The 42,176-nt window shown below is 58.5% G+C and carries 38 protein-coding genes; 17 read left to right on the plus strand and 21 right to left on the minus strand.

Annotated elements, in window-relative coordinates; all coding sequences use genetic code 11:
* The coding region (locus tag AACR14_RS10230; RefSeq protein WP_156808810.1) for a hypothetical protein at positions 1-329 on the minus strand (329 nt) is incomplete at its 3' end.
* Between AACR14_RS10230 and phnR the strand changes: the two genes are divergently transcribed.
* The 5 genes from phnR to AACR14_RS10255 all read left to right on the plus strand — a co-directional run bounded on the left by phnR (position 328) and on the right by AACR14_RS10255 (position 6,700).
* Positions 328-1,041, plus strand: a complete 714-nt coding sequence (gene phnR, locus AACR14_RS10235; protein WP_019446093.1) for a phosphonate utilization transcriptional regulator PhnR — start codon at positions 328-330, stop codon at positions 1,039-1,041. The two genes, AACR14_RS10230 and phnR, sit on opposite strands and share 2 nt — an antisense overlap.
* Before the next feature lie 114 nt (positions 1,042-1,155).
* The gene (locus AACR14_RS10240; RefSeq protein WP_019446094.1) at positions 1,156-2,175 is read left to right on the plus strand and encodes a putative 2-aminoethylphosphonate ABC transporter substrate-binding protein; all 1,020 of its coding nucleotides are present in this window, start codon (positions 1,156-1,158) and stop codon (positions 2,173-2,175) included.
* Positions 2,176-2,447: 272 nt separating this feature from the next.
* Complete coding sequence (locus tag AACR14_RS10245; RefSeq protein WP_019446095.1) at positions 2,448-3,542, plus strand: putative 2-aminoethylphosphonate ABC transporter ATP-binding protein; 1,095 nt, start codon at positions 2,448-2,450, stop codon at positions 3,540-3,542.
* Positions 3,539-5,275, plus strand: coding sequence for a putative 2-aminoethylphosphonate ABC transporter permease subunit (locus AACR14_RS10250; RefSeq protein WP_019446096.1), 1,737 nt, complete (start codon positions 3,539-3,541; stop codon positions 5,273-5,275). The genes AACR14_RS10245 and AACR14_RS10250 overlap by 4 nt, the downstream gene beginning before the upstream one ends.
* 18 nt (positions 5,276-5,293) lie before the next feature.
* Positions 5,294-6,700 (plus strand): FAD-dependent oxidoreductase, encoded by a 1,407-nt coding sequence (locus tag AACR14_RS10255; protein ID WP_019446097.1) that lies wholly within the window; start codon positions 5,294-5,296, stop codon positions 6,698-6,700.
* Between the two features lie 151 nt (positions 6,701-6,851).
* Here AACR14_RS10255 and AACR14_RS10260 read toward each other — a convergent pair whose 3' ends face one another.
* The 9 genes from AACR14_RS10260 to sdhC all read right to left on the minus strand — a co-directional run bounded on the left by AACR14_RS10260 (position 6,852) and on the right by sdhC (position 18,152).
* Positions 6,852-8,300 carry an autotransporter outer membrane beta-barrel domain-containing protein gene (locus AACR14_RS10260; RefSeq protein WP_083851949.1) on the minus strand — a complete coding sequence of 483 codons (1,449 nt, stop codon included), beginning with the start codon at positions 8,298-8,300 and terminating at the stop codon, positions 6,852-6,854.
* A 276-nt stretch (positions 8,301-8,576) separates the two neighbouring features.
* Complete coding sequence (gene sucD / locus AACR14_RS10265; RefSeq protein WP_005333542.1) at positions 8,577-9,449, minus strand: succinate--CoA ligase subunit alpha; 873 nt, start codon at positions 9,447-9,449, stop codon at positions 8,577-8,579.
* The gene (gene sucC, locus AACR14_RS10270; protein WP_005361097.1) at positions 9,449-10,615 is read right to left on the minus strand and encodes an ADP-forming succinate--CoA ligase subunit beta; all 1,167 of its coding nucleotides are present in this window, start codon (positions 10,613-10,615) and stop codon (positions 9,449-9,451) included. Before sucC ends, sucD begins: the two co-directional genes overlap by 1 nt.
* Positions 10,616-10,786: 171 nt before the next feature.
* Positions 10,787-11,977, minus strand: coding sequence for a 2-oxoglutarate dehydrogenase complex dihydrolipoyllysine-residue succinyltransferase (gene odhB, locus AACR14_RS10275; protein ID WP_019446100.1), 1,191 nt, complete (start codon positions 11,975-11,977; stop codon positions 10,787-10,789).
* Between the two features lie 35 nt (positions 11,978-12,012).
* Entirely contained in the window at positions 12,013-14,820 is a 2,808-nt protein-coding gene (gene sucA, locus AACR14_RS10280) for a 2-oxoglutarate dehydrogenase E1 component (protein WP_019446101.1), read from the minus strand.
* 115 nt (positions 14,821-14,935) lie between these two features.
* Positions 14,936-15,652: a succinate dehydrogenase iron-sulfur subunit gene (locus AACR14_RS10285; protein ID WP_005333549.1), complete on the minus strand. Its 717-nt coding sequence runs from the start codon at positions 15,650-15,652 to the stop codon at positions 14,936-14,938.
* Positions 15,653-15,668: 16 nt separating this feature from the next.
* A complete protein-coding gene (gene sdhA, locus AACR14_RS10290) occupies positions 15,669-17,435 on the minus strand; it encodes a succinate dehydrogenase flavoprotein subunit (RefSeq protein WP_026035029.1) in 1,767 nt (588 codons plus the stop codon).
* Between the two features lies 1 nt (position 17,436).
* The gene (sdhD, locus tag AACR14_RS10295) at positions 17,437-17,781 is read right to left on the minus strand and encodes a succinate dehydrogenase, hydrophobic membrane anchor protein (RefSeq protein ID WP_005333558.1); all 345 of its coding nucleotides are present in this window, start codon (positions 17,779-17,781) and stop codon (positions 17,437-17,439) included.
* A complete protein-coding gene (sdhC, locus tag AACR14_RS10300) occupies positions 17,775-18,152 on the minus strand; it encodes a succinate dehydrogenase cytochrome b556 subunit (protein WP_005333571.1) in 378 nt (125 codons plus the stop codon). Before sdhC ends, sdhD begins: the two co-directional genes overlap by 7 nt.
* A 64-nt stretch (positions 18,153-18,216) precedes the next feature.
* Here sdhC and AACR14_RS10305 point away from each other — a divergent pair, with 64 nt between their 5' ends.
* From AACR14_RS10305 to AACR14_RS10315, 3 genes are all read left to right on the plus strand, one after another.
* Complete coding sequence (locus tag AACR14_RS10305) at positions 18,217-18,417, plus strand: hypothetical protein (RefSeq protein WP_124929313.1); 201 nt, start codon at positions 18,217-18,219, stop codon at positions 18,415-18,417.
* Positions 18,418-18,594: 177 nt separating this feature from the next.
* On the plus strand, positions 18,595-19,881 hold the full coding sequence (locus tag AACR14_RS10310; RefSeq protein WP_005333572.1) for a citrate synthase: 1,287 nt from the start codon (positions 18,595-18,597) through the stop codon (positions 19,879-19,881).
* Between the two features lie 92 nt (positions 19,882-19,973).
* Positions 19,974-20,294, plus strand: a complete 321-nt coding sequence (locus AACR14_RS10315; protein ID WP_019446103.1) for a DUF4377 domain-containing protein — start codon at positions 19,974-19,976, stop codon at positions 20,292-20,294.
* 67 nt (positions 20,295-20,361) lie between these two features.
* On the opposite strand, the gene AACR14_RS10320 is transcribed toward AACR14_RS10315, so the two are convergent.
* Positions 20,362-20,802, minus strand: coding sequence for an acetyltransferase (locus AACR14_RS10320; protein ID WP_019446104.1), 441 nt, complete (start codon positions 20,800-20,802; stop codon positions 20,362-20,364).
* A gap of 57 nt (positions 20,803-20,859) precedes the next feature.
* On the minus strand, positions 20,860-21,705 hold the full coding sequence (locus AACR14_RS10325; RefSeq protein ID WP_019446105.1) for a DUF5718 family protein: 846 nt from the start codon (positions 21,703-21,705) through the stop codon (positions 20,860-20,862).
* A gap of 299 nt (positions 21,706-22,004) precedes the next feature.
* Between AACR14_RS10325 and AACR14_RS10330 the strand changes: the two genes are divergently transcribed.
* The 4 genes from AACR14_RS10330 to AACR14_RS10345 all read left to right on the plus strand — a co-directional run bounded on the left by AACR14_RS10330 (position 22,005) and on the right by AACR14_RS10345 (position 24,986).
* The gene (locus tag AACR14_RS10330; protein WP_019446106.1) at positions 22,005-22,583 is read left to right on the plus strand and encodes a class IV adenylate cyclase; all 579 of its coding nucleotides are present in this window, start codon (positions 22,005-22,007) and stop codon (positions 22,581-22,583) included.
* The gene (locus AACR14_RS10335) at positions 22,580-22,972 is read left to right on the plus strand and encodes an NUDIX hydrolase (protein ID WP_019446107.1); all 393 of its coding nucleotides are present in this window, start codon (positions 22,580-22,582) and stop codon (positions 22,970-22,972) included. The genes AACR14_RS10330 and AACR14_RS10335 overlap by 4 nt, the downstream gene beginning before the upstream one ends.
* 91 nt (positions 22,973-23,063) lie before the next feature.
* Positions 23,064-23,570: a GNAT family N-acetyltransferase gene (locus AACR14_RS10340; RefSeq protein WP_019446108.1), complete on the plus strand. Its 507-nt coding sequence runs from the start codon at positions 23,064-23,066 to the stop codon at positions 23,568-23,570.
* Between the two features lie 297 nt (positions 23,571-23,867).
* Positions 23,868-24,986 carry a glycerol dehydrogenase gene (locus AACR14_RS10345; protein WP_019446109.1) on the plus strand — a complete coding sequence of 373 codons (1,119 nt, stop codon included), beginning with the start codon at positions 23,868-23,870 and terminating at the stop codon, positions 24,984-24,986.
* Between the two features lie 106 nt (positions 24,987-25,092).
* Here AACR14_RS10345 and pdxY read toward each other — a convergent pair whose 3' ends face one another.
* The 3 genes from pdxY to AACR14_RS10360 all read right to left on the minus strand — a co-directional run bounded on the left by pdxY (position 25,093) and on the right by AACR14_RS10360 (position 27,554).
* On the minus strand, positions 25,093-25,956 hold the full coding sequence (gene pdxY / locus AACR14_RS10350) for a pyridoxal kinase PdxY (RefSeq protein ID WP_019446110.1): 864 nt from the start codon (positions 25,954-25,956) through the stop codon (positions 25,093-25,095).
* A 173-nt stretch (positions 25,957-26,129) separates the two neighbouring features.
* Complete coding sequence (locus AACR14_RS10355) at positions 26,130-26,906, minus strand: DUF429 domain-containing protein (protein WP_019446111.1); 777 nt, start codon at positions 26,904-26,906, stop codon at positions 26,130-26,132.
* 84 nt (positions 26,907-26,990) lie between these two features.
* Positions 26,991-27,554, minus strand: coding sequence for a VC2662 family protein (locus tag AACR14_RS10360; RefSeq protein ID WP_019446112.1), 564 nt, complete (start codon positions 27,552-27,554; stop codon positions 26,991-26,993).
* 260 nt (positions 27,555-27,814) lie between these two features.
* On the opposite strand from AACR14_RS10360, the gene ybcJ reads away from it, so the two are divergent.
* Complete coding sequence (gene ybcJ / locus AACR14_RS10365) at positions 27,815-28,048, plus strand: ribosome-associated protein YbcJ (RefSeq protein ID WP_005361116.1); 234 nt, start codon at positions 27,815-27,817, stop codon at positions 28,046-28,048.
* 33 nt (positions 28,049-28,081) lie between these two features.
* Here the strand turns inward: ybcJ and AACR14_RS10370 are convergent, their stop codons facing one another.
* From AACR14_RS10370 to AACR14_RS10385, 4 genes are all read right to left on the minus strand, one after another.
* Positions 28,082-28,555, minus strand: a complete 474-nt coding sequence (locus AACR14_RS10370) for a DUF4442 domain-containing protein (RefSeq protein WP_019446113.1) — start codon at positions 28,553-28,555, stop codon at positions 28,082-28,084.
* A gap of 167 nt (positions 28,556-28,722) precedes the next feature.
* Positions 28,723-30,474: an ABC transporter transmembrane domain-containing protein gene (locus AACR14_RS10375; protein WP_019446114.1), complete on the minus strand. Its 1,752-nt coding sequence runs from the start codon at positions 30,472-30,474 to the stop codon at positions 28,723-28,725.
* Positions 30,471-32,207 (minus strand): ABC transporter transmembrane domain-containing protein, encoded by a 1,737-nt coding sequence (locus AACR14_RS10380; protein ID WP_026035030.1) that lies wholly within the window; start codon positions 32,205-32,207, stop codon positions 30,471-30,473. The genes AACR14_RS10375 and AACR14_RS10380 overlap by 4 nt, the downstream gene beginning before the upstream one ends.
* Positions 32,208-32,370: 163 nt before the next feature.
* Positions 32,371-35,175, minus strand: coding sequence for a hybrid sensor histidine kinase/response regulator (locus AACR14_RS10385; RefSeq protein ID WP_026035031.1), 2,805 nt, complete (start codon positions 35,173-35,175; stop codon positions 32,371-32,373).
* 187 nt (positions 35,176-35,362) lie between these two features.
* On the opposite strand from AACR14_RS10385, the gene trxC reads away from it, so the two are divergent.
* Both trxC and AACR14_RS10395 read left to right on the plus strand, forming a co-directional pair.
* Entirely contained in the window at positions 35,363-35,797 is a 435-nt protein-coding gene (trxC, locus tag AACR14_RS10390) for a thioredoxin TrxC (RefSeq protein WP_019446117.1), read from the plus strand.
* 161 nt (positions 35,798-35,958) lie between these two features.
* Positions 35,959-37,341 carry an SLC13 family permease gene (locus tag AACR14_RS10395; protein ID WP_005333606.1) on the plus strand — a complete coding sequence of 461 codons (1,383 nt, stop codon included), beginning with the start codon at positions 35,959-35,961 and terminating at the stop codon, positions 37,339-37,341.
* Between the two features lie 64 nt (positions 37,342-37,405).
* Here the strand turns inward: AACR14_RS10395 and AACR14_RS10400 are convergent, their stop codons facing one another.
* Both AACR14_RS10400 and AACR14_RS10405 read right to left on the minus strand, forming a co-directional pair.
* Positions 37,406-39,880, minus strand: coding sequence for a glycogen/starch/alpha-glucan phosphorylase (locus tag AACR14_RS10400; RefSeq protein WP_019446118.1), 2,475 nt, complete (start codon positions 39,878-39,880; stop codon positions 37,406-37,408).
* Between the two features lie 375 nt (positions 39,881-40,255).
* Complete coding sequence (locus tag AACR14_RS10405) at positions 40,256-40,453, minus strand: DUF4250 domain-containing protein (protein ID WP_005333612.1); 198 nt, start codon at positions 40,451-40,453, stop codon at positions 40,256-40,258.
* A 230-nt stretch (positions 40,454-40,683) separates the two neighbouring features.
* On the opposite strand from AACR14_RS10405, the gene AACR14_RS10410 reads away from it, so the two are divergent.
* Together AACR14_RS10410 and AACR14_RS10415 are read left to right on the plus strand one after the other, a co-directional pair.
* Positions 40,684-41,169, plus strand: coding sequence for a cell division inhibitor (locus AACR14_RS10410; RefSeq protein WP_019446120.1), 486 nt, complete (start codon positions 40,684-40,686; stop codon positions 41,167-41,169).
* Between the two features lie 412 nt (positions 41,170-41,581).
* Positions 41,582-42,016, plus strand: a complete 435-nt coding sequence (locus AACR14_RS10415) for a YcgN family cysteine cluster protein (RefSeq protein WP_005352569.1) — start codon at positions 41,582-41,584, stop codon at positions 42,014-42,016.
* Positions 42,017-42,176 lie beyond the last annotated feature (160 nt).

The raw sequence follows: 42,176 nt of genomic DNA on the forward strand, positions 1-42,176 counted from the left end.
GCGGTAGTCGAGAGGGGGCCCGGGGTCAGCAGCAGGTAATCGACGGCGGCGGGGGCCACAGGAATATGGGTCATGACTTCGCTCCTTTTTGGTATATACCAGAATGAGCGCATTGTGGGTAACTGCCCCGCCAAGGTCAAAGGGGTGGCGCTACGTGCAACAAAAAATTCATTTTCAGCGCCGGGATCGCGATAATCTAGGAAGCCTGAACAGCAGGGGCGATGCTGGTATCTACCAATATTTTTGACGCCGCCGTTTAACGACCGCGCAAATGACCTGCCCTGTGCCCAGCCCATTGCCCAACTTATTGCATAACCAGGGATTTTCATGAGCAAACCGCAATATCTGCAGATCAAGGATGCCCTCGCCAACCAGATCCTGGCAGGGGGGCTGGCCCCCAACGACAAGCTCCCCTCCGAGCGGCTGCTGGGGGAACTCTATGGCACCACAAGGGTCACCATTCGCGAGGCACTGGTGCAGCTGGAGGCAAACGGCCTTATCTATCGGGAGGATCGCCGCGGCTGGTTTGTCACCCCGCCGCGCTTTCGCTTGAACCCCAGACGCACCTCCAACTTTCACCAGATAGTGCGGGAGCAAGGGGGCGAGCCGCGCACCGAGCTGCTGGAGAAAAGCCGCCAGGCGGTGCCACCCGCGTTGATGGAGCAACTGCAGCTCAAGCCGTTCGACAGCCTGTTTCTGCTCAAACGGCTGCGCTACGCCAACGGGCGCGCCATCTGCTACTGCGAGAACCACTGCCTGCCCGAACGGGTGCCCGGCCTGCTGGAGCTGGATCTCAACGGCAGCCTGACCGAGATCTATCAGGCCCATTACGATCTTCATTACGCCCGCATGCTGGTGCGCTTCTTCCCCACCGCCCTGCCGGATGAAGTGGCCAAGGCGCTGGGTGCCACCGCCGGTCTGCCCGCCCTGCGCCTCGAGCGGCTCAACTTCGATCAGCACGGCAGGGTGCTCGACTTCGATCTGGAGTACTGGCGCCACGACAGTCTGGAGATCGAGGTGGATACCCAGGATGAGTCATGAACAAATCAGGGACAGCAAAACGTCACGGGGCTGTCACGGTCACGTCATAAAAATCCCCTAGCCTCTCACTCGACCAATCTGGTTTATACCAAGCCAACTTATATGGAGAAGAGGATGAAACAGGGAACCCATCTGCTGGCCGCCGCCGTGCTGGCTGCCATGACCACCCCGGTACTGGCCGCAACCGATCTCACCGTCTATACCGCCTTCGAACCGGAGCAGCTCAGCGAGCTGAAAACCGCGTTCGAGCGCCAGCATCCGGATATCAACATCAAGTGGGTGCGTGACTCCACCGGCGTGGTCACCGCCCGCTTGCTGGCAGAAAAAGCCCAGCCCAAAGCGGATGTGGTATGGGGACTGGCGGCGACCAGCCTGATGCAGCTCGATCAGCAGCAGATGCTCAATGCCTATGCACCGAAAGGACTGGATAAGCTCGACAGCCGCTTTCGCGACAGCAAGGCCGAGCCGCACTGGATCGGTCTGGACGCCTTCTTCAGCGCCATCTGCTTCAACAAGGTAGAGGGGGAAAAACAGGGGATCCCGGCGCCCACCAGCTGGGCCGACCTCACCAAGCCCATCTACAAGGGCAAGGTGATCATGCCCAACCCCAGCTCCTCCGGCACCGGTTACCTGAGCGTTGCGGGCTGGCTGCAGACCATGGGTGAGCAGCAGGGCTGGCAATTTATGAACGGCCTGCACCAGAACATCGACCGTTACACCCACTCGGGCTCCGCCCCCTGCAAGCTGGCCGCCAGCGGTGAAACGGTGATCGGTATCTCCTTCGACTTCCCGGCTACCAGCCTCAAAGCCAAGGGTGCCCCCATCGAGGTGGTGTTCCCGACAGAGGGGTCGGGCTGGGATATGGAAGCCGCCGCCATCATCAAGGGCACCCCCAAGCTGGAAGCCGCCAAACAGCTGCTCGACTTTGCCGCCACCGAACAGGCCAACGCCCTCTACAACAAGTCGTTCGCCGTGGTCGCCATCCCCGATGTAGCCCAACCGAGAGCGGGCTATCCGGCGGATATCAAAGGCCAGATGATCGACAACGACTTTAGCTGGGCAGCCCGCGAGCGTAACGCCATCCTGGCCCAGTGGAGCGCCAGCTTCGACGGCAAGACCGAAGCCAAACAGTAAGCGTGAAGGGCGGCGGTTTGTTCACGCCAGACACACCGCCGCCAATAAACTGCCAGTCGAAGGCCAACAGGTGTTGGCCTTCGCTTTTTGGTTTTAACTTCCCGAGTTTGTATTGCCTTCAATTAGCGATGCTTAGTCCATTCGCACAGTGCCCAGCCACTTGCTGGCGACCCGATCTCATTTGACTGTCATCAAGCTGTCATCCCCCGATCACCTGACCGTCACACTTCACCCGCAAACTGGTATATACCAAATCAGTAGCGAGTCGAACCATGACCCAGCCCTATCTGGACATTCAACATCTCAACAAGCAGTTCGGTGCTTTTCAGGCCCTCAAGGGGATCTCTCTGACCATTGAGCCGGGGGAGTTTATCTGCTTTCTCGGCCCCTCCGGCTGCGGCAAAACCACCCTGCTCAGAGCCATCGCCGGGCTGGATCTGCCGGATAGCGGCGAGATCTGGCAAGGGGGGCGCAACATCTCCCAGCTGCCGCCCCAGGAGCGCGATTTTGGCATCGTGTTTCAGTCCTACGCCCTCTTCCCCAACCTGACGGTGGCCCAGAACATCGCCTTCGGCCTTGAGAATCAGGGGCTGGCGCGGGATCTTATCAAGGAGCGGGTCGATCACTGGCTGGGGCTGGTGGATCTCACTGCCCAGTCCCATAAATACCCGAGCCAGATCTCAGGCGGCCAGCAGCAGCGGGTGGCGCTGGCCCGGGCACTGGCCCTCTCCCCCGGCCTGCTGTTGCTGGACGAACCGCTCAGCGCGCTGGATGCGCTGGTACGCACCCATCTTCGCAGCGAGATCCGTGCCCTGCAGCAGCGCCTTGGCATCACCACCATCATGGTGACCCACGATCAGGAAGAGGCGCTGACCATGGCCGACCGCATCGTGGTGATGGAGGGCGGCCGCATCGTACAGGTGGGCACCCCGCAGGAGATCTACCACCAGCCTGCCAGCCGTTTCGTGGCAAGCTTTGTCGGTACCATGAACTTCCTCGAGACCCTGGTGCTGAGCCCTAATCAGGTGCGCCTCAACGAACAACCGCTGACACTTGCCAATCGGGCCGCGGCCGGCAGCAAATTGCAGATGGCGATCCGCCCCGAGGCAATCACCCTGAGTGCGCCGAGCGAGCCCTATCTTGGTCAACATGGCGTTGAAGCAACCATCGATCAGGTTGAGTTTCTCGGCGCCGCCCAGCGCCTTATCTGCACCGCCGACACCTATCTGGGCCCGCAGCAGATCCTGGTGGAGCGCCCGACCCACGAGCTGCCCAGCCACGAACAGGGTGGCTGGCGCAGCGGCATGCGCTGCTCGCTGCACTGGCCCGCCGGAGCGATGCAGCTGTTTGAAGGAGATCGCCCATGACAGCCCCCTTTGCGACCTCCTCCCTGCTGCCACCATTGACAGCCCGCCATGACTCTCGCTGGCAGCGGCTCTGTCGCGGCTGGAGCCGGGATCAGCTGCTGCAACTGCTCCTGCTAGTGCTCGGCATCGCCCTGCTCACCGGCGGTCTGCTGTTGCCGCTGCTCACCATGCTGCAAAAGAGCCTGCAGGATGAGAACGGCCTCTGGGTGGGCCTTGCCAACTTCAGCGCCTACTTCGACTCCCCTCATCTGGGGCGCACCATCGGCAACACCCTCTGGCTCGGGGTGCTGATCACCGCGCTGGTGGTGACCATCGCCTTTGGCTACGCCTACGCCCTCACCCGCACCTGCATGCCGGGCAAGAGCCTGTTTCGCCTCATCGGTTTGATCCCGCTCCTGATGCCCTCCCTGTTGCCCGCTATCAGTCTGGTCTACTGGTTTGGCAGTCAGGGGATCGCCAAGGGGCTGCTCGGCGGCGAGAGCATCTACGGCCCCATCGGCATCGTCATCGGTCTGGGCTTCTGGTGCTTCCCCCACGCCCTGATGATCCTGATCACGGCGCTCGGCCAAAGCGATGCCCGCCTCTATGAAGCCTCCCGGGTGCTCGGCTGCAGCGGCTGGCGCACCTTTGTCACCGTCACCCTGCCTACCGCCCGTTATGGCCTGCTCAGCGCCGCCATCGCCGTCTTCACCCTCACCATCTGCGACTTCGGGGTGGCCAAGGTGATTGGCGGCCAGTACAGCGTGCTGGCCACCGACATCTACCGGCAGGTGATCGGGATGCAGAACTTCTCGCTGGGCGCCGTTGCCAGCGTCACCCTGCTGCTGCCGGCACTGTTGAGCTTTGCGCTGGAGCACAGAGTGCGCAGCAAGATGCAGGAGCAGAGCAGCACCAAGGCGGTGCCCTATCAGCCCAAACCCCATCGGCTGCGGGATCTGCTGGCGCTTGGCTGGTGTTCGCTCTGGGCCCTGCTGTTTCTGGCGCTGGTGGGGATGGCCGTTTACGGCTCGCTGGTACAGTTCTGGCCCTACAACCTCGCTCTGACGCTGGATCACTACGCCTTTGACAGCAACAGCGTCTACGGCTGGCAGCCCTTTACCAACACCTTGCAGCTGGGCCTCTATACCGCGCTGATCGGCACCGTGCTGGTGATGGTGCTGGCCTGGGCGCAGGAGAAGGGGCGCCACTTCGCGCCGCTGCGCCAGCTGCTGCATCTGCTTGCCATGCTGTCGCTGGCGGTGCCCGGCATGGTGCTGGGACTGGGTTACATCTTCTTTTTCAACGGCAATCCACTCTTTGGCAGCCTCTATGGCACTCTGCCGCTGATGGTGCTCTCCTGCGTCATTCACTACTACACCGTGGGTCATATGACGGCGCTGACCAGCCTCAAGCAACTGCCCAAGGAGCTGGAGCTGGTGGCCATCTCATTGCGCATTCCGCTCTGGAAGGCGTTCTGGCGAGTCACCCTGCCCGCCTCCCTGCCATCGCTCTTGGAGATCTTTATCTATCTGTTCGTCAACGCCATGACCACCACCTCGGCGGTGATCTTCCTCTATTCGAGCGACAGCGTGCTCGCCTCCATCGCCGTGCTCAATATGGAGGATTCCGGCGATACCGCCGCGGCCGCCGCCATGGCCACCCTGATCCTGCTGGCCGCCGCCACCGTCAAGCTGCTCCAGCTCTTTTTAAGCCGCGCCCTGCTGGATCGCACCCAGCGTTGGCGCCACCAATAACCTTATCGAGGAGTCATCATGTCCACTCTCCCCTTCTGGCTAGCCGAAGCGCTCGCCGCCGAACAACCCGCGCCGCCCACGCCCCTGGTCGGCAACCACGAGGCCGATGTCTGCATCGTCGGTGGCGGCTTTACCGGGCTGTGGAGCGCCATCGCCCTTAAACAGGCCGAGCCCCACCTGCACGTCATAGTGCTGGAAAAAGATCGCTGCGGCAGCGGCGCCTCCGGGCGCAACGGCGGCTGCCTGCTCACCTGGTCGGCCAAATACCTGACGTTAAAGCGCCTCTTCGGCGAGCAGCAAGCGGCCTGGCTGGTGCAGCGCTCCGAGCAGGCGGTACACGAGATCGCCCGCTTCTGCGAAACGCACAACATAGAGGCACAGCTGAGGGTCGAGGGCACCTGCTACACCGCCACCAGCGAGGCGCAGCGCGGCCTGATGGAGCCGGTATTGCGGGAACTCAAGCGAGCCGACCTCAACCAGTGGCAGGCGATTGCAGAGGGTGAAGTGGCAAGCCAGAGCGGCTCCCACGTCCATCTGGAGGGGCTCTACAGCCCTCACGCCGGTTCGGTACAACCGGCGCTCTTGGTGCGTGGCCTGCTGCGGGTGGCGCGGGAGCTGGGGGTCGAGGTTTATGAACACTCTCCCATGCAGCGCCTTGAGGCGGGCCAGCCTGCACGGGTGCAAACGCCGCAAGGTGAGGTGCGTGCCCGCAAGGTGGTGCTGGCCCTCAACAGCGCCATGGTGCAGCACTTTCGCGAGTTTCGCCGCAGTATCGTGCTGGTCTCCTCCGATATGGTGATAACCGACCCCGCGCCGGATGCCCTTGCCGCCCAGCAGCTTGCGCACGGCCGCTCCGTGGTGGATGGCCGCACCTTTGTGCATTACTACCGCTCCACCCCGCAAGGGCGGCTGATGCTGGGCAAGGGGGGCAACATCTTCGCCTTTGCCAACCGCCATCTGGCCGAGTTTGATGCACCGAGCCGTTATCTTGCCCCCCTCACCCACACCCTGCGCCGCTTCTTTCCGGCGCTTAAAGAGGTGCCCATCGCCGCCAGCTGGTGCGGCGCCTCCGACCGCTCGGTAGATGGCCTCCCCTTCTTCGGCCACTGGCGAGGGCAGCCCAATATCGTCTATGGCCTCGGCTATTCCGGCAACGGGGTGGCCCAGAGCTGGATCGGCGGCCAGATCCTGGCGGCTTTGGTGCGCGATGAAGTGCGGGAGGAGGACAAGCCGTGGCGCGACTGCGCGCTGGTCAGCGGCCCGCGCGGCTATTTTCCGCCAGAGCCATTCCGCTGGCTGGGGGCCATGGCGGTGCGCAACGCCATCCGGCGCAAGGAGCGGGCGGAAGATGAAAACCGCCCGGTGGCCTGGTATGACAAACAGCTGGCCAAACTTGCCGATGCGGCGGGCAAGGCGGATAAATAAGTTATTTCTCTTAACCTTGATATTGCGCCAGGCTCTAACGCTTGGCCTCTCAGGCGACCTCATCGTGGACGAGTTATCCACATCTTCATCGGCAATCATCCATAACAATGTGCTGACCCGAAGGTCAGCACATATATTGTTACAACTCTAATTAAAAATTCACAGCGGCGTTAAATCTAATATCCCAGAGGTCAAGGTCCTGACGCCCGATACTGTAATAACCGGTGATAACTTCAAAACGCTGATGACGCTGAGGGGCTACCGCCAGTGCAATCCGTGCAGATCCACTCCACGGGGTCGTACTTTCCATTGTCAGATTTTCATTCAGGATCTGACCATCATTGGGACGCTCAATATCATAACGAACCCCAAGACGCAGGGCCGGTATAATTTGAACACCATCGGTTGTGGTGAAAATACGACTGATATCCCCTGATGCTTCACTGGTGGCATATTCAAAAGAGTTTTCATTAACCCGCAATGTCACGTTATAAATCTGGTTTGCATAAGGCAATGAGCCTGTGTAATCAAACGCATCGGATTTATTGTGACTGTAAAAGAGGGCAAGCTTGGGCCGCAGCAGATACTCACCAACGTCGTAGCCACCGGTAAGGTTGGCTGAGATCAACCTGGTCGTTGTCTTGAAACTCCCTTTAAGTACATCGAGTTCGGTATCGTTATCAGTTCGTCCCCATGCAGCCCAGCTATCCAGCAGCCAGTGCGTATCTAGCCTATAGCCGCCATATGGCCCAACAAAGAAGCTGTCCCCCTCATTTCGTACCGAACTGCCAAACGTGCCAAGAGAGGTTTTGCTATTGGCAAATGCAATACCGCCCAGCCCGTCTTTACCAAGGGATCTGTGTATACCGATCAAAAAGCTGTTGGCATGTCCGGATGTGTCTATCTCGTTACGATCATCGGAGACTCCGGTATGGCGTACATCAGCCCATACCTGCCACAACCCCTTTTGACTGGCAATATCTTCAAATTGGTCAAGCCCGACAACGACACGATCTGAAATACTGAGGGAGCCGCTCAAATAGCCCATCAAGGCATCTGCACTGATACTGGTCACAATATTGCGGATCGGGTCACTCCCACCACCGGTGCCACCACCACTACCACCATTGCTGCCATCCCCACCGCCGGTTCCGCCACCAGTGCCACCATTGCTGCCGCCACCACCGCCGGTTCCGCCACCAGTGCCACCGTTACTGTCTCCCCCATCGATCGGGGGAATATTTGGAAATACCGGATTGGTCTGGTTTCTCGAATCGAGGAAGCAGTTGAAAGAACCATCCGCATTGAGGAGATCCAGTTTGTGAGTCCCGTTAAGGTCATCAAGTACTACAGGTGAGACACTCAAGTGCAACGACGCGCGGTTTGCATTCCAACTATCGATTTCAGATACCCCGGGAGCAGAGAGGCGAAAATTACCCCCGGAACCGGGACTTGAAAGCCATAGTGATACCGAATTGTCAGCCGAACGCCCAAGAAACTCTAGATGCTGCCCCGGTTGCCTGTTCGGGCAATCCGCCGCCCATGCTGTTGGCAAGCAGATACTGGTAAGGCAGCCAATTCCCAAAATACGTGAAATCATTATGTCCTCCTGACACTAGGTTATCTCACTGACATCCTTGCATGACTTTTAGCATTCCCCACAAACAGGTCACTCGATGCAATGGGTAAAGGAACAAATCAATCTGACAAGTTCAAATCGCAGACTATTTTAGTATCCACACTGTTTCTGGTCTCCTGTAATAAAATTCGTTTAGCGCCTGAATCGCGATGATTGATTAAATCAAACCACTTTAAAACCCATAAAAAATGCCGCCCATCGGGCGGCACTTTTATTAGAGATAACGGCTAACAGGAATTACCAACCGGTCACTTCGCGCAGGGCCTTGCCGATATCGGCCAGGGAACGGACGGTTTTCACGCCAGCATCTTCCAGCGCGGCAAACTTCTCGGCGGCGGTACCCTTGCCACCGGAGATAATGGCGCCAGCGTGGCCCATCCGCTTGCCGGGAGGTGCGGTAACACCGGCGATATAGGAGACCACCGGCTTGGTGACGTGGGCCTTGATATAGGCGGCCGCGTCTTCCTCGGCGTTGCCGCCGATCTCGCCGATCATCACGATCGCTTCGGTCTGCGGGTCGTTCTGGAACATCTCCAGAATGTCGATAAAGTTGGAACCCGGGATGGGGTCGCCACCGATACCGACGCAGGTGGACTGGCCAAAACCCTCGTCAGTGGTCTGCTTGACCGCTTCGTAGGTCAGGGTGCCGGAGCGGGAGACGATGCCCACCTTGCCCGGCTTGTGAATGTGGCCCGGCATGATGCCGATCTTGCACTCACCCGGGGTGATCACACCCGGGCAGTTGGGGCCGATCATCCGCACGCCGGTCTCTTGCAGCTTCACTTTGACATCCAGCATATCCAGCGTCGGGATGCCTTCGGTGATGGTGACGATGAGCTTGATGCCCGCGTCGATCGCTTCCAGGATGGCATCCTTGCAGAACGGCGCCGGCACATAGATGACGGAGGCGGTGGCGCCGGTCGCTTCGACCGCGTCACGGACGGTGTTGAACACCGGCAGGCCCAGATGGGTGGTGCCACCCTTGCCTGGGGAGACGCCGCCCACCAGCTGGGTGCCATAGGAGAGCGCCTGCTCGGAGTGGAAAGTACCCTGACCGCCGGTAAAGCCCTGGCAGATGACTCGGGTGTCCTTGTTGATCAGTACGCTCATCAGTTGGCCTCCGCTGCTTTGACGACTTGCTGCGCGGCATCGGTCAGACTCTTGGCCGCAATGATGTTGAGGCCGCTCTCGGCCAGCTTGATACCACCCAGCTCGGCGTTGTTGCCTTCCAGACGGACCACGACGGGCACCTTGACCCCCACTTCCTTGACCGCACCGATAATGCCTTCCGCGATCATGTCGCAGCGCACGATGCCGCCGAAGATGTTGACCAGCACCGCTTTGACGTTGCTGTCGGAGAGGATGATCTTGAACGCCTCGGTTACGCGCTCCTTGGTGGCGCCACCGCCGACGTCAAGGAAGTTGGCCGGTTTGCCGCCGTGCAGGTTGACGATGTCCATGGTGCCCATGGCCAGACCAGCGCCGTTGACCATGCAGCCGATGTTGCCATCGAGGGCCACATAGTTGAGCTCCCACTGGGCGGCGTGCGCTTCGCGGGGATCATCTTGTGACGGGTCGTGCATCTCGCGCAGCTTGGGCTGACGATACAGTGCGTTGGCGTCGATGTTGATCTTGCCATCCAGGCAGTGCAGGTTGCCCTGCGCGGTGATCACCAGCGGGTTGATCTCCAGCAGCGCGAAATCGCAATCCAGGAACATCTGGCCCAGACCCATGAAGATCTTGGTGAACTGTTTGATCTGATCGCCGACCAGACCCAGTTTGAAGGCCAGTTCGCGGGCCTGATAGGCCTGCGGACCCACCAGCGGATCGATAGCCGCCTTGTGGATCAGATGGGGGGTTTCGTGGGCGATCTTCTCGATATCCACGCCACCTTCGGTCGAGGCCATGAAGACCACGCGACGGGAGCCACGGTCAACCACGGCGCCCAAGTAGAGCTCTTTGGCGATGTCGGTGCAAGATTCCACCAGGATCTTGGTGACAGGCTGGCCGTTGGCATCGGTCTGGTAGGTCACCAGATTTTTGCCAAGCCAGTTTTGGGCAAAAGCACGGATCTCGTCCTTGCTCTTGGCCACTTTCACCCCGCCCGCTTTACCGCGGCCACCGGCGTGTACCTGGCATTTGACGACCCAGGTATTGCCGCCAATCTTGTCGGCCGCTTCGGCCGCTTCTTGTGGGGTAGCACAGGCATAACCTTCGGAGACCGGCAGGCCATACTCGGCAAACAGCTGTTTTGCCTGATATTCATGCAGATTCATAGATGCTCTATCCGTGTTGTAGGTATTTCCGTCCGGGGCTGGTGTTTCTCAATCCCCTGTGAATGGGGGCCTGGGCGGCCCCTCGTTATCTTTCAATCGCTCGGGTATTACTCAAACGTCCAGCAGCACATCCGGCTCGGGGCGCAAACCCCTTGCCCGGGTGCCACAGGCTTAGACGTCCAGCAACAGACGGGTCGGGTCTTCCAGCAGCTCCTTGACGGAGACCAGGAAGCCTACCGATTCGCGTCCGTCGATGAGACGGTGATCGTAGGAGAGCGCCAGATACATCATCGGCAGGATCTCGACCTTGCCGTCAACGGCCATCGGGCGATCCTGGATCTTGTGCATGCCAAGAATGGCGCTCTGGGGCGGGTTGATGATCGGGGTAGACATCAGGGAACCGAACACGCCACCGTTGGTGATGGTGAAGTTGCCGCCAGTCAGTTCATCCACGGTAAGCTTGCCGTCACGGCCCTTGCCCGCCAGATCCTTGATGGCCTTCTCGATGTCCGCCAGGCTCATGTTGTCGCAGTCGCGCAGCACCGGCGTCACCAGACCTCGGGGGGTAGAGACGGCGATGCTGACGTCAAAGTAGTTGTGATAAACCACGTCATCACCATCGAGCGCCGCGTTCACTTCCGGATAGCGCTTGAGGGACTCCACTACCGCCTTCACGTAGAAGGACATAAAGCCGAGCTTGATGCCGTGCTTCTTCTCGAAGATCTCGCCGTACTTCTTGCGCAGATCCATGATGGGCTTCATGTTGACCTCGTTGAAGGTGGTCAGCATGGCGGTGGTGTTTTTCGCTTCCAGCAGACGCTCGGCAATGCGCTTGCGCAGACGGGTCATCGGTACCCGCTTGTCGGTGCGACCACCCAGCGGGGCAACCTTGGCTGCCGGGGCTGCAGTTGCAACCGGTGCGGCTGCCGCAGGCTGGCTCTTGGCCTTGATGAAGGCTTCCACATCATCCTTGGTGATGCGACCACCCTTGCCGGTACCGGTCAGCTTGGTCACGTCGATGTCGTGCTCGCCAATCAGGCGGCGCACCGAGGGGCTCAAGCCATCGGCACCATCATCGGCCACCGCTTCAGCGGGTTTCTCTTTGGTCTCTTCACCGGCCACCGGGGCGGCGGTGAGGATGGCAATCAGTTGACGGGACAACACAGTCGCCCCTTCCCCTTGCAGAATATCCCCCAGCACACCGGCTTGCGGTGCCGGCACTTCCAGCACCACCTTGTCGGTCTCGATGTCGACCAGCACTTCGTCACGGGCGACCAGATCGCCCGGTTTTTTGTGCCAGGTGGCGATAGTGGCATCCGCCACTGATTCCGGCAGATCCGGTACCTTGATTTCGATAGTCATCCAATCAGTTCCTTTTTACTTCTATGCCAGAGGCTTTACAGGGTAAGGGCATCTTCCACCAAGGCTTTTTGCTGCTTGGCGTGGACAGACATGTAACCGACGGCCGGTGAGGCTGACGCGGGGCGACCGGCATAACGCAGGGTGGCTCCGGCTGGCAGCACGCCATCGTAGTGGTGACGGGTGCAGTACCAGGCGCCCTGGTTCTGCGGCTCTTCCTGACACCAGACAAAGTCGGTGACGTGGCTGTAATCGGCCAGAATGGCGCGCACTTCCTCTTCCGGGAAGGGGTAGAGCTGCTCAATTCGCACCAGTGCCACATCTTGCTGCTCGGCCTTGCGACGGGCATCGAGCAGGTCGTAGTAGACCTTGCCGGAGCAGAAGACCACCCGCTTGACCGCTTTCGGATCCAGCGCATCGATCTCGCCGATGGCGTTCTGGAAGGTACCTTCCGCCAGCTCTTCAAGCTTGCTCACCGCCAGCGGGTGGCGCAGCAGGGATTTGGGCGTCATGACGATCAGCGGACGGCGCATCGGACGCACTACCTGACGACGCAGCATATGGAACACCTGCGCCGGGGTAGAGGGCACGCACACCTGCATGTTGTGCTGGGCACACATCTGCAGATAACGCTCCAGACGAGCGGAGGAGTGCTCCGGCCCCTGCCCCTCGTAACCGTGCGGCAGCAGCATGGTCAGGCCGCACATCCGGCCCCACTTCTGCTCACCGGAGGAGAGGAACTGATCCACCACTACCTGGGCACAGTTGGCGAAGTCGCCGAACTGGGCTTCCCAGATGGTGAGGCCTGCCGGCTCGGCGCTGGCGTAACCATATTCAAAGGCTAGTACCGCGTTCTCGGTCAGCACAGAGTCATACACCTCGAACGGGCCCTGCTCGTCGTGCAGGTTGCACAGCGGGGTGTAGGTGCTGGCATCGGTCTGGCTGTGCAGCACGGCGTGGCGGTGGAAGAAGGTGCCACGGCCGGAGTCTTCACCGGTAAAGCGGATGCGGGACCCCTTATCCACCAGAGTGGCGTAGGCCAGGGTTTCAGCAAAGCCCCAATCCACCAGCTTCTCGCCGGCGGCCATCAGACGGCGGTCTTCGTAAATCTTCTCGACCTGACGCTGCAGCACGTGAGTCGCCGGATACTGGCTCACCCGCTCGCCGAGGCTCTTGAGGTGATCCATCGGCACGGCACTCTCATAGGCCATGTTCCAGTCGTGGCCCAGATAAGGGGTCCAGTCGACGGAGTGCAGCTCCATCGGCCGCCACTCCTTGCTCACCCGCTCGCCGCGATCCAGCGCTTCGCGATACTCGTTGACCAGTTCGGTCGCCCGCTCCTGGGCGAAGCTCCCCTCGGCCACCAGCTGATCGGCGTAGATCTTGCGCGGGGTCGGGTGCTGCTTGATCTTCTGGTACATCAAAGGCTGGGTGGCGCTCGGCTCATCCGCTTCGTTGTGACCGTGACGACGGTAGCAGACTAGCTCGATCACCACGTCGCGTTTGAAGGTATTGCGGTAATCCAGTGCAATCTGGGTCACCAGCACCACGGCTTCCGGGTCATCCCCGTTGACGTGCAGCACCGGCGCCTGCACCGCCTTGGCGATGTCGGTGCAATATTCGGTGGAGCGCAGGTCACGGATATAGGAGGTGGTGAAACCGACCTGGTTGTTGATGACGATGCGCACCGTCCCGCCGACACCATAGGCGCGGGTCTGGGACATGTTGAAGGTCTCGGCCACCACGCCCTGACCGGCCATGGCCGAGTCACCGTGAATGGTGATGGGCAGCACACTGGAACCATCCTTGTCACCACGACGATCCATACGGGCACGGACCGAGCCGATGACCACAGGGTTGACAATCTCGAGGTGAGAGGGGTTGAACGCCAGCGCCAAGTGGACGTTGCCACCCGGGGTGGCGAAGTCGGAGGAGAAGCCCATGTGGTACTTCACATCACCGGTACCCCAGGATTCGCCATGCTTGCCGGCAAACTCGTCGAACAGATCCTGAGCGCGCTTGCCCAGCACGTTGATCAGCACGTTGAGGCGACCGCGGTGGGCCATACCGATAACGGCCTCTTTGCAGCCCTGCTCACCGGCGCGACGGATCAGCTCCTTGAGCATGGGGATCATGGCGTCGCCACCTTCCAGCGAGAAGCGCTTGGCTCCCGGGAACTTGGCGCCCAGATATTTCTCCAACCCTTCGGCGGCGGTCAGGCTCTCGAGGAAACGGGTCTTCTCTTCGAGGGTGTAACTCCCCTTCCCTTCAATGGATTCGAGACGCTGTTGCAGCCAGCGCTTCTCTTCCGTGGAGGTGAGGTGCATGTAGTCGGCGCCGATGGAGCCGCAATAGGTCTTCTTCAGCGAGGCGTAGAGGTCGGAGAGCACCATGGTCTCACGACCGATGGCGTAGGAGCCCACATTGAAGGTGGCCTCCATATCTGCGCCCTGCAGGTTGTGGAACGCAGGATCCAGTTCGGCAACGGTTTCACGCTGCCACAGGCCCAGCGGGTCCAGATTGGCATTCTGGTGACCACGGAAACGGAAGGCGTTGATCAGCTGCAATACCCGCACCTGCTTGGCATCCACTTGCGGATCGGAGACGGGGGCACTGTAGCGAGAGGGATCCTTGGCCAGACGACGGAAATAATCGCGGACCTGGGAGTGGGGTTGTTCAACCGCATGGCCATTGACCTGGGGCAGCTCGCTAAACAGGCTGCGCCACTCGTCGGACACGGAGTCAGGATTTTCCAGGAAGGATTCGTACAAATCCTCGATATAGCTTGCATTCGCACCAGCCAGGTGAGATGACTCCAACCAGGCCTTCATCACGCCGTTATGCATTTCTATCCCTTGTACTTCTTGTTACTGCTGCGCAGCTTGTAGGGGTCAAATAGCCATCCTGCCACGGGTCGGATGGCTATCCAGAGGTCGGGCCAGCACCTGGCCGGCCCTGATACTAAACAGCCCGATTGAGCAACATCGACTTGATCTGGCCAATCGCCTTGGTCGGATTCAAGCCTTTCGGACAGACGTTCACGCAGTTCATGATGCCATGGCAGCGGAACACGCTGAATGCGTCGTCCAGATTCCCCAGTCGTTCGGTGGTCGCGGTGTCGCGGCTGTCAGCCAGCCAGCGGTAGGCGGCGAGCAGCCCGGCCGGGCCGATGAACTTGTCGGGATTCCACCAGAAGGAGGGGCACGAAGTGGAGCAGCAGGCACAGAGAATGCACTCGTACAGGCCGTCAAGCTTGGCGCGCTCTTCGGGGGATTGCAGGTGCTCACGCACCGGCGGCAACTTGTCATCATTGATGAGGAAGGGTTTGACCTTCTCCCACTGGGTGTAGAACTGGGTCATGTCGATCACCAGATCACGGATCACCGGCAGGCCGGGCAAGGGACGGATAACGACGTTATTGCCCTTCTTCAGCAGGTCGGAGAGCGGGGTGATACAGGCAAGACCGTTCTTGCCATTCATGTTGAGACCATCTGATCCACAGACCCCTTCGCGGCAAGAGCGGCGGAAGGCGAGCGTGGGATCCAGCTCTTTCAACTGGATCAGTGCGTCGAGCACCATCATGTCGGAACCTTCAGGAATATCAAGACGATATTCCTTCATATGGGGGACGTTATCAACATCCGGATTGTATCTGTAGACAGAGAATGTGACGTTCATAGGGCTGGCTCCGCAATCAGTAAGTCCGGACCTTGGGCGGGAACGCCTCACGGGTCTTGGGTGACATGTTGACAGCGCGACGGGTCATGGACTCGGTGTCCGGATGATAGAGGCTGTGGCACAGCCAGTTCTCATCGTCGCGATCCGGGAAGTCGAAGCGGCAGTGAGCACCGCGACTCTCGGTACGGAAGTTGGCGGCAACCGCCGTGGCAAACGCCGTCTCCATCAGGTTGTCCAGCTCCAGGCACTCGATGCGCTGGGTGTTGAACTCTTTGGAGGTGTCATCCAGACGGGCTGACTTGAGGCGCTCGCGGATAACCTTGAGTTCGGCCAGCCCTTCTGCCATCGCCGCACCTTCGCGGAACACCGAGAAGTTGTTCTGCATGCAGCGCTGCAGGTCTTTGCGGATCTGCACCGGGTCTTCCCCGTCACGGCAATTTTCCCAGCGGTTGAAGCGGGACAATGCGGCATCCAGATCCGACTCGGAAGCATCACGGCCGTGATCCATCTCGCCCAGGGTGTTGACCAGATGCATGCCGGCAGCGCGGCCGAAGACCACCAGATCCAGCAGGGAGTTGCCACCCAGACGGTTGGCACCGTGTACGGAGACGCAGGCAATCTCGCCCACCGCAAACAGACCGACCACCGGCACGTCGTTGCCGTTCTTGTCCTGGGTCAGGCACTGGCCATTCACGTTGGTCGGCACGCCGCCCATCATGTAGTGGCAGGTCGGGATGATCGGGATCGGCTCTTTGACCGGATCCACGTGGGCGAAGGTGCGAGAGAGCTCGCAGATCCCCGGCAGACGGGATTCCAGCACCTCTTTGCCGAGGTGATCCAGCTTGAGCTTGATGTGCGGACCCCAGGGACCATCGCAGCCACGGCCTTCGCGGATCTCGATCATGATGGAGCGGGCAACCACGTCGCGACCGGCCAAGTCCTTGGCGTTTGGCGCGTAACGCTCCATGAAGCGCTCGCCATCTTTATTGAGCAGATAGCCGCCTTCACCACGGCAGCCTTCGGTTACCAGCACCCCTGCCCCGGCGATACCGGTCGGGTGGAACTGCCACATCTCCATGTCCTGCACGCCGACGCCGGCACGCAGCGCCATACCGACACCGTCACCTGTATTGATGTGGGCATTGGTGGTGGACTGGTAGATACGACCGGCACCGCCAGTCGCCAGCACAGTGGCCTTGGCCTTGAAGTAGACCACTTCACCGCTCTCCATATCGATGGCGGTACAACCCACCACATGGCCATCCTGGTTTTTCACCAGATCCAGCGCATACCACTCGGAGAAAACGGTGGTCTTGTTCTTGACGTTCTGTTGGTAAAGGGTGTGCAGCAGGGCGTGACCGGTACGGTCGGCGGCCGCTGCGGTACGAGCAGCCTGCTCGCCACCGAAATTCTTGGACTGACCACCAAACGGACGCTGGTAGACAGACCCGTTATCGAAACGGGAGAAGGGCAGCCCCATGTTCTCCAGCTCATAGATAGCCTCGGGACCGGTTTTGCACATGTACTCGATGGCTTCCTGATCACCGATGTAATCGGAACCTTTTACCGTGTCATACATATGCCACTGCCAGTTGTCATCGTGGGCATTGCCCAGCGCAACCGTGATCCCGCCCTGGGCGGAGACAGTGTGAGAACGGGTTGGAAAAACCTTGGACAACAGAGCGCAGCTCTTGCCGGACTGGGCAATCTGCAGCGCGGCGCGCATACCGGCACCACCGGCACCAATCACCACCGCATCAAATTCACGAGTTGGAATAGTCACCTTACACACCCCACAGCACGACGAAACCCGTCATCAGATAGACAAACAGCACCACGACCAGGGCAAATTGCAGCGCCCCGCGCAGCCCTACCGGCTTGATATAGTCAGTCAGCACCTGCCACAGACCAATCCAGGCGTGGATCAGTACGCAGAGCAGGGTCAACAGGGTGAATACTTTGGTGAATGTTTTGGCGAAGAAGCCTGCCCACACCTCGTAGGTGATGTCGTTGAACGCGACAAAGCCCACCAGATAGAGGACATAACAGGTCATGATGAGGGCGGTGGCGCGGATCAGGATGTAATCATGAACGCCGCTGCGCCCGAAGGTTGCAGAATTGGTTACCATACAAGCACTCCCGCCAATACAGCCAGGATCGCGGTGATCACGAAGGCCACGCGGGCGCTCTGATTGCCGGATTCCAGCTCTTCCCAATAGCCCATATCCATGACCAGATGACGCAAGCCGCCCACAATGTGGTATGCCAGCGCAGTCAGGATCCCCCACAGCACGAGTTTGACCAGGAAGTTGTCCATGATGGCAACCACGGTTTCAAACCCTTCGGGAGAGGCGAGTGAAGTACCAAGCATCCACAGCAAGATGCCCAGTGCAACAAAGGTAATGACCCCTGAAACACGGTGCAGGATGGATGCAATGGCAGTGACAGGAAAGCTGATCGTCTGTAGGTCGAGGTTGACCGGTCTCTGTTTGTTTTTCACGCTTGCCCACTCAGCTCCATTGAGCACGTTAGTTATTGTTTTAACTCACACTTGAGGGCACGGAATGGTGATTGTTGGTTTTTTGTTACCAAAACACTCTGAAAAAGCCAAAACGCGAGTTTTCGGTTTCACATCAGGCTTTGCCAAAGCGTTTCAAACACCCGCAGCCATGACCCACGTGGCGCAGTATATCGGCGGCCTTAACCGAAGACAATCAATTAGCTACAAAGAAAACACAAAACCGCAAACTCGATCGCATATTTAATTTAACATTTCATTAATGCCATTAATGGGGTTCCAGCAAAATTGACATTGATAAGGAACTCTGTTTCAAATAAGGCGCTCCAGCCACTTCGGTATGGGTAACAACCTTTGCCAGCGTCATAAAAGTCGTAATAGAGTAGGACTGGAACCAAATTATAAAGAGCAAAGGAGACGTGCTATGGCTGATAAGATAGCCACCCTACACCTGCCCGGAAAAGATCCGGTCGAACTGCCGATCCTCTCCGGCACCATCGGCCCGGATGTCATCGATGTCAGAAAATTGGGATCACAGGGGTATTTCACCTTTGACCCCGGTTTTATGGCGACCGGTTCTTGCAAATCTGCCATTACCTACATTGACGGGGATCAGGGTGTCTTGCTGCACCGTGGTTACCCCATCGCCCAGTTGGCCACCCAGGCCACCTATCTGGAAGTCTGCTATATCCTGCTGTACGGCGAAGCGCCCACCAAGGCGCAATATGCCGAATTCGAACGCCTGGTCACCCGCCACACCATGGTGCACGAGCAGATCGCCTTCTTCTTCCGCGGCTTCCGTCGCGACTCCCACCCCATGGCCATCATGTGCGGTGTAGTCAGCGCCCTCTCCGCCTTCTATCACGATGCCCTCGACATCAACAACGAGCAGCATCGCGAGATCTGTGCCTTCCGTCTGCTCTCCAAGATGCCGACTCTGGCCGCCATGTGTTACAAGTACTCCATCGGCCAGCCGTTCATGCAGCCGCGTAACGCCCTCTCCTATGCCGGTAACTTCCTGCACATGATGTTTGGCGTGCCGACCGAAGAGTACAAGGTCAACCCCATCGTTGAACGTGCCATGGATCGTATCTTTACCCTCCATGCGGATCACGAGCAGAACGCCTCCACCTCCACCGTTCGTCTGGCTGGCTCCTCCGGTGCCAACCCGTTCGCCTGTATCGCCGCGGGGATCGCCTCCCTGTGGGGACCGGCCCACGGTGGTGCCAACGAAGCCTGCCTGCGCATGCTGGAAGAGATCGGCTCGGTGGATCGCATCCCCGAGTACATCGCCAAGGCCAAGGACAAGAATGATCCGTTCCGTCTGATGGGCTTTGGTCACCGCGTCTACAAGAACCACGACCCCCGTGCCACTGTGATGCGCGAAACCTGCCACGAAGTACTGACCGAGCTGCAGATCAAGGATCCGCTGCTGGATGTGGCCATGGAGCTGGAGCGTATTGCGCTCTCCGACCCCTACTTCGTCGAGAAGAAACTCTACCCGAACGTGGACTTCTACTCCGGCATCATCATGAAGGCGATCGGCATCCCGATGAGCATGTTCACCGTGATCTTCGCCATCTCCCGCACTATCGGCTGGATTGCGCACTGGAACGAGTTCCACTCAGACCCGGACAGCAAGATTGGTCGCCCACGCCAGCTCTACGTGGGTCACCCGTTGCGCGAGTTCACTCCGCTCGAGCAGCGCTAACCACTGCGCTGATATGGTTTGTTACAAAGGCGGTCATTGACCGCCTTTTTGTTTGCCGCTCTAATGCCCCCTTTCGCGTTAAGGAGTCCATTATGAAACCACTGTTTATCAGCGCAGCCTTGCTGCTGACCGCCTGCCAGAGCGCCCCCGCATCGTCACAGGGGGAGACCCTCTATATCAACAGCCAGCTGGTCGATTGCGTCGGAGTTGGCCCGATGCAGTGCATGCAGGTTCGCAGTGATGAGCAGCAGCCCTGGACGCTGTTCTACCAGAATATTGAAGGTTTCCAGTTCGAGCCTGGCTATCGCTACCAGCTCACTGTCAGCAAGGAGCAGCTCACCGATGTGCCGGCCGATGCCCCCTCCGTGCGCTATCAGCTGATCAAGGTGGTGAACAAGGTCGCCAGCAAGTAACAAACACGATCAAAAAACGGGGGATGGCTGATGCCATCCCCCGTTGGTTTATGGGTACTGCGCCTCATCAGGCTGGCGCCAGCGCCATATGCAGCAACGGATAGGGCTTGCCCTGACCATCCAGCGGCGAGCGACCCGTCACGGTGAATCCCATCTTCAGATAGAAGCCCACCGCCTGTTCGTTCTGCTCGTTGACGTCAACCTGCGTCGCGCCGCCCTGGCTGATGGCATGGGCCACCAGCAAACGCCCCACGCCACTACCGCGCGCCCCGGGAGCCACAAACAGCATCTCCAGCTTGCCCTCGTACACTCCGCTAAAACCCGTAATCTGCCCCTCTTTTGTGCGGGTACTGTGCAGTGTCACCGCATCGAAGTAGTGTTCCAGAATAAGCGGTTTAAGCGCGAGGATCTCGGCCTCGGGCAGGAAGTGGTGGGTCGCCCGCACAGAGGCCTCCCACAGATCGATCAGGGCCGGATAATCGGCCCGGGATACAGGAACAATCGTCATGAAATGACTCGATATGATAACCAGCGGGAAGAGACACCTTCCCGCTGGCAACGGTGATTAGCGCGCCTGCACCGCCTGCAGCAGCACCGACATATCAGCACCAAAGTGGCGGCTGCGGATCGCTTCGCGAATATCCGCTTCGCTATAACGGCTGCCCGGATAGACCACCACGCAGGAAGTGTCGCCCGGTTTGAGGAAGTGGGTCTCACCAAACGGGGTATAGCGAGTGGCACCGATACTGATGAGCGCATGAGGAGGATGTCCCGCCTGTGCCAGCAGTCCCTGAATGTGCTCCGCCGGCCCCTCATCCTGCTGATGATTGAACTTGTCGATAGCCCAGTCGAGCAGCTTGCCATGGAAGTAGCTGTAGTCGATGGCGGCGCTGTCTACCCCGTAAGCGTGCAGCTCACCATCCCGCTCCAGATAGCAGGCGATGCGATAGTCATCGAGCTCGCAACCGGCGGCAAAACCGGAAAGCGGCAGCAGCTTGTCCGCCAGCCCCTTGCTCTCTTCGCCCCAGTTCTTTTTCTCGCTGATCTTCTTGGCGTTGGGACGACGGATGGAGCAGTCGTTATAGGCGCCAAAGGCACGGGGATGGATCGCCACCACCTGCTTGCCGGCATACTCCAGCTCGCACCAGAGGGCCACTTCCGGCTCAATCTGCACCTTCTCGTCACCGCTGACCGCCGCTTCCGGCAGAAAGATGGCGTTATTGCTCAGCGGAAAGACCCCTAGCTGACCCGGATGACCCGGCACGAAAAAGGGAAACAGCACCTTGGGCGCCGTGGTATCGCGCACGACTACCGCTACGAAGTCCGATGCTTCACCCGCCTGCTCCAGATGACCGGCGAAATTGCCCGCTACCCCGAGTCCGATAAACTTGCTCTCTGCTGTCACTTGCATCTTGCTCACCTGCATCTTGCCAACGCAAGGTAGCAGGCTCGTCGCCCACTACCGCTAAAGTGGCAAGATTAAACCACAAGGACCCCGCCTTCGCCCAGTCCGGCCCTGTCGTGATGTGCGCCAGTCCGCTTTTTTAGGGACGAGAAGGCTGTGGCGAACCAGCCATTGCGCACTCATTCAGCTACGCGGTCACCGCGCTGGAAACAGTGCGTTTCCGGCATCTCCCCTCTTTCTCCTTGGGACTCAACTTCATCTTTGTTAGGCTGCCTGCCACACAGGCTCACAGAGGGATCTTCTTGATGTCACAGGCGCACTTTCAGGGCCGCTTCGAAGTCGAGTTCAAATATCAGCTGACGGATCGCCCCGCCTTCCTCAAGGCACTGCTCGCCCTCAATCCGGAGATCATGCTGGAGGATAATCTGGAGCAGGATCGCTACTTCGACACCCCGGACGATGCCCTTGCCCAGGCTGGCAAAAGTCTGGCTATCCGCACCATGCAGCCCTCCGGCATCCAGCTCTGGATCGTCAAGGGGCCCGAGACGGATCGCTGCGAGGCGGTCGCTATCAATGATGCGGACAAGGCCGTCAGCATGCTCTTGACCATGAACTACCGGCAGATTCTCGTGATCACCAAAAGGCGCAGCATCTACTTCATTGGCCCGTTTCACGTCACCCTGGATCATCTGGCCGGGATTGGCGACTTCGCCGAGCTCGCCATCATGACCGATGACGAGGAACGCCTCCCTGCGTTTCGCCAGCAACTGCTCGCGCTGGCAGATCAGTTGGGACTTTCTCCCGATGCGCAGGAGCCTCGCTCCTACCGCACCCTGCACATGCAGGCAATACACACCACACAACCAGAGGATGCAACTCAATGATCGACAAACTCGCTTGGCTCACCTTTAAAGATCAGCAGCTGCTCTGCGCCCGCTCCCACGGCAAGGACATCTATTACATCCCAGGCGGCAAGCGGGAACCGGGGGAGAGCGACGAGGCGGCGCTGATCCGCGAGATTGAGGAGGAGCTGGCTGTCACCCTGCAGCCCGATACCCTGCGCTTTGTCTGCGAGTTCAGCGCTCAGGCCGATGGCAAGCCGGCAGGAGTCGAGGTTCGACTGCGCTGCTACACCGGCGAAGCGAGCGGCACCCCGATCGCCTCGGCAGAAATTGCCGAGCTGCGCTGGCTCGACAGCTCTCACCTCGATGAGCTCTCCCCCGTCTCCCGCCTGCTGTTTACCTGGCTCGTTGAGCAGGGGCTGATCCGCTGACAAGCCGTACTCGCGGCGAGCATAAGTACCTCCCTCATATGAACCAACGGTGGCAATCAGCCACATAACAGCGCAACGACAAGGATGTCAGATGAACATTGTGGAAGTTAAGAGCGCAGCAACCTACCAAAGTGCGCTCATCACCCTGCTGCAAGATTGTTTCGATAGCGGCGCCTCGGTCGGTTTTTTACCGCCGCTGACCACGGAGGAATCTACCCGCTACTGGCAAGGAGTTGAAGCGGATCTAGCGGCAGGTCACCGAAATCTGTGGCTTGCCATTGAGCAACAACAGCTCGTGGGAGCGATTCAGCTCGCGCTCTGTGGCAAGGCCAACGGTCGCCACCGGGCCGAAGTGGAAAAACTGATGGTACTGCAAACGGCGAGAGGTAAAGGTGTCGGTCGTGCGCTGATGCAGGCCTTGGAACAAGGCGCCCATGCCGCGGGCCGTTCGCTGCTGGTACTGGATACTCGCGCCGGTGATGTGGCCTCCCACCTCTATCGTCAACTCGGCTATCTGGAAGCGGGCCAGATCCCGAGCTTTGCACGCAACGCCGATGCCTCCCTTGCTGCGACCGTCATCTTCTACAAACCGCTCTGACCATCCCCTATCCCTTATCCACATACAGCAGGGCCGCACCAAGCCGCCCTGCTTGTTTCCAGCGTGACTGTTTGTTGCAGCAGTATTGCTTGCGACGGATTGCCACGATACGGCCAGTGCTCCTGTATGCCTCAACACCGCCAATCGCCGCCCCAAAATACAGCCAAACAAATAGAAAGATTAATTAATGATTAAAACGCCCCCCTTTTCTTCTTCATCTATTGCCTCATCAGGCGTATCGTAAGAGACCCATTTGATAATCAATTTTATGTTATTCACTGCCTTGAGGAATAATGGATGCCCACTTTGCCCCGTACAGTTACCTCCCCCAAAAAGTTCATCATCGGTCAACACCTTCTCCCGCAACTCCATGAGCACGTTAAAGATTTTGGTGACTATGCGTTGCTCATCAGCGATGAGTTCATTCTGGAGCGGGTACGGGAAGAAGCTTTGGCGGGGCTCCTGCAGGCAGGTCTCAGGGGAGTGGTCGACAAGTTTCGCTACGAATGCACCGAACAGGAGATCCACCGCCTGACCCACCTTGCAGAGCAATATGGTGCGAACGTGATTGTCGGGATCGGCGGCGGCAAGACTCTGGATGTCGCCAAGGCCGTGGCCTTCTATCTGCGCCGTCCGGTTGTGCTGTTCCCGACGATTGCCTCTACGGATGCCCCCTGTACGGCGCTGGCAGTGATCTACAACCAGGCGGGTGAATTTGAACGCTATCTGTTCCTGCCGCAAAATCCGGACGTGGTGCTGGCTGACACGGCCATCATTGCCGCCGCCCCTCCCCGCTTCTTTTCCGCAGGCGTCGGCGATGCCCTGGCCACCTATTTCGAGGCGCGCGCCTGCTATCGGGCGGACGGGCTCAATCTGGTCGGCAAGCGTCCTTCACGCACTGGCCTTGGTCTGGCAAAGCTCTGTTACGAGCTGCTTGGTGAGAACATCGAGCTGGCCATGGATGCGATACGCCACCATGTCTCGACTCCGGCGCTGGAGCAGGTTATCGAGGCCACCATCTACCTCAGCGGGGTCGGCGCAGAAGCCGGTGGACTGGCCGCCGCTCATGCAATCAACAATGGCATGTCACTGATCCCGGAGCTCCATCGTGCCCAGCATGGCGAGAAAGTAGTCTTCGGCCTGCTGACCCAACTCGTGCTTGAGCGCGCCCCGCAACACGAACTTGATGAGGTGTTTCGCATCATCGACTGTGCAGGTCTGCCCATGACGCTGCAAGAGTTGGGGCTCACCCATTTCCATGAAAGCGAGTGGCGCAAGGTGGCGCAGTTGGCCTGCGATCCCCTCGATACCATGGGCAACATGCCGATGACAGTGAGTGAACAGGATGTCTACGCCGCCATGGTAGCGGCCAATGCCATGGCTGAGCGTTATCGCCTCCGCCATCCCCGCGCCTGATTGCTTGCCGCACTAAACAGGCAAACAGTAAAAAGGCTTGCCCATTGGCAAGCCTTTTTCATTTGCATCCCATCCCTTGTCGGGATAGACGAACGTCCGCGCTGACTCAGGGCAGTTTCACCGCTCGCACCGCAACCTCTGGCAGGGCGAAGGCATCTTGCGCGGCGATGAGTTGCAGCTCGTAAGCCTGCTGGCGCCAGGTCTCCTGCAGCACCGCATCCACCGAGGCGTTGGTGCGCTCGAACGCGCTGACCGCATCGTGACCGGCCAGCAAATTCGCCAGCATCAGGGCGCTGATAAGATCGCCAACCCCCACCGGCTGGCGGGCAAAGTCATAGAGCGGACGGGCAATCAAGTAATCCCCTTGCGGGGTGGCCAGCAGCATCTCGAAGCGGCTGGAGTCCTGCGCCGCACGACCGAGATGCTTGACCAGCACCAGCTTGACGCCGCGGGCCAGCAGCTGATGGGCAGCCGCGCGGGTCTGATCCAGATCTGCCAGATGGGTATCGCAGAGGGTCTCCAGCTCCAGCAGGTTGGGGGCCATCATGTCGGCCACCGGCAGCGCCTGCTCGGTCAGGAAACGGGTGACGCCAGGAGCGACGATACACCCCTTCTCCGGGTGACCCATCACAGGGTCGCAGAAGTAGATGGCATCCGGGTTGGCCGCCTTGACAGCGTTGACCACGGTCAGGATCTCGTCCCCCTGCTCGGCGGAGCCAAGGTAGCCACTCAGCACGGCGTCACACTGGCTCAACACCTCGATATTGCCCAATCCTTTCACCAGCGCACTGATATGACCCGCCGGCATCGCCATCCCCTGCCACCCCTGGGCATATTGGGTGTGGTTGGAAAACTGCACCGTGTTGATGGGCCATACATCCATACCAAGGCGGCGCATGGGGAAGACGGCCGCGCTGTTGCCGGCACAACCAAAGACCACGTGGGACTGAATAGAGAGAACGGATTTCATCGGGAATACCACAGCAAAGGATCAGCAAGGTGGGCAATATATCGGATGAAGATAACGATGCGCCACCTTGGCGCGGGATGAACAGGCAATTTCCTGACTAAAGACAGGTTTTTTGCGCCATTTGGCCCGCCTCCACAGGGTGAGCGGCGCCATGATGTGCCGCGTCCCCGTCGTCACATGCCGTTGTGCTCTACAGCATGACGGGCAAAGTGATAGACCCATCCCTCATCACAAGGCATGTCACTGGGTGGCGAAATCAGCTCAGGCAATACCGTCACCTTGCCACCAGCGGCATATTGCAGCGCCATCAGGGCGCAGAGCGCCGCATCATAGCGATCGGTGCCGACCAGCACGTCCGCAGGCAGTAAGGCCGCCAGCTCGGGCCGTGCCGGGGAGGCCTTGCCGCCCACTTTGGCCAATGCCGGATAGACCTCCAGCACGGCACGACTGGCCTTCGGGGCAACGGTCGGCACCAGTTGCAGATCAGAGAGCCGCGGCAGCATGGAGAGCGCCAGAGTGGCGTTGTTGCCGAGCCGGTCGAAGGTGGCCGACAGCGGCTTCTTGCCGTACTGCTGATACAACCAGCGCTCGCAGTCACGATAGGCGTAGGGGTTGTCTATCTCCCGTTCGGGCACGGCGCAGCTGTGTGGCTGGCCGTTGAGCAGATCCCGCAAGGCACGGGGAAAGGCGAGCGGCGCATCGATACCGAGCGCCAGTTGCGGGCAGGCTTCTATCTGCATCAGGGTCAGCTCGTTTTGCAGGGCCGGACGCAACAGGGCGGCCAGATCCGGCGCCACCCGCGAGCTCAAGCGAAACAGCGGCGACACCCCGAGCCAGTGCAGGCTGTTGGAGTCGGCCTGCCAGCCCACCACGGCCACCGCCTGGGCACTGCCCTGCCAGCCACGCACATCCCAGCCGATCCCGATTGCACTCATCTGCCCTGCCGTCATCAATTACCTCTGTTCGCCTGTCACAAGTTGCAAGAGGCACAGGGTAATCAGCAGAGGCCCTTAACGCAAAGCGAACCGCCTTTGTCAGAACGATTTCTGGAAGTTCACCAGCGGCAGAATGGGGAACACGCCGTTGGCGGCGTAGTTGGCCAGCCCGATCTGCAAGCCGTCGAGGTGTTTGGTGGCATTGATAAAGCCAATCTGGAAGGTGGTACGCTCGGCATAGTTGACCAGGCCGACGTTGGCCAGCGCATTGCCCTTGGCGATATTGACCGCCCCCCAGTTGAGCCCCTGTACATTGTTGGTCAGGTTGACCAGCCCCAGGTTGACGCCGGTATCTTGCCCTTCGTGCCAGTTGATGGCGTTGATGGCGACCCCGCCAAACTGGTGGCGAACCCGACCAGCACCGAGGAAAATCCCGAGCTGCAGGCCGCTGAACTGATCCACATCGGAGAGGGCGAAGATCGGCAGATCAATACCCTTCACCTGACCGGTCCGACCGTAGAGCAGCGAGGCGCGCGCTCCTTCCACCTGATGGGACGCGGGCAAATTGACCCCGGGCAGCGAGACCTGCACCGGAGTGCTGGCCTGAGCGACACCGCACAGAGTCAGGGCGCTGCATGCCAGCAGCAGGCGGGAGAGTGTCATGGAAAGTTCCTTGGGCCATTGAGAGTGGCCCGATCCTAACAGTCAGGGGAGAGTGTGTGCACACCAGCCGGGACGAGGTGCGTCACGATACGTCACGGTTGGCCCTCTCACCTCTCCATCAGGTCTTGCGAAAGCGTCACCTTAAGGACAATCGGCCACTTTTTCGCAGCGAGTGGCCCCTCTTCCTTTCTTTGCCTGAGCGAACTGCCTAAAATAGTCGCCCTGCTGTATCCGGCATTCATCCATCTAGAGGATTTCCCATGGAGACGTTTCTGCTCGAAGGTCACCCCTTCGTTGCCTTGTGTGACCTTATCAAACATCAGGGGTGGGCCGATTGTGGCGGCGCCGCCAAAGCCCTCGTTGCCGAAGGGCTGGTCGAGGTGGACGGTCAGGTGGAGACCCGCAAGCGCTGCAAGATCGTGGCTGAACAGGTGGTCAACTTCAACGGCATGAAGGTCGTGGTGAAAGAGGGCGTCAGCCCGGAGATTGGCTAAACCCGTTTCAGGGAGCCACTCTCCGGCAACCCGCTAGCTGGCCTTGATCGACAGGGTCAGCACAAAACGCGCCATCGCCTCATCCCCGTTCAATGACGGACAGGTGGCCACCACCTGGATGGGGCGATTGATGCGCTGACCGCTTGCCAACGATTCGTCGATCATGGCGTCAATCTCCTCCCCCGCTGCGCAGTCGAACTGCACATCCCCCTCCGGTCGTTTCAAAAACTCTCCCTGCACATCCTTGAAGGCAAAGTGCACCTTCTTGCGACGCTGCCGCCCCTTCTCCATCACCAGCAGACCACCTACCAGATCGGCGCCGGTCGCCAGCGCACCAAAATACATGCTGCCCAGGTGGTTGCGGGTACGCCAGCCAAGGGGAATGCGAATGCGCAGCGCCTTGGCGTTCATCTCTTCGATGATCGGGGCACAAAACCCGATGACGGGAATATAGCGCCAGGCAAACAGCCGGAGCGCCAGATTGGCTTTGAAGCGTTGCAAATCCATATGCGAACTGATCCGATGAGTTAATGTAAACAACATGTTGCCTGCATCTGCGCCATTCGACAAGCACAGGGATCACGGTTACGACCTTTTGCCCAACGCAAAAAAACAGAGGGAACCGCACCGGTTCCCTCTTTTCGTTCATGTCGCTGTGACAGCAAATGTGCCGATCAGGCGCGCTTCTCTTCGAGCCAGGCCCCCTGACTCTGCATCTCGAACAGCTGGGCATAGTGACCGCCGAGGGCCATCAGCTCGCTGTGGCTACCCCGCTCGCTCACCTGACCGCGGGAGAGCAGCAGGATCTCGTCCGCATCGACGATGGTCGAGAGGCGGTGGGCGATGGCGATGGTGGTGCGGCCACGACGGGCGGCAGAGATCGCCTGCGACAGCGCCAACTCGGTCTGGGAGTCCACGCTGGCCGTCGCTTCATCCAGAATGAGGATACGCGGATCCCCCACCAGCGCCCGGGCAAAGGAGAGCAGTTGCCGCTGACCGGCGGAGAGGTTCTTGCCCCCCTCCTCCATCAGGGTGTTGATCCCCTGTGGCAGGCTGCGCACAAAGTCGGCCAGCTGCACCTCGCTCAGCGCCTGCCAGAGCCGCGCGTCATCTATGCCGGCGCGGCCGAGACGCAGGTTCTCCGCCAGGGTGCCGACGAAGATAAAAGGATCCTGCTGCACCAACCCGATGCTGCGGCGCACCGCCGCCAGCGACAGGGTATCCAGTGCGTGATCATCGAAGCGGATCTGTCCCTGATCCAGCGGATAGAAGCCCATCAGCAGGCTGATAATGGTGGACTTGCCGCTGCCGGTATGGCCCACCAGCGCCAGCATCTGGCCCGGTTTTGCGGCAAAGCTGACCTCCCGCAACACCTGCTGCTCGCCATCGTAGGAGAAGCTCACCCGCTCGAAACTGACCCGCCCTTCTAGCGGGATCATCTCGCCATCGGTGCTCTCACGGGTTTCATCGAGCAGGGCAAAGACACGCTCCCCCGCCACCATCGCCTGCTGCAGCTGGTTAAGCTGGTTGGTCATCTCGATGAGCGGCTCGATCATCCGCCCCAGATAGCTGATAAAGGCGTAGAGCACCCCCACCTGAATGGCACCGGCGTGGCTCACCCCCTCGTGGGCGAACAGCGCCAACAGACCGATCAGCACCATCATGTAGAAGAGATCGATGAGTGGACGCAGCAAAATGCCGTTGATCTTGAGGCTCTTGATCCGTGCCGACCAGTGCTGCTGGTTCACCTCGGCAAAGGCGTTGGCAAAGTGGCGCTCCTGCACCATCGCCTGAATGACCGGCATCCCCTGCAGCGACTCGTTGAGGCGGCTGTTGATGTCGGAGAGCAGACTGCGGGTCGCTCGCACCACCGGCACACTCAGTTTCTGGTAGAGCCACATCACCCCGCCCACGGCGGGCAGCAACAGGGAGCAGACCAGCATCAGCCGCAGATCCAGCAGCGCCATGGAGATGAGGATGCCGCACAACAGCACCACCTTTTGCACCAGCAAGCCGATCACCTGCACATAGAGGTTCATGATCGCCTCGGTGTCGTTGGTGATGCGGGAAATCAGCGAGCCGGAGCGATGCTTGTCAAAGTAGCGGGCCGGCAAGCGGATGGCGGTGGCAAACACCTGCTCGCGCAAGGTTTGCACCACCGCCTGGGCGATGCGGTTAAAGCGCAGGGATTGCAAATAGAAACCCGCCGCCGAGAGCACCTGCAAGCCCAGATAGCCCGCCGCAATCAAAGCAATAGTGGGCAGCACGATATTGCGTGGCGCCAGATAGTCATCGATAAAGAGCTTGATCAGCAGCGGCCCGGCCACTTCGGCGCCGGTGGCAAGCAGCAAACAGATCCCCGCCTGGATCAGCCAGCGAGGATACTGGGCGCAGTAGGCGAGCAGTCGTTTAATGGTCGGATTCACAGGCTCTCCTCCACCGCTTCTTCGAGACGCTGGTAACGCACCATATCTGCATACCAGCCATTGTGCGCCATCAGGGTACCGTGATGACCCCGCTCGCTAACGGCCCCCTGCTCCAGCACCAGGATCTCGTCGGCCTGCTCCACCGCCGTCATGCGATGGCTGACCAGGATCAGGGTGCGACGATGGGCTTTGAGGGCATGCAGAATTTGCTGCTCGGTGTGGGCATCTACCGCCGAGAGCGCATCATCGAGCACCAGAATGGGCGCATCCAGCAGCAGGGCGCGGGCAATGGCCAGCCGCTGTTTCTGGCCGCCGGAGAGGGTCACCCCTTTCTCCCCCACCTCGGTCTCATAGCCCTTGGGGAAACGCACAATATCATCGTGGACACAGGCAATGCGCGCCACCAGTTCGACCTCCTCGCGGCTCGCATCGGGTTTGCCCAGGGCGATATTGGCGGCGATAGTGGTGGAAAACAGGAATGGCTCCTGCGGCACATAGGCAAACTGGCTGCGCAGTGTGGCGAGCGGCAGCTGGTCAATCGGAACGCCACCCATGACAATCGAACCGTGAGTCGGATTGGCAAGGCGCATCAACAGCTTGAGCAGGGAGCTCTTGCCTGCCCCGGTGCGCCCCACAACCCCGAGCATCCCCCCTTGCTTGAGGGTAACGTCGATATCCGCAAGCAGGGTGCGCTGCTCGAGTTGATAGCTCACCCCTTTGATCTGCAAAGGAAAGGCAGAGGTAAACGCGGCCGGCTGGGCGGGCTCTTCGATATCGCTGCGCTCCCCCAGCAGGCTTTCGATACGGGAGTAGGCGGCGCTGCCCCGCTCGATGATGTTGAACAGCCAGGCGATGGCAAACATCGGCCAGATCAGCTGGCCGAGGTACATGGTGAAGCTGGTGAGCTCACCCAGAGTCAGCTCACCCTGCAACACCAGCACACTGCCCCCCGCCACTGCGAGGAAGTAGGAGCAACCGATACAGAGATAGATGACCGGATCGAACTTGGCATCGATGCGGGCCACCGCCATATTGCGCTCCCCCGCCTGTTTGGTCAGCTCGGCAAAGCCTTCATCTTCCAGCGATTCAACCGCATAGGATTTCAATACTCGCACGCCGGAAAGGGTCTCCTGGGTCTTGTTGTTGAGCCTGGAGAAGGCCCCTTGCGCCGCCTTGAACTGGGTGTAGATCTGGGTGCCGAAGCGGTTCATGAAATAGGCCATCACCGGCAGTGGCAGCAAGGAGACCAGCGTCAACTGCCAGGAGTACTGACTGCACATAATGGAGAGCACCAATACCCCGACCATGATGGAGTCCACCAGGGTCAGCACCCCTTCGCCAGCGGTCATCTCCACAGCCTGAATGTCATTGGTGGCATGGGCCATCAAATCGCCAGTACGGTGGCGCTGATAAAAATCGGGGCTCATCCGGGTGAAATGGCTGAAAAGGCGATTGCGCAATACATAGGCCAGACGGTAAGAGGCACCAAACAGCATCACCCGCCAGACGTAGCGCAGCAGATAAATCAGCACACCCAGACCAAACAGCCCCGCCAGATAGCGCATCAGGGTACCATTGTCGAGACCACCCTTGGTGATGCCATCCACCACCCAGCCCACCACTTTGGGCGGAATAACGGTCAACAGGGCCACCATCAGCAGCAGGGAGATGGCGGCCAGATAACGGGGCCACTGCTCCTTAAAAAACCAGCTCAATCGTAGAAATACGCTCACACCACCAACCTTTAGCGCTCTCTGATGACCGCTCCAAGGAGCGGCCATCAGAGAAGCCACGCAGAAATAGAAGAATGAAAACAATCGCCTCCGGCTGGAGGCGATTCGAACGAAAGCTCATCATATCCCGAACCGGGATGGTTGAGAATAATTACTATTTAATTCACTGTGACATGCGATCATCCCCTGATGAATAGGGATTATACGAATTTTCATGCTGCTCACCGGTCAACAGGAAGTGTGACACCTCTTCCCGGGTCTGGCTAAAGACCTGTTGCAACTGCTCCAGATCCGTCTCGCTTAGCACCTCATTTTGCCGCAAGCGCCACTCCAGCTCGCCAGCCACCAATTGCAGACGGGCCGCCGAGATATTGGCAGACACCCCCTTGAGGGTGTGCAGCAGCTTGCTGGCCACCTCGGGCTGCTGACGGCGCAGGGCGGAGCGGATCTCCCACAGATCGTCTTTGTGTTCCGACATGAACAGCTTGAACAGGATCTGCAACGCCTCCTTGTCCTGCTCCAGCCGCTTGAGGGCATCCTGCAGATCGAGGATCCCGATCATATCGGGTGGTTTCACCTCCATAATCCCCGCCTGCTCCACCCCTTGCGGCTTCACCCATTGCAGCAGGTTGTTGTAGAGATCCAGCTTGCTCACCGGCTTGGTGACATAGCCATTCATACCCACCCCCAGGCAACGCTCCTTGTCACCGGGCATGGCACTGGCGGTGAGGGCAATGATGGGCACATCGTGTTTGTCGACCATCTTGCGGATCTGGCGGGTGGCATCGAGTCCGTCCAGTACTGGCATCTGTAAATCCATCAGGATCACGTCAAAAGGCTGCTCTGCGACCCGCTCCACCGCCTCCCGACCATTGCTGACCACACACACTACCGCATCGACGCGCCGCAGATATTCGATGATGAGCTGCTGATTGACCCGGTTGTCTTCCGCCAACAGCACTCGGGTACCCTGCAACAGGGATTTGAAGTGTTGCTGATCCCCCTGTGCCTCGGCCTTGCGCAGGTTGAGTTCGTAGGAGCTGCCGTTAAGCAGCTCGTCCACCTTGGCCAGCAGGGCATTTTCGGTCATCGGTTTGGGCAGAAAATGGGTCAACCCCATGCTGTCCATCCGGGCGTGCAGCCCCTCTCTGGCCCAGGCACTGATCATCAGGATGGGGATCCGCCGCCACTGGCTGTGCTGATACATCTCCAGCGCCAGATCGAGCCCATCCTCCTGACCCATGCGCCAGTCGAGGATCGCCAACCGCAGATTCGGTCCCTCTTCACGGAGCAGCTGACGGGCGCGGGAAAGGGAGTTAACCGGCAGCACTCGCACTCCCGCCCGAGTCAGAATATCCCGGGCCAGATCCAGCACCAGTTCGTTGTCATCCATCACCATCACCAGCGGCTGGTTCTCGAAGAAGACTTTCCGTCCAGCCACGCCGTAGACCGCCTGCGCCATCGGGATATCGAACTTGAACAGAGAGCCGACGCCAGGCTTGCTCTCTACGGTGATCCGCCCCCCCATCAGCTCCACCAGCCGCTGGGAGATATTGAGCCCGAGTCCCGAGCCGCCATATTTTCGGGTATTACCCGCCTCCAGCTGGGTAAACGCCTGAAACAGTTGGGTCTGCTTCTCTTCGGCAATACCGATGCCGGTATCGCGCACACTGAAGCGGATCCGCATTGGGTGAGGATTGGCCAGCTCGATGCAGACTTCGACTTCACCGCGTTCGGTAAACTTGATGGCGTTGTTCACCAGATTGACCAGCACTTGTCCCAATCGCAAGGGATCCCCACGCAAGAAGACCGGCACCTCCGGTGACTTGCGAATAACCACTTCCACGTGTTTGCGCTCCGCCAGATCGGCAAACATGCCCGCCAGCGAATCGAGCTGCTCGCTGAGATCGAAGTCGATCTCCTCCAACGTCAGCTTGCCTGACTCCACCTTGGTCAAATCAAGGATGTCGTTGATCAGCAGCAGCAGGGTATCGGATGAGGATTTGATCTTGCCCAGATAGTCCCGCTGTTGCTGATCCAGTTCGGTCTGCAGTGCCAGCGAGCTAAAACCTATGATGGCATTCATGGGGGTGCGGATCTCGTGGCTCATGTTGGCCAGAAAATCGCTTTTGGCCTGGGCCAGCAAGCCGGTCTGGCGCGACAACTCGCTCAGCTTCTGGTTGCGACGCCACAGGGTGAAGGCCACCAGCGCAAAGCAGATCAAGGCCCCGCACAACACCATCAGATAGAAGCGGTTCATCAAAGAGGAGGCGCGCTCCAGCTTGTCGAGTTTCCAGCGCACCAGACTCTCGATCACATGCATGTCGATGAGCTGGTAACGCAAGGTGTGATAGGCCATCACCTGCTGGCTCACCTCCCTACTCAGGCGGATCAGGGTAGCGATCTCCGGCAAATCGCCATAACGGGATTGCAACTGCTGCTGCAACTGGTTCAGCGCAGTCTGTTCACGTTTGTCCCAACTGCGCTGTAAATAGCTACTCAGTTGCGCAAGCTCCTCCAGATCGCGATGAAGCGCACTGTCTGACGGGCTTATCCCCCGCACCTTTTTAATCTGGGCCTGCAGGGGCGCATTGAGATACTCGATAGCCATCTCAATGGCATGAAGCTTGGCCAGCGCCATCAGATAGGTGTCCATGTCTTCAAGCAGAACCTGGGAGAGCTCCTCTTGCACCAGCTCGGGATCGCTTCTGACTTCCCGTACAAAACCGTCAAGGGTGATGGATAACTGGTTCAGGCGCTGCTGGACATTGCTGTCATTGGCCTGCTCCCGCCCAAGCAGATAGACGGTATCGGCGTTGATCCGGTTCAGCACCACCTCGGCCGCGTCATTCAGGTCGTGGGCCTGTTGCTGCTGACTGAGCGACTGCCAGCAGTAGCCCGAAAAGGCGAGCAGCAGGGCAACGATCAGCCCTGGCACAGCACGGTTTTTCCGTGATCCTTTATTCATCCCGTCTCGACTCTCATCTGGTGGTCGCTGAATTATCCGGTCAGGCAATGAACCCAGGGGGAATTATCCACTCCCGCTGGGCACTGTGTTACCGTTATTGCTCTGATATTTCGCTATTGTTTCGCGATTGCTTCATTCTGGCTTCTCATCATATCCCCAGCCAGAGCTGATTTAGAAGGAACCAATTATGTCATTTATCACTACTTATTGTAGCCACTGCTTTACCAGGAACCGACTGCCCGTTCCCCATATCGATACATCTGCCAAATGCGGGCGCTGCAAAGCCCTCCTGTTCAGCCAGACCCCTTGCCTCGGGAAGGCGGATAACTTCGATACCCTGATCAACTCAGATATCCCGGTCGTGGTCGATTTCTGGGCCAGCTGGTGCGGCCCCTGCCAGCAGTTTGCTCCGGTATTTCATGAGGTTGCCCATGAACTCGAACCACGGATGCGCTTTGTCAAAGTCGATACCGAGCAACAGAGTACCATTGCAGCCCGTTACGCCATTCGCAGCATCCCCACCCTGATGGTCTTCCAACAGGGCAAACTGGTGAACCAGATAAATGGCTCCTTGCCCAAGAGCATGTTCAAGCAATGGCTGGAACAGTTCATGGATGTTTGATTTATATTTCGCACATGTTTTATTTATGTGTTCATTTCCTCATTTTTATCAATGAGTATGTGAGTAGAGGCTGATTTTCAACATGTGAGTCTGTTTCAAACAAGTGAATGGATGTAATCTCGGCAACACAAAAACAACCATAAATTAACCGAGAGAACATTATGCACACATCAGCTGTACCCTCTGCTCCATCTCGCTGGCTGGACATCAAATCAGGGATCGTCATCCTGGATGTCTTGCTACTTTGCGCCATGCTCGCCTGGCTCCCGTTTGACCCCATGGTCAACAAGGGGCTGGGCATTCTGGTCTTTATCGCCATCCTCTGGCTGACCGAAGCACTGCACGTCACCATCACCGCGCTGCTGGTGCCCTTGCTGGCTACCGTGCTCGGGGTGTTTGACATGAGCAAATCCCTCACCGATTTTGCCAACCCGATCCTGTTCCTCTTTTTTGGCGGTTTCGCCCTCGCGGCAGCCCTCTCAAAACAGGGACTGGATACCCTGATGGCAGGCAAGGTGATGCACCTGGCCAATGGTCATCTGGGTTGGGGCGTCATCCTGCTCTTTACCATCACAGCCGCCATGTCGATGTGGATCAGCAACACCGCTACCACCGCCATGATGCTGCCACTGGCGATCGGTATGCTGGCACGCCTCGATAGCAAAAAAGAGCGCGCCACCTTCGTCTTCGTATTGCTGGGGATCGCCTACAGCGCCAGTATCGGCGGCATCGGTACCCTGGTGGGTAGCCCGCCCAACGCCATCGCAGCCGCCCAGATGGGGATTGGCTTCACTGACTGGATGAAATTCGGTGTTCCAGTCGTGCTGATCCTGATGCCCTGCGGCATTGCCCTGCTCTATCTGGTAACCCGCCCGCGTCTCAGCCACCGCGTCGAGATCCAGGATGTCACCATCAACTGGACCCGCGAGCGTAAAGTGACGCTGGCAATCTTCCTGACCACCGTTGTGCTCTGGATCGGCTCACAACCCATCTCCAACGCCTTTGGCGGTATTCCGCAACTCGACACCCTGATTGCCATGGGCGCCATCGTGGCCATCGTGGTCAGCCGTGTCGCCAGCTGGGATGACGTCAACCAGAACACCGACTGGGGCGTGCTGATGCTGTTTGGCGGCGGTCTGACCCTGAGCGCCATTCTCAAGGCCACTGGTACCAGCGCATTCCTGGCCAGCCATCTGTCGGCCGTACTCTCCAACGCCAACATTTTTGTCGTGTTGCTTATGCTGGCCGCCTTCGTGGTGTTCCTGACCGAGCTGGTCTCCAACACCGCCACCGCCGCACTGTTGGTTCCCCTGTTTGCCGGTGTCGCCGAGGCGCTGGGTGTATCACCTGTGGTGATGTCTGTGTTGATCGCTATCGGTGCCTCCTGTGCCTTTATGCTGCCAGTCGCCACGCCGCCCAATGCCATCGTCTTTGCCAGTGGCCACATCCGCCAGAGGGAGATGATGAAAGCCGGTATGGCTCTGAACGTGGTCTTTACCGTGTTGCTCGCCCTGCTGGCCTACTTCGTTGGCGATATCCTCTGATCCACCTCCCCCCCAATAAACAAAAACCCCCGCATTGCGGGGGTTTTCTCATTTATGAATCCGATTAGCCGATGTTGCAGGCCTTCAGATCCCAGATCCGATCCACATAGTCCTGAATAGAGCGGTCGGAGTTGAACTTGCCCATGGTGGCCGAGTTGATGATGGCCTTCTTCGCCCACAGTGCCGGATCCCGATACCAGGTATCGATCAGCTTGTGTGCATCCGAGTAGGACTGGAAGTCCGCCAGGGTCAGGTAAGGGTCTCCCCCTTCCAGCAAGGAGCGCTTGATGGAGGCCAGCTCACCCGGACGACCAGGCGTGAAGTAGTCGGTATCAAACCAGTCCAGCACGGCTTTGAGCTCGGAGTTGGCATAGTAGAAGTCGTACGGGTTGTAACCGCGCGCCTTCAGCGACTTCACTTCGTCCACGTTCAGACCGAAGATGGCACAGTTTTCGGCACCCGCCTCTTCAGCGATCTCGATGTTGGCTCCATCCAGCGTCCCGATGGTGATTGCACCGTTGAGTGCCATCTTCATGTTGCCGGTACCGGATGCTTCATAACCTGCAGTGGAGATCTGCTCGGAGACATCTGCCGCCGGGATCAGCTTCTCGGCCAGACTCACGCGATAGTTCGGCATGAACACCACTTTCAGCTTGCCCTGGATACGAGCATCGTTATTGACCCGATCCGCCAGCTTGTTGATGGCATAGATGATGTCTTTGGCCAGCTTGTAACCGGGCGCCGCTTTGGAGCCGAAGATAAACACGCGCGGATGCATGTCATAGTCCGGGTTGGCCAGCAGACGACGATAGAGTGCCATGATGTGAATGAGGTTCAGCTGCTGGCGCTTGTACTCGTGCAGACGCTTGATCTGAACGTCAAAGATCGCCTCGGCACTGACATCGATACCGGTTTCGTCTTTGATGACCTTGACCAGCTTCTCTTTGTTGTGACGCTTGATGGTCATGAACTGCTGCTGGAACGCCTTGTCGTCGGCAAACTTCACCACGCCACGCAGTTTGTCCAGTTGCAGCGGCCACTCCTTGCCCACTACTTCGTTGTAGAGGCCAGCCAGTTCCGGGTTGCACGCCAGCAGCCAGCGACGCGGGGTCACCCCGTTGGTCACGTTGCACATTTTTTCCGGCCACAGCTCGGCATACTCGGGGAAGAGATCTTCCTTCACCAGCTTGGAGTGGATCTCGGCCACACCGTTCACTTTGGACGAACCGATCACGCACAGGTTGCCCATGCGAACCTTGCGCACATCTCCCTCTTCGATGATGGAGAGCTTGGCTTTGATAGCATCGTTGCCCGGCCACTTGGGCTCCACCCACTCGTTCAGGAAGCGGGCGTTGATCTCGTAAATCACCTCCAGATGGCGAGGCAGTACTTTCTCGAACAGGCTGACTGACCACTTCTCCAGCGCTTCCGGCAGCAGAGTGTGGTTGGTATAAGAGAAGACCTGATAGCAGATAGCCCAAGCGGCATCCCAGTTCAGATCTTCCTCGTCAACCAGCACCCGCATCAGTTCCGGGATGGCGACAGTCGGGTGAGTATCGTTAAGCTGAATGGCAATTTGCGCGGCAAAGTTGCTGAAGTCACTGCCATGGACCCGCTTGTAGCGGCGCATGATGTCCTTGATGGAGCAAGCACAGAAGAAGTACTGCTGGATCAGACGCAGCTCTTTACCTGCATCGGTCTCATCGTTCGGATACAGCACCTTGGAGATGGTCTCGGCCTGGGCTTTCTCAGCCTGGGAGTCGATGTAACCACCAGCGTTGAACACGTCCCAGTCGAAAAACTCGGAGGCGCGGGATTCCCACAAACGCAGGATGTTGACGGTGTGACCGCCAAAACCGACCACCGGAATATCCCAAGGCACCCCTTTAATCTTGCGACCGGCGTGCCATACCTTCTTCAGGCCGCCATTGTCACCAAACACGGTCTCGACGTAGCCATAGAGCGGCACTTCTTGCACCGACTCGGGGCGGCAGATCTCCCATGGGTTGCCATATTCACGCCAGGAGTCCGGACGCTCGATCTGGCGGCCATCCTGGATTTCCTGACGGAACAGACCGTGTTCGTAGTGGATACCGTAACCAACCGCCGGATAGTTCAGAGTGGCCAGCGAGTCGATAAAGCAGGCAGCCAGACGACCCAGGCCGCCGTTGCCAAGTGCCATGTCCGGCTCTTGTTCGCACAGGTCGGTCAGTTCCAGACCGAGTTCGCCCAGCGCCTCTTCGCAAGTCTTGTAGAGGGAGAGGTTGTGCAGGTTGTTGGAAGTCAATCGTCCCATCAGGAATTCAGCAGAGAGATAGTGAATCGCACGAGTATCTTTCTTGAAATGAGTCTGCTGAGTGCGGGTCAGGCGCTCGTACACCTGTTCATTGACAGCCGCAGCAGTGGCTTTCCACCACGCTTCGGGAGAGGCTTTCTGTTCGCTTGTTCCCAAGGTAGAACGCAGGTGACGCACGATACTCGCCTTGAGCTGATCTTTATCCAGTTGGAGATCCTGGTCTGTCTTCTTCTTGGTAGCCATAAACCATATTCCTTCGTTACAAATAAAATTGTTATCCCGCTTGCGGGACCGGCGCTGTTGTTATCTCAAAATATGTACCGGCGTGAGAATACTAACTAAAGCGGCAGAATTAAAAGTTAACGCAAGTCACACTTTAACCGATAAAAACAGCCTGAAAAGCTTGAAAACCCTTTCCTTTAATTGATCGCATAAAAACAAACATTCCCTTTATTATCATAAACTTAATGAAACAATAAAAATATTCTGGCATGAATAGGTTTTCAGAGATTGCCAAGCCTTGAAAATCCCTGAAAATAGGCAGCAAGACGGCACATTGAAACCGGTTTCAATGTGCCTGAAAAATTACCGTATAAATATGAAGCAATCATTGCCCCCTTAAAGATGTGCTTTGAACTGATTGCTCAATGGATCGTAATGGTACCCAATCTGATCCAGACGTCCTGCCAACTGCTCTTCACTCATATCGTAATAGGCCAGCAACTCCTCCAACCCGTCACACTCAAGCCTTAGCTTCTCATTGATGATGCCCAGCAAGATGTTGGCATCAAGACGTTGCAAGGTACTGATATCCATGGCGGCACCTCCTGTAAATGACCTGTATAACCATGGGCGGTTACGCAAGGTTTGTCCATAGTACGAAAAACACCCAACCAACTTTATATTAAATAGTGTTTAAAAACATAACCTTACTAACGACACATGCCAACACCATCACATTTTTCAGCAAAAACACCTTGTCACTGCCACAGGATAGAACTACTGTACACACATACAGCTTGGATATTCATACAGGAACCCCATATATGAACCAGCCCCTGCACTCACTGCCCTTTGCGATGAATCGTGTCATGAGCAAGCCCTGGCCAACCAGAACCGCCTGCAAAGCGGAGTTGGCTCATTATGGTGTGACTATCCAGTCTGATGATCAGTTTCTGAGCGAGCTGACCAAGCTTGGGGAGGCTCATACCGGCTGGATCTTGTTGATCGCCCCGCCGGGACGCCCCACAGTCAGCCGTCTGGAAGAGCGAGGTATCGATCCCAAGAGAGTGCTGGTGGTACATAGCCCCAAAATCAAGAACTGGCAGCAAACCCTGGAGCGCAGTCTGGGCAATGGTCACTGCGCCGCCGTATTTACCTGGCTACCCGAGCAGATCGAGCTGGATCACGTCAAGCTGCAGCGACTGGGACAGCAATCTGGCGTACTCACCCGCTTCTTTGGCGCGAAACGGGCTAACCTCGGCACACCTCTGCTGGCCTATTCAGAGCAAGATATCTATCTCAACCATTAAGACAAAAAACGAACGCCTACGCAGGCTCTCCCGCGGGTCGCAGTGACAGAAGGGCGCAAACAATATGTGACCAGCGGCTTTATTTGATAGACAAGCGTGCAACAGCCTGACGGTAGGCATCGGAGATCATTTGACCCTGCTTGCTGCAAGCAGACAAACATCAAAAGATGTAACGGATAAAGAAGCAGAAAATAAAACCTGAACTGGACAATCATGCAGCCCAAGTATTCAAACCTGCGGGACTTCCTGCCCACCAGCGAACCCGTTTGAGCAATATGATGAGGCTGAAAGTCATTGCATTCATTTGAGCTGATCACGACAATTTGCCCACCGGAGTGACCCTCTCCTTGAAATACCGGGTAACAAGGGGTATAACCACGCGTTTTATCAGGTGTAATAAGTGAGCGGTATGATGCAAGCCCCCTTTTGGCAGACCAAGAGTCTGCAGCAGATGACTGAATCCGAATGGGAATCCCTCTGCGATGGTTGCGGAAAATGCTGCCTCAACAAGCTGATCGATGAAGATACCGACGAACTGGTTTTCACCAATGTCGCCTGCAATTTGCTTAACACCAAGACCTGTCAGTGCTCTGATTACGCCAATCGTTTCAAAAAAGAGCCTGACTGTCTGCAGATCACCCATGACAAGATCGCCGAATATGACTGGCTCCCCTCAACCTGCGCATATCGCCTGCTGTCTGAAGGTGACGCTCTTCCAGAGTGGCATCCTCTGCTGACTGGCAGTCGTTCCGCGATGCATCAGGCTGGTCAATCCGTCCGTGGCAAAGTCATTCACGAGGATCAGGCGGGTGAATGGATCGATCACATCATCACCTGGGCCAGCTGACACGCTCAACCCGCTATTCTCCAGAGGCAAGGGCTGCACAATGTGCAGCCCTTGTTGTTTCTGCAAGCAGGGTTTGTAGCTTCACACATATCTGGCTGGCTAAACCAGACCCCCACCCAACTGCACATTGAGAGAGATAGAGGCAGAGGCAGAGGCAGAG

Origin of the sequence: Aeromonas sp. 159 (assembly GCF_963862045.1) — a bacterium.
Classification (GTDB): Bacteria; Pseudomonadota; Gammaproteobacteria; order Enterobacterales; family Aeromonadaceae; genus Aeromonas; species Aeromonas veronii.

What these genes read in the sequence shown, in the direction of transcription:
- phnR (WP_019446093.1), top strand. Translation starts at nt 328, where the DNA reads ATGAGCAAACCGCAATATCTGCAGATCAAGGATGCCCTCGCCAACCAG.
- AACR14_RS10240 (WP_019446094.1), top strand. Translation starts at nt 1,156, where the DNA reads ATGAAACAGGGAACCCATCTGCTGGCCGCCGCCGTGCTGGCTGCCATG.
- AACR14_RS10245 (WP_019446095.1), top strand. Translation starts at nt 2,448, where the DNA reads ATGACCCAGCCCTATCTGGACATTCAACATCTCAACAAGCAGTTCGGT.
- AACR14_RS10250 (WP_019446096.1), top strand. Translation starts at nt 3,539, where the DNA reads ATGACAGCCCCCTTTGCGACCTCCTCCCTGCTGCCACCATTGACAGCC.
- AACR14_RS10255 (WP_019446097.1), top strand. Translation starts at nt 5,294, where the DNA reads ATGTCCACTCTCCCCTTCTGGCTAGCCGAAGCGCTCGCCGCCGAACAA.
- AACR14_RS10260 (WP_083851949.1), bottom strand. Translation starts at nt 8,300, where the DNA reads ATGATTTCACGTATTTTGGGAATTGGCTGCCTTACCAGTATCTGCTTG.
- sucD (WP_005333542.1), bottom strand. Translation starts at nt 9,449, where the DNA reads ATGAGCGTACTGATCAACAAGGACACCCGAGTCATCTGCCAGGGCTTT.
- sucC (WP_005361097.1), bottom strand. Translation starts at nt 10,615, where the DNA reads ATGAATCTGCATGAATATCAGGCAAAACAGCTGTTTGCCGAGTATGGC.
- odhB (WP_019446100.1), bottom strand. Translation starts at nt 11,977, where the DNA reads ATGACTATCGAAATCAAGGTACCGGATCTGCCGGAATCAGTGGCGGAT.
- sucA (WP_019446101.1), bottom strand. Translation starts at nt 14,820, where the DNA reads ATGCATAACGGCGTGATGAAGGCCTGGTTGGAGTCATCTCACCTGGCT.
- AACR14_RS10285 (WP_005333549.1), bottom strand. Translation starts at nt 15,652, where the DNA reads ATGAACGTCACATTCTCTGTCTACAGATACAATCCGGATGTTGATAAC.
- sdhD (WP_005333558.1), bottom strand. Translation starts at nt 17,781, where the DNA reads ATGGTAACCAATTCTGCAACCTTCGGGCGCAGCGGCGTTCATGATTAC.
- AACR14_RS10305 (WP_124929313.1), top strand. Translation starts at nt 18,217, where the DNA reads ATGGTGATTGTTGGTTTTTTGTTACCAAAACACTCTGAAAAAGCCAAA.
- AACR14_RS10310 (WP_005333572.1), top strand. Translation starts at nt 18,595, where the DNA reads ATGGCTGATAAGATAGCCACCCTACACCTGCCCGGAAAAGATCCGGTC.
- AACR14_RS10315 (WP_019446103.1), top strand. Translation starts at nt 19,974, where the DNA reads ATGAAACCACTGTTTATCAGCGCAGCCTTGCTGCTGACCGCCTGCCAG.
- AACR14_RS10320 (WP_019446104.1), bottom strand. Translation starts at nt 20,802, where the DNA reads ATGACGATTGTTCCTGTATCCCGGGCCGATTATCCGGCCCTGATCGAT.
- AACR14_RS10325 (WP_019446105.1), bottom strand. Translation starts at nt 21,705, where the DNA reads ATGCAAGTGACAGCAGAGAGCAAGTTTATCGGACTCGGGGTAGCGGGC.
- AACR14_RS10330 (WP_019446106.1), top strand. Translation starts at nt 22,005, where the DNA reads ATGTCACAGGCGCACTTTCAGGGCCGCTTCGAAGTCGAGTTCAAATAT.
- AACR14_RS10335 (WP_019446107.1), top strand. Translation starts at nt 22,580, where the DNA reads ATGATCGACAAACTCGCTTGGCTCACCTTTAAAGATCAGCAGCTGCTC.
- AACR14_RS10340 (WP_019446108.1), top strand. Translation starts at nt 23,064, where the DNA reads ATGAACATTGTGGAAGTTAAGAGCGCAGCAACCTACCAAAGTGCGCTC.
- AACR14_RS10345 (WP_019446109.1), top strand. Translation starts at nt 23,868, where the DNA reads ATGCCCACTTTGCCCCGTACAGTTACCTCCCCCAAAAAGTTCATCATC.
- pdxY (WP_019446110.1), bottom strand. Translation starts at nt 25,956, where the DNA reads ATGAAATCCGTTCTCTCTATTCAGTCCCACGTGGTCTTTGGTTGTGCC.
- AACR14_RS10355 (WP_019446111.1), bottom strand. Translation starts at nt 26,906, where the DNA reads ATGACGGCAGGGCAGATGAGTGCAATCGGGATCGGCTGGGATGTGCGT.
- AACR14_RS10360 (WP_019446112.1), bottom strand. Translation starts at nt 27,554, where the DNA reads ATGACACTCTCCCGCCTGCTGCTGGCATGCAGCGCCCTGACTCTGTGC.
- ybcJ (WP_005361116.1), top strand. Translation starts at nt 27,815, where the DNA reads ATGGAGACGTTTCTGCTCGAAGGTCACCCCTTCGTTGCCTTGTGTGAC.
- AACR14_RS10370 (WP_019446113.1), bottom strand. Translation starts at nt 28,555, where the DNA reads ATGGATTTGCAACGCTTCAAAGCCAATCTGGCGCTCCGGCTGTTTGCC.
- AACR14_RS10385 (WP_026035031.1), bottom strand. Translation starts at nt 35,175, where the DNA reads ATGAATAAAGGATCACGGAAAAACCGTGCTGTGCCAGGGCTGATCGTT.
- trxC (WP_019446117.1), top strand. Translation starts at nt 35,363, where the DNA reads ATGTCATTTATCACTACTTATTGTAGCCACTGCTTTACCAGGAACCGA.
- AACR14_RS10395 (WP_005333606.1), top strand. Translation starts at nt 35,959, where the DNA reads ATGCACACATCAGCTGTACCCTCTGCTCCATCTCGCTGGCTGGACATC.
- AACR14_RS10400 (WP_019446118.1), bottom strand. Translation starts at nt 39,880, where the DNA reads ATGGCTACCAAGAAGAAGACAGACCAGGATCTCCAACTGGATAAAGAT.
- AACR14_RS10405 (WP_005333612.1), bottom strand. Translation starts at nt 40,453, where the DNA reads ATGGATATCAGTACCTTGCAACGTCTTGATGCCAACATCTTGCTGGGC.
- AACR14_RS10410 (WP_019446120.1), top strand. Translation starts at nt 40,684, where the DNA reads ATGAACCAGCCCCTGCACTCACTGCCCTTTGCGATGAATCGTGTCATG.
- AACR14_RS10415 (WP_005352569.1), top strand. Translation starts at nt 41,582, where the DNA reads ATGCAAGCCCCCTTTTGGCAGACCAAGAGTCTGCAGCAGATGACTGAA.